This window comes from Streptomyces sp. NPDC127108 (genome assembly GCF_042677545.1).
Classification (GTDB): Bacteria; Actinomycetota; Actinomycetes; order Streptomycetales; family Streptomycetaceae; genus Streptomyces.
The window spans coordinates 1-42230 of record NZ_JBHXTE010000067.1; the positions used below are offsets into that span (position 1 = coordinate 1).

Annotated in this window: 39 protein-coding genes; 14 read left to right on the plus strand and 25 right to left on the minus strand. The window is 72.1% G+C overall.

Annotated features, from left to right (window positions below):
* Positions 1-87: 87 nt before the first annotated feature.
* Genes ACFVHO_RS37380 through hisI form a run of 3 tightly spaced genes read right to left on the minus strand, consistent with a single transcriptional unit; the run spans position 88 to position 2691 of the window.
* Positions 88-765: a TIGR02234 family membrane protein gene (locus tag ACFVHO_RS37380; protein WP_385724886.1), complete on the minus strand. Its 678-nt coding sequence runs from the start codon at positions 763-765 to the stop codon at positions 88-90.
* A gap of 7 nt (positions 766-772) precedes the next feature.
* A complete protein-coding gene (locus ACFVHO_RS37385) occupies positions 773-2296 on the minus strand; it encodes an anthranilate synthase component I (RefSeq protein ID WP_385724887.1) in 1524 nt (507 codons plus the stop codon).
* A gap of 11 nt (positions 2297-2307) precedes the next feature.
* Entirely contained in the window at positions 2308-2691 is a 384-nt protein-coding gene (hisI, locus tag ACFVHO_RS37390) for a phosphoribosyl-AMP cyclohydrolase (protein ID WP_385724889.1), read from the minus strand.
* A gap of 81 nt (positions 2692-2772) precedes the next feature.
* On the opposite strand from hisI, the gene ACFVHO_RS37395 reads away from it, so the two are divergent.
* Positions 2773-3408 (plus strand): TIGR03085 family metal-binding protein, encoded by a 636-nt coding sequence (locus ACFVHO_RS37395; RefSeq protein WP_385724891.1) that lies wholly within the window; start codon positions 2773-2775, stop codon positions 3406-3408.
* Positions 3409-3527: 119 nt separating this feature from the next.
* Here the strand turns inward: ACFVHO_RS37395 and ACFVHO_RS37400 are convergent, their stop codons facing one another.
* From ACFVHO_RS37400 to hisD, 11 genes are all read right to left on the minus strand, one after another.
* Positions 3528-3719 (minus strand): antitoxin, encoded by a 192-nt coding sequence (locus ACFVHO_RS37400; protein WP_385724893.1) that lies wholly within the window; start codon positions 3717-3719, stop codon positions 3528-3530.
* A gap of 78 nt (positions 3720-3797) precedes the next feature.
* Positions 3798-5039 (minus strand): MFS transporter, encoded by a 1242-nt coding sequence (locus ACFVHO_RS37405; RefSeq protein WP_385724894.1) that lies wholly within the window; start codon positions 5037-5039, stop codon positions 3798-3800.
* A 12-nt stretch (positions 5040-5051) separates the two neighbouring features.
* On the minus strand, positions 5052-5678 hold the full coding sequence (locus ACFVHO_RS37410) for a winged helix-turn-helix domain-containing protein (RefSeq protein ID WP_385724896.1): 627 nt from the start codon (positions 5676-5678) through the stop codon (positions 5052-5054).
* A 155-nt stretch (positions 5679-5833) separates the two neighbouring features.
* The gene (hisF, locus tag ACFVHO_RS37415; RefSeq protein WP_385724898.1) at positions 5834-6589 is read right to left on the minus strand and encodes an imidazole glycerol phosphate synthase subunit HisF; all 756 of its coding nucleotides are present in this window, start codon (positions 6587-6589) and stop codon (positions 5834-5836) included.
* Positions 6586-6996: a RidA family protein gene (locus tag ACFVHO_RS37420; RefSeq protein ID WP_385724899.1), complete on the minus strand. Its 411-nt coding sequence runs from the start codon at positions 6994-6996 to the stop codon at positions 6586-6588. Before ACFVHO_RS37420 ends, hisF begins: the two co-directional genes overlap by 4 nt.
* Positions 6993-7721: a bifunctional 1-(5-phosphoribosyl)-5-((5-phosphoribosylamino)methylideneamino)imidazole-4-carboxamide isomerase/phosphoribosylanthranilate isomerase PriA gene (gene priA, locus ACFVHO_RS37425; protein WP_385724901.1), complete on the minus strand. Its 729-nt coding sequence runs from the start codon at positions 7719-7721 to the stop codon at positions 6993-6995. The genes ACFVHO_RS37420 and priA overlap by 4 nt, the downstream gene beginning before the upstream one ends.
* On the minus strand, positions 7718-8368 hold the full coding sequence (gene hisH, locus ACFVHO_RS37430) for an imidazole glycerol phosphate synthase subunit HisH (RefSeq protein WP_385724902.1): 651 nt from the start codon (positions 8366-8368) through the stop codon (positions 7718-7720). Before hisH ends, priA begins: the two co-directional genes overlap by 4 nt.
* Entirely contained in the window at positions 8365-8529 is a 165-nt protein-coding gene (locus ACFVHO_RS37435) for a hypothetical protein (protein WP_030361641.1), read from the minus strand. The genes hisH and ACFVHO_RS37435 overlap by 4 nt, the downstream gene beginning before the upstream one ends.
* Before the next feature lie 2 nt (positions 8530-8531).
* Positions 8532-9125, minus strand: a complete 594-nt coding sequence (hisB, locus tag ACFVHO_RS37440) for an imidazoleglycerol-phosphate dehydratase HisB (RefSeq protein WP_190116794.1) — start codon at positions 9123-9125, stop codon at positions 8532-8534.
* Positions 9122-10243 (minus strand): histidinol-phosphate transaminase, encoded by a 1122-nt coding sequence (locus tag ACFVHO_RS37445; RefSeq protein ID WP_385724904.1) that lies wholly within the window; start codon positions 10241-10243, stop codon positions 9122-9124. Before ACFVHO_RS37445 ends, hisB begins: the two co-directional genes overlap by 4 nt.
* Entirely contained in the window at positions 10240-11562 is a 1323-nt protein-coding gene (gene hisD, locus ACFVHO_RS37450; protein WP_385724906.1) for a histidinol dehydrogenase, read from the minus strand. Before hisD ends, ACFVHO_RS37445 begins: the two co-directional genes overlap by 4 nt.
* Positions 11563-11822: 260 nt before the next feature.
* Here hisD and ACFVHO_RS37455 point away from each other — a divergent pair, with 260 nt between their 5' ends.
* The 4 genes from ACFVHO_RS37455 (at position 11823) to ybaK (ending at position 15869) form a co-directional block, all read left to right on the plus strand.
* Positions 11823-13337, plus strand: a complete 1515-nt coding sequence (locus tag ACFVHO_RS37455; protein ID WP_380852118.1) for an oxidoreductase — start codon at positions 11823-11825, stop codon at positions 13335-13337.
* Between the two features lie 213 nt (positions 13338-13550).
* Positions 13551-14567: a hypothetical protein gene (locus ACFVHO_RS37460; RefSeq protein ID WP_385724908.1), complete on the plus strand. Its 1017-nt coding sequence runs from the start codon at positions 13551-13553 to the stop codon at positions 14565-14567.
* An 11-nt stretch (positions 14568-14578) separates the two neighbouring features.
* Entirely contained in the window at positions 14579-15319 is a 741-nt protein-coding gene (locus ACFVHO_RS37465) for an LON peptidase substrate-binding domain-containing protein (RefSeq protein WP_385724909.1), read from the plus strand.
* Positions 15320-15368: 49 nt separating this feature from the next.
* Positions 15369-15869, plus strand: a complete 501-nt coding sequence (ybaK, locus tag ACFVHO_RS37470) for a Cys-tRNA(Pro) deacylase (RefSeq protein ID WP_385724911.1) — start codon at positions 15369-15371, stop codon at positions 15867-15869.
* Positions 15870-16259: 390 nt separating this feature from the next.
* On the opposite strand, the gene ACFVHO_RS37475 is transcribed toward ybaK, so the two are convergent.
* From ACFVHO_RS37475 to ACFVHO_RS37490, 4 genes are all read right to left on the minus strand, one after another.
* Positions 16260-16970, minus strand: a complete 711-nt coding sequence (locus ACFVHO_RS37475) for a DUF2567 domain-containing protein (RefSeq protein ID WP_385724913.1) — start codon at positions 16968-16970, stop codon at positions 16260-16262.
* A 55-nt stretch (positions 16971-17025) separates the two neighbouring features.
* Positions 17026-17847, minus strand: a complete 822-nt coding sequence (locus tag ACFVHO_RS37480; RefSeq protein ID WP_385724914.1) for an ABC transporter permease — start codon at positions 17845-17847, stop codon at positions 17026-17028.
* Positions 17848-17944: 97 nt separating this feature from the next.
* Positions 17945-18982, minus strand: a complete 1038-nt coding sequence (locus ACFVHO_RS37485; protein WP_385724916.1) for an ABC transporter ATP-binding protein — start codon at positions 18980-18982, stop codon at positions 17945-17947.
* 127 nt (positions 18983-19109) lie between these two features.
* Positions 19110-20324, minus strand: coding sequence for an NYN domain-containing protein (locus ACFVHO_RS37490; protein WP_385724917.1), 1215 nt, complete (start codon positions 20322-20324; stop codon positions 19110-19112).
* 333 nt (positions 20325-20657) lie between these two features.
* On the opposite strand from ACFVHO_RS37490, the gene ACFVHO_RS37495 reads away from it, so the two are divergent.
* Entirely contained in the window at positions 20658-20828 is a 171-nt protein-coding gene (locus tag ACFVHO_RS37495) for a hypothetical protein (RefSeq protein WP_190116805.1), read from the plus strand.
* Between the two features lie 99 nt (positions 20829-20927).
* Here ACFVHO_RS37495 and dnaE read toward each other — a convergent pair whose 3' ends face one another.
* Complete coding sequence (dnaE, locus tag ACFVHO_RS37500; RefSeq protein ID WP_385724919.1) at positions 20928-24467, minus strand: DNA polymerase III subunit alpha; 3540 nt, start codon at positions 24465-24467, stop codon at positions 20928-20930.
* A 170-nt stretch (positions 24468-24637) separates the two neighbouring features.
* On the opposite strand from dnaE, the gene ACFVHO_RS37505 reads away from it, so the two are divergent.
* The 5 genes from ACFVHO_RS37505 (at position 24638) to ACFVHO_RS37525 (ending at position 31134) form a co-directional block, all read left to right on the plus strand.
* Positions 24638-25966, plus strand: coding sequence for a DUF2252 domain-containing protein (locus ACFVHO_RS37505; RefSeq protein WP_385724921.1), 1329 nt, complete (start codon positions 24638-24640; stop codon positions 25964-25966).
* 72 nt (positions 25967-26038) lie between these two features.
* Complete coding sequence (locus ACFVHO_RS37510) at positions 26039-26725, plus strand: hypothetical protein (RefSeq protein ID WP_385724923.1); 687 nt, start codon at positions 26039-26041, stop codon at positions 26723-26725.
* 41 nt (positions 26726-26766) lie between these two features.
* A complete protein-coding gene (locus ACFVHO_RS37515) occupies positions 26767-27585 on the plus strand; it encodes a thioredoxin domain-containing protein (RefSeq protein ID WP_385724924.1) in 819 nt (272 codons plus the stop codon).
* A gap of 124 nt (positions 27586-27709) precedes the next feature.
* Positions 27710-29404, plus strand: coding sequence for an alkaline phosphatase D family protein (locus tag ACFVHO_RS37520; protein WP_385724926.1), 1695 nt, complete (start codon positions 27710-27712; stop codon positions 29402-29404).
* A gap of 86 nt (positions 29405-29490) precedes the next feature.
* Positions 29491-31134: a serine/threonine-protein kinase gene (locus ACFVHO_RS37525; protein ID WP_385724927.1), complete on the plus strand. Its 1644-nt coding sequence runs from the start codon at positions 29491-29493 to the stop codon at positions 31132-31134.
* 40 nt (positions 31135-31174) lie between these two features.
* On the opposite strand, the gene ACFVHO_RS37530 is transcribed toward ACFVHO_RS37525, so the two are convergent.
* Positions 31175-31744 carry a dienelactone hydrolase family protein gene (locus ACFVHO_RS37530; RefSeq protein ID WP_289951987.1) on the minus strand — a complete coding sequence of 190 codons (570 nt, stop codon included), beginning with the start codon at positions 31742-31744 and terminating at the stop codon, positions 31175-31177.
* A gap of 30 nt (positions 31745-31774) precedes the next feature.
* Between ACFVHO_RS37530 and ACFVHO_RS37535 the strand changes: the two genes are divergently transcribed.
* On the plus strand, positions 31775-32866 hold the full coding sequence (locus tag ACFVHO_RS37535) for a mechanosensitive ion channel family protein (protein ID WP_385724929.1): 1092 nt from the start codon (positions 31775-31777) through the stop codon (positions 32864-32866).
* Positions 32867-32920: 54 nt separating this feature from the next.
* Here the strand turns inward: ACFVHO_RS37535 and ACFVHO_RS37540 are convergent, their stop codons facing one another.
* The 5 genes from ACFVHO_RS37540 to ACFVHO_RS37560 all read right to left on the minus strand — a co-directional run bounded on the left by ACFVHO_RS37540 (position 32921) and on the right by ACFVHO_RS37560 (position 38149).
* Positions 32921-34507: a Na+/H+ antiporter gene (locus ACFVHO_RS37540; RefSeq protein WP_385724931.1), complete on the minus strand. Its 1587-nt coding sequence runs from the start codon at positions 34505-34507 to the stop codon at positions 32921-32923.
* 233 nt (positions 34508-34740) lie between these two features.
* Positions 34741-35220 carry a GNAT family N-acetyltransferase gene (locus ACFVHO_RS37545; RefSeq protein WP_385724933.1) on the minus strand — a complete coding sequence of 160 codons (480 nt, stop codon included), beginning with the start codon at positions 35218-35220 and terminating at the stop codon, positions 34741-34743.
* On the minus strand, positions 35217-36158 hold the full coding sequence (locus ACFVHO_RS37550; protein ID WP_385724935.1) for an RluA family pseudouridine synthase: 942 nt from the start codon (positions 36156-36158) through the stop codon (positions 35217-35219). Before ACFVHO_RS37550 ends, ACFVHO_RS37545 begins: the two co-directional genes overlap by 4 nt.
* An 80-nt stretch (positions 36159-36238) precedes the next feature.
* Positions 36239-36946, minus strand: coding sequence for a signal peptidase II (gene lspA / locus ACFVHO_RS37555; protein WP_385724937.1), 708 nt, complete (start codon positions 36944-36946; stop codon positions 36239-36241).
* A gap of 78 nt (positions 36947-37024) precedes the next feature.
* Positions 37025-38149, minus strand: coding sequence for a TraR/DksA family transcriptional regulator (locus ACFVHO_RS37560; RefSeq protein ID WP_385724938.1), 1125 nt, complete (start codon positions 38147-38149; stop codon positions 37025-37027).
* A gap of 315 nt (positions 38150-38464) precedes the next feature.
* On the opposite strand from ACFVHO_RS37560, the gene ACFVHO_RS37565 reads away from it, so the two are divergent.
* Positions 38465-38656: a DUF1059 domain-containing protein gene (locus tag ACFVHO_RS37565; RefSeq protein WP_385724940.1), complete on the plus strand. Its 192-nt coding sequence runs from the start codon at positions 38465-38467 to the stop codon at positions 38654-38656.
* Between the two features lie 390 nt (positions 38657-39046).
* Complete coding sequence (gene ileS, locus ACFVHO_RS37570) at positions 39047-42190, plus strand: isoleucine--tRNA ligase (protein WP_385724942.1); 3144 nt, start codon at positions 39047-39049, stop codon at positions 42188-42190.
* Positions 42191-42230: the final 40 nt, after the last annotated feature.

The following is a 42230-nucleotide window of genomic DNA, read 5'->3' on the forward strand; positions in this document are numbered from 1 at the left end:
TCGTACTGGACGTACTTGGGTGATTCGGGCGTGCGGCGAGAGTGCGTGCCAGGCGTCGCGGGCCCGCGAAGATCCGCCGGACAGGCCCTAGGCCTCGCGGGTCGGGTCCTCGCCGCGGTCCATCGCCTTCCACAGCTCCTCGGGCCGGTCCGGGTCCGGGGCACGGCGGGGGGCGCGGGGGCGGGGGGTGCCGTCGCGTTCGTAACGCCCGGACATCGCGGGCCAGTTGCGACCGCGGAAGAGGGCGAGCAGGCCGGCGGCGAGGATCAGGGCGCCCGCGGCGACGGCCGCGTAGGGCCAGCCGGTGTGGCTGAGCCCGGCGATCTTGGAGGCGGCGTCGCCGGAGGTCTCGGCGGCCTTCTCGTCCAGGGCGGCGCTGTCGTTCGCGCCGAGCAGCGCGGCCACGACGATGCCGACGCCGCTGAGCGCGAGCAGCAGGGACACCAGGAGGCGGCCGGTGCGGCGCACGGCGAAGACGGCGACGAGCGCGGCCAGGCCCACTATGGCGAGGGCCGCGGGCACGCCCGTGACGTCGCCGCCCTTGGCCGTCAGCGGGAAGTCGCCGCCCGCCACGGCCGCGGTGCCGTGCGCCCAGGACTGCCGGGACGCGAGCAGCGCGAGGGCGGCTCCGGCGGCGCCGAGCAGCAGGGCGGCGGCGAGGCTGCGCCGACCGCCGCGGGGTGCGGGGTCGGCGGCCACTCGCGGCGCCCCGTCGGAAGCGGGCGACACGCCGTCGGTACGGGGTGTTGGCACTGCAGAAGTCACCCGTCCACTATCCCTCACGGCTCCCGGCGCCGTGCAGCCGGTTCGCGGTGTGGATGGCGCGCAGCACGGCGGCGGCCTTGTTGCGGCACTCGGTGTCCTCGGCGACGGGGTCGGAGTCGGCCACGACCCCGGCTCCGGCCTGCACGTACGCGGTGCCGTCGCGGAGCAGCGCGGTGCGGATGGCGATGGCGGTGTCGGAGTCGCCCGCGAAGTCCAGATAGCCGACGCAGCCGCCGTACAGGCCGCGCCGGGACGGCTCCAGTTCGTCGATGATCTGCATGGCGCGGGGCTTGGGGGCGCCGGAGAGGGTGCCCGCGGGGAAGCAGGCGGTGAGCACGTCGTAGGCGGTGCGGCCCTCGGCGACGCGGCCGGTGACGGTCGAGACGATGTGCATGACGTGGGAGTACTTCTCGATGGACATGAAGTCCACGACCTCGACGGAGCCGGGCTCGCAGACCCGGCCCAGGTCGTTGCGGCCCAGGTCGACGAGCATCAGGTGCTCGGCGCGCTCCTTGGGGTCGGCGAGGAGTTCCTCGGCGAGCGCCTGGTCCTCCTGCGGGGTCGCGCCGCGCGGCCGGGTGCCGGCGATGGGGTGCACCATGGCGCGCCCGTCCTCGACCTTGACCAGCGCCTCCGGCGAGGACCCGACGACGTCGAAGGCTTCCCCGTCCCCGTGGGGGAACCGGAACAGGTACATGTACGGGGACGGGTTGGTGGCCCGCAGCACGCGGTAGACGTCCAACGCGCTCGCCCCGCACGGGGTTTCGAAGCGCTGCGACGGCACGACCTGGAAGGCCTCGCCCGCGCGGATGCGCTCCTTGATGTCCTCGACGGCTTCCTGGTACTGCTCGCCGCCCCACAGCGCGGTGTACTCGGGCAGCTCGGACGGCGGGAGCGCGGCCGGGGGCTGGGAGAGCGGCCGGGAGAGGTCGGCCTCCATGGCGTCGAGGCGGGCGACGGCGTCGGCGTGGGCCTCGTCGACGCCGGTGTCCAGGTCGTTGTGGTTGATGGCGTTGGCGATGAGCAGGACCGAGCCGTCCCAGTGGTCGAGCACGGCGAGGTCGCTGGTCAGGAGCATCGTCAGCTCGGGCAGCCCGAGGTCGTCCCGCTCCCCCGGGCCGATCTTCTCCAGGCGGCGCACGATGTCGTAGCCGAGGTAGCCGACCATGCCGCCGGTGAACGGCGGCAGGCCCTCCGCCCCGGCCAGGTCGCGCGGGGTGTGCAGGGCCTCGACGGTGGCGCGCAGCGCGGCCAGCGGGTCGCCGGAGGTGGGGACGCCGACGGGCGGGTCGCCGAGCCAGTGGGCCTGCTCGTCGCGGACGGTCAGGGTGGCGGCGCTGCGGACGCCCACGAAGGAGTACCGGGACCACGAACGGCCGTTCTCCGCGGACTCCAGGAGGAACGTCCCGGGGCGTTCGGCGGCGAGCTTGCGGTAGAGCCCGACCGGTGTGTCCCCGTCCGCGAGGAGTCGGCGGCTGACGGGGATCACCCGGCGGTCGGTCGCGAGCTTGCGGAAGGTCTCCAGATCCATGGGTCCAGACCCTACTGACCCGGCGCCGGGGCGTCGGCCACGGCGAGCACGTCGGTGTCGAAGCAGGTGCGGGTGCCGGTGTGGCAGGCGGCGCCGACCTGGTCGACCTGGACGAGGACGGTGTCCGCGTCGCAGTCGAGGGCGACGGACTTGACGTACTGGAAGTGGCCGGAGGTGTCGCCCTTGACCCAGTACTCCCGGCGGCTGCGGGACCAGTAGGTGCAGCGGCCCGTGGTCAGGGTGCGGTGCAGCGCCTCGTCGTCCATCCAGCCGAGCATCAGCACCTCACCGGTGTCGTACTGCTGGGCGATGGCGGGGACCAGGCCGTCGGCGCTGCGCTTCAGGCGCGCGGCGATCTCCGGGTCGAGGCTGCTGGGCTGCGGCGATGCGGTCATGGGGCCATTGTGCCGCCCGCGCGGCGCGCACCCGGAGGACGTCCACTGTCCGGACCGGGCACCCGGTCGTAGGCTGGCTCCATGTCGACCCATGCCAAGCGTGAACGGCTCCTCCTCGCCGATCTGTTGGAGGCGGCGGGACCGGACGCACCGACCCTCTGCGACGGCTGGACCACCCGCGATCTCGCGGCCCACGTGGTGGTGCGCGAGCGGCGCGCGGACGCCGCGGGCGGAATCCTGATCAAGCAGCTCGCCGCGCGCCTGGAGCGGGTGCAGGCGGAGTTCGCCGCGAAGCCGTACGAGGAGCTGATCCAGCTGATCCGTACGGGCCCGCCGCGGTTCTCGCCGTTCAACCTGAAGCAGGTCGACGAGGCCTCGAACGCCGTGGAGTTCTACGTCCACGCCGAGGACGTGCGGCGCGCGCAGCCCGACTGGACGCCGCGCGAGCTCGACCCCGTCTTCGCCGAGACCCTGTGGTCCCGCCTGGAGCGGATGGCCCGGGTCGTCGGCCGCAAGGCCCCGGTGGGCCTGGTCCTGCGCCGCCCCGACGGCCAGACCGCGGTGGCCCACCGCGGCACGCCCGTGGTCACGGCGACGGGTGAGCCGGGCGAGCTCCTGATGTTCGTCTTCGGCCGCCAGGAGGCGGCGGAGGTGGAGCTGGAGGGCGACAAGGACGCGATCGCGCGGCTGCACGAGACGAAGCAGCTGGGGCTCTGACCTGCGAGAACGCCTGAAGGCTGCGGCAGGCGCGGGAAAGGCCTGCCACAGCCTTCAGAGTGCGCGTCGCGGCAGCGGCACAAGAGCCACCGCTCAGGGACGGCAGGAGGGGCGCGGCGTCACGACTGTGGCGGCTGCTGCCCCTGGTCGCCGCCGAACTGCTCCTTGAGCTTCTCCTGGGCCGTGTCGACCTGGCTGCTGTACTTGCCCTGAGTCTTTTCGTCGACAAAGTCACCGGCCTTGTCGATGCCCTGTCCGGCCTTGTCCTCGTGACCCTTGAGCATCTGCTTCAGCTTGTCCATCACAGACATCGCCGGCCTCCTTGCTGTTCGTCGGTCACCTCCAGCATGGGCTCCGTATACGCAGCGCGCATCCGCAGGGCCCCGCAGTCACCGCGCGAGCTCCGCCCCGCGCAGCCACCGGAGCCCCACCAGGCCGCCCGCCCCGGTCACCACTGCCCCCGCCACGAACACGGGACCGACGCCCCACAGCCCGATCGCGACCCCGGTGAGCGGGTAGCACAGCGGCGGCACGCCGAGCGTGAGCAGGCTCGCCACCGACGTGACCCGCCCCAGGTACGCGGGCTCGGTGACCGTCTGGAGGAGCGCGCCGCCGAGGGCCCCGCCGAGCCCGAGCAGCAGTCCCACCAGGAGGGCCGCGAGCACCGCCGCCGCGACCGAGGGCACGAGCGCCAGGGCCGCGAGGGCCGCCGCCCCCGGCAGCGCCGTCCACGACAGGACGGCCCCCGCCCGCCGCACCCGTCCCCGCACGGCCACGCAGAGCGCGGCGAGCCCCGCCCCGGCGCCGAAGCCGGAGACGATCCAGCCCATGCCGGTCGCGCCCCAGCCCCGCTCGTCGGCGAGGAGCACGATGCCCACGTTGCCCGGCCCGGAGAAGCCCGTCTCGGTGACCGCGATGACGACCATCAGGGGCGCGAGCACCTTGTGCCCGCGCACGTACCGCAGGCCGCTCAGGAGCTGCCGTCCGGCGGGCTCCGCGGTGCCCGCGCGGTCGTCGGCGGGCAGTTCGCGCACCCGCACGGCGAGCAGGAGCGGCAGCGAGAGCGCGAAAAGGAGTCCCGCCACGGCGAACCCCGCCGCGGGCCCGCCCAGCGCGACGGCCACGCCGCCCGCCGGGGCCGCCGTCACCGTCGCCACCCGCTGCGCGAGGACCTTCATCCCCTGCACCCGGGCCAGCTCCCCCGGCGCGGTGAGCCGTGGCGGCAGCGCCCCCACGCTCGGCAGGAACAGCGCGTCCACCACGCCGAAGAGCAGCGCCGCCACCACGAGCAGCCAGATCGCGGGCGTCGACACCAGCAGGACCCCGGCCAGGGCGAGGGTGACCAGGCAGCGCGCGGCGTCGCTGCCGAGCACCACGCGGCGCGGCCCGAACCGGTCGGCGACGACTCCCCCGCCGAGCATCAGGACGGCGCGCGGCACGGCGCCCGCGGCGAGCACGAGGCCGGTCCGGGCGGCGCTGCCGCTTCCGGCGGCGGCCCAGGCCAGGGCGGCGAAGTAGACGCTGTCGCCGATCATCGAGGCGGTGTACGCGGCGAGCCAGCGCAGGACGTTGCCGTCGCGGTGGGCGGGTCTCCCCACGGCCGGGGCGGTGCGTGTCCCTGTGACGGTCACGGGCGGTGCCCCTCAGGTCCGGAACGGGAAGCTGTAGAGGTGCAGCGCGACGTTCTCGCGGCCTTCGTCGTCGCCCGCCTCGTGCGCGGCGTTGCCGGAGCCGACGTACTTGTTGATGACGGCGCGCAACTCGCCGGAGAGGTCGGAGAGTTCGGCGGCGGTGAGCCGGAGCAGATGGTCGGAGCCGTCCGCCGCGGCCTGCCATTCGGGGCTCCAGGCGGGCTGCTCGTCGAGGTAGCGCAGATAGGCGTCGGTGCGCTGGTCGACGATCACGCGGGTCACGGCGCTGTGCGCGGCGAGCTTCTCGGGGGCGTCCTCGAAGTCGCGCCGGTGCAGGCTCAGGCCCTGCTGTGCGGGCTGCCACCAGCGTTCGCGGCCGTCGCCGCGGTGGGCGCCGGGCGCCTCCTCGATGAGGCCGTGCTCGGCGAGTTTGCGCAGGTGGTAGCTGACAAGGGAGACGGCTCCGTCGATCTCGTCGGCGAGCTGTGAGGCCGTCGCCCTGCGGCGTACGTACAGGGAGCGGTACAGCTTCAGGCGCAGCGGGTGGCCGAAGGCCTTCAGCGTGCCGAGATCGGTGATGCGGCGGTCCTCGGGCTGGTCGCCCGCGCTCCGCTCGTCCTGTCCGGGCTTGTCGTTCATGCCCCGCACGCTAGACAGGAAAGGAAAGTTGCGCAATTGATTTTGCGCAACTTTCCCTTCGCATCTGTCGCGACGTCCCGCCCTGCGCGCCTTCGCGTCCGCGCACGCGAAGGCCCCGGCCACCCTGAGGTGAACCGGGGCCTGGCGGCGCGGAGTTACCGGACGGGGTGACCCGCCGACCGCAGCGTGTCCTTGACCTCGCCGATGCGCAGGTCGCCGAAGTGGAACACGGAGGCGGCGAGCACCGCGTCCGCGCCCGCCGCGACGGCGGGCGGGAAGTGCTCCAGGCGGCCCGCGCCGCCCGAGGCGATGACGGGGACGCTGACGTGCTTGCGGACGGCCTCGATCATCTCGATGTCGTAGCCGTCCTTGGTGCCGTCGGCGTCCATCGAGTTCAGCAGGATCTCGCCCGCGCCGAGCTCGGCCGCGCGGTGCGCCCACTCGACGGCGTCGATCCCCGCCGACTTCCGGCCGCCGTGCGTGGTGACCTCGAAGGAGCCGGTCGCCGTGCGCCGCGCGTCCACGGAGAGCACCAGCACCTGGCGCCCGAAGCGCTCCGCGATCTCACGGATCAGGTCGGGGCGGGCGATGGCGGCGGTGTTCACGCCGACCTTGTCCGCCCCGGCCCGCAGGAGCTTGTCGACGTCCTCGGCCGTCCGCACGCCGCCGCCGACGGTGAGCGGGATGAAGACCTGCTCGGCGGTGCGACGGACCACGTCGTACGTCGTCTCGCGGTCGCCGGAGGACGCCGTGATGTCCAGGAACGTCAGCTCGTCGGCGCCCTCGGCGTCGTACACCTTGGCCATCTCGACGGGGTCGCCCGCGTCGCGCAGGTTCTGGAAGTTGACGCCCTTGACGACGCGGCCCTTGTCCACGTCCAGGCAGGGGATGACCCGTACGGCGAGCGTCATGCGGCGTCACCGTCCCCGGTGGGCGCGTACGCCTCCACCTCGACCTCGACGACCAGGCTCGGGTCGATGAAGCCGGAGACGATGAGCATGGACGCGGCCGGGCGGACGGCGTCGAACAGTTCCTTGTGGGCGCGGCCGACGTCCTCCACGTCCCGGGCGTGCGTGAGGTACATCCGGGTGCGCACCACGTGCTCGGGGCCGAGACCGAGCTCCCGCAGGGCGTCGAAGGCGACCTGGAAGGCGTTGAGCGTCTGCTGGTACGGCGTGCCCGCGTCTATCGTGCCGTCCACCACGGACGTGCAGCCCGACACCAGGACCAGGCCGTTGGGCAGCGCGACGGCGCGGGAGTAGCCGATGGACTCCTCCCACGGCCCGCCCGAGCCCACCCGGCGGATGTCCCCGGTCATGACGACGCCACCGTCGCGAGGGCCTCCTCCAGCGTGAACGCCTTCGCGTACAGCGCCTTGCCGACGATCGCGCCCTCGACGCCCTGCGACACGAGCTCCGCGATGGCCCGCAGGTCGTCCAGGGACGAGACGCCGCCGGAGGCGACGACGGGGCGGTCGGTGGCCGCGCACACGTTCTTCAGGAGCTCCAGGTTCGGGCCCTGGAGCGTGCCGTCCTTGGCGATGTCGGTGACCACGTAGCGCGCGCAGCCCTCGGCGTTCAGGCGCTCCAGGGTCTCGTACAGGTCGCCGCCGTCGCGGGTCCAGCCGCGGCCGCGCAGGGTCGTGCCGCGCACGTCGAGGCCGACCGCGATCTTGTCGCCGTGCTCGGCGATGACCTTGACGACCCACTCGGGGGTCTCCAGGGCGGCGGTGCCGAGGTTGACGCGGGTGCAGCCGGTGGCGAGGGCGGCGGCGAGGGTGTCGTCGTCGCGGATGCCGCCGGACAGCTCGACCTTGATGTCCATGGCGCCCGCGACCTCGGCGATCAGGGCGCGGTTGTCGCCGGTGCCGAACGCGGCGTCCAGGTCGACCAGGTGCAGCCACTCGGCGCCCGACCGCTGCCAGGCCAGGGCGGCCTCCAGCGGGGAGCCGTAGGAGGTCTCCGAGCCGGACTCGCCGTGGACCAGGCGCACGGCCTGGCCGTCGCGGACGTCGACGGCGGGGAGGAGTTCGAGGGTGCTCACAGGGTTCCGATCCAGTTGGTGAGGAGCTGGGCGCCGGCGTCGCCGGACTTCTCGGGGTGGAACTGGGTGGCCCACAGGGCGCCGTTCTCCACGGCCGCCACGAACGGCTCGCCGTGCGTGGCCCAGGTGACCAGGGGGGCGCGCAGCGCCGGGTTCACGGTCTCCAGGGACCAGTCGTGGACCGCGTAGGAGTGCACGAAGTAGTAGCGCTCGTCGGCGCCGAGGCCCTTGAAGAGCTCGGAGCCCGCGGGCGCCTCGACGGTGTTCCAGCCCATGTGCGGGACTATGTCGGCCTTCAGCGGCTCGACCGTGCCGGGCCACTCGTCCAGGCCCTCGGTCTCGACGCCGTGCTCGATGCCGCGCGCGAAGAGGATCTGCATGCCCACGCAGATGCCCATGACGGGCCGCCCGCCGGACAGGCGGCGGCCCACGATCCAGTCGCCGCGCGCCGCCGTCAGGCCCTTCATGCAGGCCTCGAAGGCGCCGACGCCCGGCACCAGGAGGCCGTCGGCGTTCATGGCCTTGTCGTAGTCACCGGTGATCTCGACGTCGGCGCCCGCTCGGGCCAGGGCCCGCTCGGCGGAGCGGACGTTGCCGAAGCCGTAGTCGAAGACGACGACGCGCTTACGTGGAGCGGAGGAGGTCAATTCCACACCTCCAGGCGGACGACGCCCGCGATCAGGCACATGCCCGCGCCGATGGAGAGCAGCGTGATCAGGCTCTTGGACTGCTTCTGCTTGACGAAGGAGTAGACGCCGCCGAGCAGGAAGAGCCCGACGAAGAACAGCAGGGTGGAGGTACCGCTCATGGCTACAGGGCGCCCTTCGTGGAGGGGAGGATGCCGGCCGCGCGCGGGTCGCGCTCGCTGGCGTAGCGCAGCGCCCGGGCGAGGGCCTTGAACTGGCACTCCACGATGTGGTGCGCGTTGCGTCCGTAGGGCACGTGGATGTGCAGGGCGACCTGCGCCTGGGCGACGAAGGACTCGAAGATGTGCCGGGTCATCGTCGTGTCGTACTCGCCGATCATCGGCGCCATGTTCTCCGGCTCGGTGTGCACCAGGTAGGGGCGTCCGGAGAGGTCGACGGTGACCTGGGCGAGGGACTCGTCGAGGGGGACCGTGCAGTTGCCGAAGCGGTAGATGCCGACCTTGTCGCCGAGCGCCTGCTTGAAGGCGGCGCCGAGGGCGAGGGCGGTGTCCTCGATGGTGTGGTGCGAGTCGATGTGCAGGTCGCCGTCGGTCTTGACCGTGAGGTCGAACAGGCCGTGGCGGCCGAGCTGGTCGAGCATGTGGTCGTAGAAGCCGACACCGGTCGACACGTCGACCTTGCCGGTGCCGTCGAGGTCGATCTCGACGAGGACCGAGGTCTCCTTGGTGGTCCGCTCGACTCTGCCAACGCGGCTCATGCGCTCTGCTCCTTCTTCAGTTCGCGTACCGCATCGAGGAACGCGTCGTTTTCGGCGGGGGTTCCCGCGGACACCCGCAGCCACCCCGGCACTCCGTTGTCCCGGACGAGAACGCCCCGGTCGAGGATCCGCTGCCAGGCCGCGTGGGTGGCGCCCTCGCCCTCGAACCGCCCGAACTGCACGAAGTTGGCGTCGGACTCGGTCACGTCGAAGCCGATCGCCCGCAGCTCGTCGACCAGGCGGTCGCGCTCGGCCTTCAACTGCTCGACGTACCCGAGGAGGGTGTCCGTGTGCTCCAGGGCGGCCAGGGCGGTGGCCTGGGTGACGGCCGAGAGGTGGTACGGCAGGCGCACCAGCTGGACCGCGTCGACGACCGCGGGGTCGGCGGCGAGATAGCCGAGGCGCAGCCCGGCCGCGCCGAAGGCCTTCGACATCGTGCGCGAGACGACCAGGTGCGGGCGGCCCGCGAGCAGCGGGAGCAGCGAGGCGCCGTGGCTGAACTCCACGTACGCCTCGTCGACCACGACGATCGACGGCTTGGCGGCCTGCGCGGCGTCGTACAGCGCCACGACCGTCTCGGCGGAGACGGCGTTGCCCGTGGGGTTGTTGGGGGTGGTGATGAAGACGACGTCCGGCGCGTTCTCGGCGATGGCGCGCGCAGCCGCCTCCGGGTCGATGGTGAAGTCCTCGCGGCGCGGGCCCGAGATCCAGCCGGTGCCGGTGCCGCGGGCGATCAGGCCGTGCATCGAGTACGAGGGCTCGAAGCCGATGGCCGTACGGCCCGGGCCGCCGAAGGTCTGCAGGAGCTGCTGGATGACCTCGTTCGAGCCGTTGGCCGCCCACACGTTGGCGCGCGTCACCTCGTGGCCGCCGGTGCGGGTGAGGTAGCGCGCGAGTTCGGTGCGCAGCTCCACCGCGTCCCGGTCGGGGTAGCGGTTCAGGTCACGCGCCGCCTCGCGCACGCGCTCGGCGATGCGCTCGACCAGCGGCTCGGGCAGCGGGTAGGGGTTCTCGTTGGTGTTCAGGCGTACGGGGACGTCCAGCTGGGGCGCGCCGTAGGGGGACTTGCCGCGCAGCTCGTCCCGGACGGGGAGGTCGTCGATGCTCACGTCGCTCACTGGCCCGGCACCTTCCAGCCGAAGCGGGCCTTGATCGCGGCGCCGTGCGCGGGCAGGTCCTCGGCCTCCGCGAGCGTCACCACGTGGTGGGCGACGTCGGCCAGGGCCTCGCGGGTGTAGTCCACGATGTGGATGCCGCGCAGGAAGGACTGGACGGACAGGCCCGAGGAGTGGCACGCGCAACCGCCCGTGGGCAGCACGTGGTTGGAGCCCGCGCAGTAGTCGCCGAGGGAGACCGGCGCCCAGGGGCCGACGAAGATCGCGCCCGCGTTCTTGACGCGGTCGGCGACGGCGGCGGCGTCCCGGGTCTGGATCTCCAGGTGCTCGGCGCCGTACGCGTCGACGACGCGCAGGCCCTCGTCCAGGCCGTCGACCAGGACGATCGCGGACTGCCTGCCCGCGAGGGCCGGGGCGATCCGGTCCTCGACGTGCTTGGTCGCGGCGACCTGCGGCTCCAGCTCCTTGGCCACGGCGTCCGCGAGTTCGGTGGAGTCCGTGACGAGGACGGCGGCGGCCAGCGGGTCGTGCTCGGCCTGGCTGATCAGGTCGGAGGCGACGTGCACCGGGTCGGCGGTGTCGTCGGCGAGGATCGCGATCTCGGTCGGCCCGGCCTCGGTGTCGATGCCGATGCGGCCGGTGAAGTACCGCTTGGCGGCGGCGACCCAGATGTTGCCGGGGCCCGTGACCATGTTGGCCGGGGCGCAGGTGTCCGTGCCGTACGCGAACATCGCGACGGCCTGGGCGCCGCCGACCGCGTACACCTCGTCGATGCCGAGCAGCGCGCAGGCCGCGAGGATCGTCGGGTGCGGCAGGCCGCCGAAGTCGGCCTGCGGCGGGGACGCGAGCGCCATGGAGGCGACGCCGGCCTCCTGCGCGGGCACGGCGTTCATGATCACGGAGGACGGGTAGACGGAGCGGCCGCCGGGGGCGTACAGGCCGACGCGCTCGACCGGCACCCACTTCTCGGTGACCGAGCCGCCGGGCACGACCTGGGTGGTGTGCGGGGCGCGGCGCTGGGCGCGGTGGACGGTGCGGGCGCGGCGGATGGACTCCTCCAGGGCCGCGCGGACGTCCGGGGCGAGACCGGCGAGGGCCTCGGCGAGGGCGGCGGCGGGCACCCGGACGTGCTCCAGCTTCACGCCGTCGAACTTCTCCGCGTACTCGATCAGCGCCGCGTCGCCGCGATGATGCACGTCCTCGCAGATCGGCCGCACCTTCTCCAGGGCGGCCGCGACGTCGAAGTCGGCACGGGGCAGCAGGGCGCGCAGGGCGTTGCCCTCGGGGAGGGCGTCGCCGCGCAGATCGATTCGAGAGATCACATGGCCAATTCTCTCAGACCGCCATCTGCGCCCGGTCGCCCGTATCAGTGGCTGATACAGGCCCACCGGACCTCGCCGTTCCACCCGGCGAATTAACGGAAGACCGTGTTCACCACTAGCGTTCAGGCGGTCACGGAGCGGGCATGAACAGGTGTACGAGACACGAGTACACCGGCGAACACAACGGGAGGACACCAGCAGTGGTCGACGACACCGGCATCGGGGACCCGCCGGACGGGCTGACCGCAGCGGAGATCGGCATGTGGCAGGCGTTCCGCAACGGCAGCGTGTACGACCTGAGGTCGGGGGACGCCGCGGAGGACGACCCGCACGGCGGGTATCCCTGGGGCCCCGAGCGCAGCGTCCGGGCCCGCATCGTGTGCTGGCTGCTGCTCGACGGCCCGCCCGCGCTCGCGGGCCGGGTGTCGTCCCTGAAGCTGGCCGGGGTGCAGATCACGGACGTGCTCGACCTGGCGGGCGGCACGGTCGTGCCGTACACGGAGCTGAAGGGCTGCCGGTTCGAGAAGGAGATCCTGCTGCCCGAGGCGCGCTTCACCACGCTGCGCCTGGTCGACTGCTCCATCCCGCGCCTGGAGGCCGCCCGGCTGCACACCGAGGGCGATCTGCACCTGCCCCGCTGCCGCCTGCACAACGGCATGCGGCTCACCGACGCCCACATCGGCACGGACCTGCTGCTCAACCAGGCCGTGGTCTACCGCGACCGGCGCGGCCGCTCGATCATGGGCGACGGCATGACGGTCGGCCAGGACCTGCAGGCCGAGATGCTGGAGTCGCACGGCGAGCTGAGCCTGCGCGGCGCGAAGGTCGGCGTCAGCCTGAGCCTGCGCGGCAGCCGCCTCGCCAATCCGTACAGCCGCCGCGCCCTGAACGCGCCCCAGCTGACCGTCGAGCGCACGCTGTACCTGACCCCGGCGGGCATCGGCAATCCCCCGCAGACCAGCGGCACGACACCCGCGCGCGGCACCCGCGTGCAGCGCTTCGAGTGCGAGGGCGGCATCCGCCTGGACGACGGGCGCTTCGGCGACGCGGTGGATTTCGGCCAGGCCCGGTTCACGCTGCAGAACGACCAGGAGGTGTCGCTGCGCCGCGTCCAGACGCCCGAGCTGCGCTTCCTGTCCGAGGCACCGCGGCGCGGCAAGATCGTGCTGTCCGGCGCACGGGTGGTCAACCTGATGGACCGCGCCTCCAGCTGGCCGGGCCCCGGCAACCTCCAGATGGGCGGCTTCACGTACGAGAACCTCATCCCGCAGGGCAGCTTCCCGCTGTCGCGGCGCCTGGCGTGGGTCGCCGCGGCCACCGCCGAGTACAACCCCGAGCCGTACGAGAAGCTCGCCACCGTCCTGCGCAACGGCGGCGAGGACGCCGACGCCCGCGAGGTCCTGCTCGCCAAGCAGCGCCGCCGCCGCGAGACGCTGCCCCCCGCCGCCAAGCTCTGGGGATACGCCCAGGACTGGACGGTGGCCTACGGCTATCGGCCCGGCCGGGCCGCGCTCTGGATGGCGGTCCTGTGGGCGGCGAGCGCCATCGCCTTCTCCCGCGCCGACCACCCCCCGCTCAAGCCCGGTGAGCACCCGAACTGGAACCCCTCCCTCTTCGCCCTCGACCTCCTCCTGCCCGTCATCAACCTGGGCCAGGACAGCTACTGGCAGCTCCGCGGCGGCTGGCAGTGGCTGGCCGCGGCCCTGATCCTGCTCGGCTGGATCCTGGCGACGACGGTGGCGGCGGGGGCGACACGGCTGCTGCGGCGGAGTTGAGGGCGGGCCGGGACGCGCCCCGCGCTTCGCGGCTGAACCGTTATCCGACGGGGGGCAACCATCGGCCCACCTCGTCCGTCAACACACGCGACCAGCAAGAGACCCGCTCGCGGACCACGAGCGGGCCGCAGCACCGACCACGACACCGGCCAGGGTGACCGGCGCCCCGCCCCACGCAGCGGCGCCGGTCGGGGCGCGAAGGGGGACAGCCAGATGCCGCTGCTGCGCGCCTTCGTCCGTACCGCCCGCATGATCCGGCACACCCCCCGCCTGGCCGACGGCCTGACCCCCGACGACGAAGTGCTCCTTGACGTGCCGGACGACCGTCTGGGGCCCGCCCTGGTCGCGGCGGGACGCGGCGAGTACGGCCCGGCCGCCAAGCTGCTCGCCACCACCCGCGAAGCCGCCGAGTGGGAGAACCGCGACCGGTACGCGACCCGCCTCGCCGCCTTCGCCCGCTCCCGGTCCGAGTGGTTCGACGACTGGCTGTCCGCCGCCCCGCACGACCCGGACGCGCTGCTGCTCAAGGCCGAGCTGGCCGTCGTCCGCGGCTGGGAGTCGCCCGCCCGCGCGGAACTCCTGCGCGAGGTCAGCCCGCTGCTCACGGCCGCCGCCGACGCCGACCCGCGCGACCCGGTGCCGTGGCGCATCGCGCTCGACCACGCCCGCGGCACCCACGCCTCGCACACCGAGTTCGAGGAGCTGTGGGCACAGGCGGTGCGCCGCTCCTCGTACCACTACGGCTGCCACGCCTCGGCCCTGATGTACCTGTCGGCGGACTGGTACGGCTCGCACACCGAGTGCTTCCAGTTCGCGGAGCGGGCGGCGGCCGACGCGCTGCCCGGCTCGCTGATACAGGCACTGCCGGTGCGCGCCGCGTTCGCGTACCTCACCAGCGCCGCCGGAAATCTGCCGCGCGAACGCCTGGACAAGGCGGCCGACCTGGCCATCGCCCTGTCCGGTGAGTACGCCGCCGCCGACCCCTGGCCGGCCGAGGTCCGCAACCTCCTCATGTACGTCCTGATCCGCCTGGAGCGCTGGCACGACGCCCTGGACCAGCTCCGTCTGATCGGCCCGTACGCGACCTCGTTCCCCTGGGACCGGCTGGCCGACGACCCGCTCGGGCAGTTCCTGGAGCTGAGGGACGGGGTCCGCATAGAGGTCGCGGCACGTACGCCGCTGCGCCCGCGGCAGGGCTACGCGGACGGCCGGGGTGCCGACGGCCGTTAGGCTTTCCGATCGTGACGACCGTCCGGCTTCCGCTCTTCCCGCTCGACTCGGTGCTGTTCCCGGGGCTCGTGCTGCCCCTGAACGTCTTCGAGGAGCGTTATCGCGCCATGATGCGCGAACTCCTGAAGGTCCCCGACGACGAGCAGCGGCAGTTCGCAGTCGTGGCCATCCGTGACGGCCGCGAAGTGGCGCCGAGCGCGCCGGGCCTGCCCGACCAGACCGCGCAGCCCGAGCAGGGCCCCGCCGCGGGCTTCGGCGACGACCCGATGAAGGCGTTCCACGAGGTGGGCTGCGTCGCGGACGCGGCGACCATCCGGGAGCGCGAGGACGGCGGCTTCGAGGTCCTGGCCACCGGCACGACCCGGGTGCGGCTGCTCTCGGTGGACACCTCCGGGCCCTACCTCGTCGGCGAGCTCGAACCGCTGGAGGAGCAGCCCGGCGAGGAGGCGGGCGCGCTCGCCGAGGGCGTCCTGCGCGCCTTCCGCTCGTACCAGAAGCGGCTCGCGGGCGCCCGCGAGCGGTCCCTGTCGACCAGCGCCGAGCTCCCCGACGAGCCGTCGGTCGTGTCCTACCTGGTCGCGGCGGCGGCCGTCCTCGACACCCCCACCAAGCAGGAACTCCTCGAAGCCCCCGACACGGCGGCCCGGCTGCGCGCCGAGCTGAAATTGCTGCGCGCCGAGACCGCGATCATCCGTAACCTGCCGTCGTTGCCCGCGACGGAACTGACGCGCGGCACGACCAGCCTCAACTGAGGCGGGGCCGGACCCCCTCCCGTACGAACCGCGGAAGTTGGCGAGCAGCGTGGCGAAGAAGCAGAAGAAGACGCAGGCGGGCGGCACCCCCGCGACGGTCGCCCTCACCGCGGCGGGCACCGCCTTCACCGTGCACTCCTACGACCACGACCCCGCCCATCCCTCGTACGGCCAGGAGGCCGCCGAGGCCATGGGCGTCTCCCCCGACCGCGTCTTCAAGACCCTCGTCGCCGACGTCGACGGCGAGCTGACCGTGGCCGTGGTCCCGGTCGCGGGCACCCTCGATCTGAAGGCCCTCGCCACGGCGGTCGGCGGCAAGCGCGCCACGATGGCGGACCCGGCCGCCGCCGAGCGCACCACCGGTTACGTACGCGGTGGCATCTCCCCCCTCGGCCAGCGCAAACGCCTGCGCACCGTCCTGGACGACTCGGCCTCCGCCCACCCCACGATCTGCGTCTCGGCGGGCCGCCGCGGCCTGGAGGTCGAGCTCTCCCCCGCCGATCTCGCCGCCCTCACCGCCGCGACGCTCGCCCCGATCGGGCGTGCGTGACCCCTCGACGGGGGGCCGGTCCTCGACTAGGACCACACCCATGTCGAAGAAAACGCGCAAGCGGAAGTGGCGGGTAAGGAAGGGCAAGTCCAACCACGGCAGGCGCCCGGCGTAGGGACCCGGCTGGGAGCTCCCCAACCCCGCCCCTTCCCGAAACCGAGGGCGCTGCCCCCGGGCCCCCGGGGTGGAGGTCCCGGGCGGGTGGGACAGCCCCAGCCGAATCGGCGCTCCGCGCCTCGTCCTCAATCGCCGGACAGGCTGAGATGTTGCCGGGGCGGGCTGGGAATGTGCCGCTAATTTTCAGCCCCTCCGGCGATTGAGGAGCGGGGTCTGGGGCGGAGCCCCAGTTTCGGGAAAGGGGTGGGATTGGGGAGCCCCCGGCAAGGCCCCCTACCGCTCCGGCGCCCCATAAGCATCCCGATACGGACTCTCGTACGACGAGAACGGCTCCGGATCCCGGGGCCCGAAGAGCCCCGTGAGCACCAGCTGCGCGACCATCGCAGCGACGGGCCACGCAAGCAGCACCCCCTTGGCCTTCAACTCCATGGGCGCGTCGAAGACGACCCCCGCCCCCACGGCCCGCGCGTGCGCCGCCACATCCGTCTCGGGCCCGACCCAGACCCCCACCTTCCAGGCGAGCACAGCCCCGAGCAGCCCACCCGCGGCGAGCCCGACGACGAGCGGGATCCCGCCCCGCCGCCGCACGAGGAACACCACGACCGCGCTGACGAGCCCGAAGGCGAGCGCCAGCAGGGCGAACGTTCCGTCGACCCCGATGGCCTGCTCGCCCTCGGTGTCCTTGAGGTAGACGGTCGTCTTGTCGGCGATGAGCGGCACGCTGGGCGCCAGCCACAGCCACAGCAGCCCGAGCAGCACTCCGCTGGCCGCGACCGCGACCATGACCACCACGGCGTCCCGCACGTCGGCCTTCAGGTCGGTCGTCACGGGGGATCCGTCCTCCTCGGGCGCCGTCCCGGCCGCGTACCCCGAGGACCGCGCGGGCTCCCGCCAGGGGTTGTCGGGGCCGGGGCCGGAGGAGTCGGTGTCGCTGTCTTCGGGACGATCGTGCGGCGGTTGGGAGGGTGTCAGCGGTGCGGTCACGCACACATGGTGCCAGCTCCGTCTGAGAACCGCGCCACCGGACGGCGGATCGGCGTCAGCGGACGGCGGCCCGCCGGTAGGCCCAGGTGGCGACGGCCAGCGAGGCGACGCCGACGCCCGCGCAGACCGCGAGATCGAGTGCGACGGCACCCCAGTCGGGGTCGGCGCCGAAGGTCCGGGCGAGGGCCTCCACGCCGTACGTGGAGGGCAGCAGGTCGCGGGCGTACTGCAGGAACTCGGGCATGCGCTCGGCCGGGAGCACCCCGAGCAGGAGCGCGGCGGACATGCCCATCTGCCCGAGCAGGGTGGCGAGTTCGGGCCGTGGCGCGAGCAGCCCGAGGGCGGCGCCTAGCCCGGCGAGGGCGGCGCCGGAGAGCGGGATCACGGCGGCGAGCACCCACAGGTGCGTCAGCGGCAGGCCGAAGAGCCCGCAGCCGACGACGGCCGTGACGATGGTGCCGGGCACGGTGAAGGAGGCGTACGCGGCGGCGGCGCCGAGGACGACGGCGGCGGGCGGCACGGGCAGCGTGGCGTAGTGGTCGAGGCCGCCGTCGCCGCGGAGCTGGCCGAAGTACTGGGCGAGCAGGTTCAGCGCGACGAACGCGACCACGAGGACGGAGGATCCGGCGACGACGGCGCGGGCCTCACCGCCCCCGTCCACGACGCCCCGCATGAGGATCATGATGCCGACGGACTGGAAGGTGGCGACGAAGAGCAGCGGGATCCGGGCGACGCGGGCCCGTGACAGCTGTGCCCGGTAGACGGCGCCCAGGGCCGGCAGGAGCCGCGCCCGGGCCCCGAGCGGCGCGACGGGGTCCGTCACCTCCGCGGCGCGGTCCTCGGCTCGCACGACGGCTTCCAGGGGAACGGCACTCAACGGACAACCTTCCTACCGACTGGCCTGACTACTCCACGCCGCGCGGCGGCGGCACCGGCGCGTCCTCCCCCGGTGACGGGTCCCTCGGTGTCGGGGCTCACGCCTTCACCAGCCCGTCCCCGCCCCGCCCGCCCAGGGCGAGGTACACATCCTCCAGGCTGGGCGTGGCCAACGTGAAATCGTCGAGGGCGGCGAAGGCGCCCCCGCCGGTGACCGCCGCGACGGCCGCCCGCGCCTCCTCCGGCGCGAGCCGCAGCGTCCACTTGCGCCCGGACTCGACCGCCGAGGACCGCAGCGCGGCGACCTCGGGCACGTCGATGGGCGCCCGCTCGCGCCAGACGAGCTCCACCCGGACCTCCCCGGCGACCTGCTCCTTGAGCCCGGCGGGCGTGTCGCAGGCGATGACCCGGCCGTGGTCGAGCACGGCGACGCGGTCGAGCACGGTCTCGGCCTCGATGACGTTGTGGGTGACGAGCAGGACGGTGGTGCCGCGCTCGGCCCGGCGCCGGTCGACGGCGCCCCACACGGCGCGCCGCGCCACCGGGTCCATGCCGGTCGTCGGCTCGTCGAGCACGAGCAGCCGCCGCTCCCCCACCAGGGCGGTGGCGAAGCAGGCGAGCCGCCGCTGGCCGCCGGAGAGCTTCTTCAGGGGCCGGGAGGCGAGGGCGGTGAGCCCCAGCTCCTCCAGGACGTCGTCGCGCTCGGCCCGCGCGCGGGCGGTGTCGAGCCCGCGCAGGCGCGCGGTGGTCTCGACGGCGAGGGAGACGGTCAGCTCGTCCAGGGCGGTGGACTCCTGGCCCAGATAGGCGAGGAGCCGGGCGGCCCGCTCCGGGTGGCGCACGATGTCGTGGCCGAGGACGTGGACGCTGCCGCTGTCGGGCCGCATCAGGCCGGTCAGCTGGCGTACGAGGGTGGACTTGCCGGCGCCGTTGGGTCCGAGGAGGCCGAAGATCTCGCCGCGGCCGACCTCGATGCCGAGGCCGTCGCTGGCCCGGACCTCGGGTGTCGCGGGCCTGCCGCGCCTGCCGCGGGCGGCGGGATAGACCTTGACCAGGTCGCGCACGACGCAGACGGCATCGCTGCCGTGCCCCTGCCGGAGCCCCTGTCGGACTGCCTGTGCCGCGCGCGTACTCACGAAGGACGAGGGTACGGGGTCCTGTGTCCGGTATGGCGCGCGGGGCGGCTCTCGCGCCCCCTCGTCGTACCGGAACGGATGCCCCCGCCGTGGCGTGCGCGCCCTCGCGCCGGGGGCACCAGGGACATCATTCCCCCGCGGGCGCGTGCTCGGCGGCGGTCCGTACGTCGATCTCGCGCCAGAAGCCCGCCCGGATCGCGTACCGGTCGTGTTCGTCGATCTGGTCGTCCTTGTGGGCGAGCAGACCGAACCGGGCGGCGTAGCGCAGCAGCTCGCCGTCGATGCGGTGCGGGATGCGCGGGTACATCGTGGACAGCTTCTGGAGGTTGTGCTGTTCGGGCAGGCGCCCCATCCAGCGCCGGGCGAAGACCTGGCCGACCTCGTAGGGGTCGCCGCCGACGGTGGTGATGTCCTCCTCCCTGTCGGCCCAGCGCTGCTCGGCCGTGGTGAGCTGGGCGAGGGTGGGCAGCGCCGCGGCCTCCGGGGGCTCGGCGGGGGTGCCGGGGCGGTCCACCCAGCCCTTGTCGGACGACCAGCGCAGGGTCGCGTTCGCCGGTTCCTTGGGGTGCTGCACGCCGGGGGCGCGCAGGGCCGCGAGGTCCTTGGGGGTGGGCACGCCCTTTGTGGCCGGATTCCGGTCCCCGTTCTCCTGGACGCGGGGGGCCGCGGCGGGGTGGGGGGCGGCGGTGGCCTGCTCGGCGCTCGCGGCGAGGGCGGACTCGGGCAGCGGGGCGGAGAGGATCGCGGCGATCTCGGGGCGGGGGGCGGGCGGCGGGGCGCAGACGCCGGTCAGCTCCTTGGCGCGGACGGCCTTGGTGATCCAGACGCGGTCCAGGACGCGGCGCTCGTCGGCCTCGGCCACCAGGTCCTCGGACTGGTTGTAGTCCCCGTCGGCGGCCTGCACGGCCCAGAGGTGGACGGCGACGCCGTGTTCCTTGGCGGCCATCATGCCGGGCAGCAGATCGCCGTCGCCGGTGACGAGCACGACGTCGGAGCAGGCGCGGTTGCGGGCCAGCTCGGTCAGCTCGGCGTGCATGGCGGCGTCCACGCCCTTCTGCGCCCAGCGGCCGTCGCTGCGGGTCAGGGCGCCGAGGCGGACGGTGACGCGGGGCATCACGCGGAGCCTGCGGTGCTCCGGTTGGGGTACGCGGTCGGGGGCGCCGTCGAACCAGTAGATCCGCAGCAGCGGGCGCTCCGTGTCCGCCTCGGCGCGCTCGCGCAGACCCTGGATGAGGGCGGTGTGATCGACGGTGATCCTGGACCGGGACGGCTCTCCCGCGAGGAGGCTCGCGGCGGCTCCCAGCAGATACCCGGCGTCCACCAGGACGATGCAGCGGTCCACGCCATCCACCCTCTTTCCTGGAAGATTCCTGAAGGTGCCCGAAGATCCCACAGATCGCGGGCAGGGGTCCGGCGATTCGGCGGATCGAAAGAGCCCGCGGATCCTGGAGGTCACTTCGGGTTTCCTTCGAGTCTGCCCGACCTCGCGGAGGTTAACGGCCCGAACTCGATCTTCGGCGTGGCGTATCCGCTCGAACGCGCTGCGTGGCTCCTTTTGAGTGCCTCCGCGAGTCCCCCTATGACGCACGGTAATTATCCAAAATGCGCGTTTTGCAGACCTATGTGAGTCTGGTCGCGTCCTGGCCCCTCGATCCCCCTCAGGAGGAAGATCACCATGGCCAAGAACAAGAACCGCGATCGCAACCAGAAGGCGGCGGCCCAGGCCGAGCGCGGTCAGCAGCAGGCCCAGCAGTCCGCCATGGAGGCACAGGCCAAGTCCGCGGCCGCGGCGAACCCCGGCGATGTCGCCCGTAAGCACCGTGAGCGCCGCTTCGGCCACAACTGACGCCCGCACAGGCACACATGAGGGGCGCACCCGCACCGGGTGCGCCCCTTGGCCATGTGATGCGTGCCGTGCGCGCCGCTCGCGCCGCCCGCGGCGGGGTCAGCCCGCCAGGCAGGACGGGCCGAGCAGCACCTTGAGGTCGCCGAAGAGCGCCGGGTCGGGCTTCACGCGGTGCCGGTCGAGCCGGAGCACGGTGGTCTTCTGCGCGCCCTGGAGCTTGATCCGCACCTCGCTGTTGCCCCGGTGGTGGCTGAGGATCTCGCCGAGGCGCGTGACCATCGGCGGGCTCACCTTCACGGTCGGGATGGTGATCAGGACGGGCGCGTTGGTCCCGGCGTTCGACAGGTCGGGGACCTGCATCTCCATGGCGACGAGGCGGGGGACGTCCTCACGCTTGTCGAGCCGTCCCTTGACGAACACCACGGCGTCCTCGACGAGTTGCGTGGACACCAGCTGGTACGTCGCGGGGAAGAACATGCACTCGATGGAACCGGCGAGGTCCTCCACGGTGGCGATCGCCCACGCGTTGCCCTGCTTGGTCATCTTGCGCTGCAGCCCGGAGATGATCCCGCCGATCGTCACCACCGCGCCGTCGGAGAAGTCACCGCCGGTCAGCTGCCCGATCCCCGCGTCCGCCTTGTCGGAGAGCACATGCTCGAGCCCGAACAGCGGGTGGTCGGACACATACAGGCCCAGCATCTCCCGCTCCTGCGCGAGCAGATACGTCTTGTCCCACTCGTCGTCGGAGAACTCCACGTCCAGGCCGAACCCCGGCTCGTCGGAGTCGTCCTCGCCCATCCCTCCGAACAGGTCGAACTGCCCCTCGGCCTCCTTGCGCTTGACCGCCACCACGTTGTCGATCATCGGCTCGTACTGCGCGGTCAGGCCCTTGCGGGTGTGCCCCATGGTGTCGAAGGCGCCCGCCTTGATCAGCGACTCCGTCGTGCGCTTGTTGCACGCGGCCGCCTCCACCTTGTCCAGGTAGTCCGGGAACGAGGCGAACTTCCCCTTCGCCTTCCGCGACCGGATGATCGACTCCACCACGTTCGTCCCGACGTTGCGCACCGCCTCCAGGCCGAACAGGATCACGTCGTCACCCTGCGCCGCGAAGTTGTGCACCGACTCGTTCACGTTCGGCGGAAGCACCTTGATGCCCATGCGGCGGCACTCGTTCAGATAGACCGCCGACTTGTCCTTGTCGTCCTTCACCGACGTCAGGAGCGCCGCCATGTACTCGGCCGGGTAGTTCGCCTTCAGATACGCGGTCCAGTAGGTGACCAGGCCGTACGCGGACGAGTGCGCCTTGTTGAACGCGTATCCGGCGAAGGGCACCAGGACGTCCCACAGGGCCTGGATCGCGGCGTCCGAGTAGCCCTTGTTCTTGGCGCCCGCCTGGAAGAGGACGAAGTTCTTCTCCAGCTCCTCGGGCTTCTTCTTGCCCATCACGCGGCGCAGGATGTCGGCTTCGCCGAGCGAGTAGCCGGCGATGATCTGGGCGGCCTTCTGCACCTGCTCCTGGTACACGATCAGGCCGTAGGTGAGACCCAGGGTCTCCTTCAGCGGCTCCTCGAGCTCCGGGTGGATCGGGGTGATCTCCTGGCGGCCGTTCTTCCGCTCCGCGTAGTTGGTGTGCGAGTTCATGCCCATCGGGCCCGGCCGGTAGAGGGCCGAGACGGCGGAAATGTCCTCGAAGTTGTCGGGCTGCATCTGGCGGAGCAGCGAGCGCATGGGGCCGCCGTCGAACTGGAACACGCCGAGCGTGTCACCGCGGCAGAGCAGTTCGAAGGTCTTGGGGTCGTCGAGCGGAAGGTTGAGCATCTCCAGCTCGATGCCCTTGTTGGCCTTCACCATCTTGACGGCGTCGTCCATGATCGTGAGGTTGCGCAGGCCCAGGAAGTCCATCTTGAGCAGGCCGAGCGACTCGCACTGGGGGTAGTCCCACTGTGTGATCGTGACGCCGTCGGTGTGCCGCACCCAAATCGGGGCGTGGTCCACGATGGGCTCGCTGGACATGATCACGCCGGCCGCGTGCACACCCATCTGCCGGACCAGGCCCTCCACGCCCTTGGCGGTGTCGATGACCTTCTTGACGTCCGGCTCGTTCTCGTACATCCCCCGGATCTCGCCCGCCTCGCTGTAGCGCGGGTGGGTGGGGTTGGTGATGCCGTCGAGGTCGATGCCCTTGCCGAGGACGTCGGCGGGCATGGCCTTGGTGAGCCGGTCGCCCATGGCGTAGGGGTAGCCGAGGACGCGCGCGGAGTCCTTGATGGCGTTCTTCGCCTTGATCTTGCCGTACGTACCGATCATGGCGACCTTGTCCTCGCCGTACTTCTCGGTCACGTACCTGATCACTTCGACGCGCCTGCGCTCGTCGAAGTCGATGTCGACATCGGGCATGGAGACGCGCTCGGGGTTGAGGAACCGCTCGAAGATCAGTCCGTGCGTGATCGGGTCGAGGTCGGTGATGCCCATGGCGTACGCGACGATCGATCCGGCCGCGGAGCCTCGGCCCGGGCCGACCGCGATGCCGTTGTTCTTGGCCCACATGATGAAGTCGGCGACCACGAGGAAGTAGCCGGGGAACCCCATCTGGATGATGATGTCCATCTCGTACTCGGCCTGCTTCTGGCGGTCCTCGGGGACGCCGCCCGGGTAGCGGCGGTTCATGCCGACCCGGACCTCCTCCTGGAACCAGGTGACCTCGGTGAAGCCGTCGGGGATCTCGAACTTCGGCATGAGGTCGCGCTTCTCGAACATGCCGCTCGTGTCGATCTGCTCCGCCACCAGGAGGGTGTTCGCACACCCCTCCTGCCAGGCGTCCGAGGAATCGACGGCGTACATCTCGTCCGTCGACTTCAGGTAATAACCCGTCCCGTCGAAACGGAAACGATCCGGATCCGACAGATTCTTGCCCGTCTGAATGCACAGCAGCGCGTCATGGGCCGTCGCCTCATGCGCGTACGTGTAATGCGAGTCATTCGTCACGAGCGGCGGAATGCCCAGCTTCTTGCCGACCCGGAGGAGATCCTCACGCACCCGGCGCTCGATATCAATCCCGTGGTCCATCAGCTCCAGGAAATACCGGTCCTTGCCGAAAATGTCCTGGTACTCCGAAGCCGCCTTCACCGCCTCGTCGAACTGCCCCAGACGCAGCCGCGTCTGCAGCTCACCCGACGGGCAGCCGGTCGAGGCGATCAGCCCCTCCGACCACTGGGAGATCGTCTCCTTGTCCATCCGCGGCCACTTCTGCAGCCAGCCCTCGGCGTACGCGTCCGAGGAGAGACGGAACAGGTTGTGCAGGCCCGTCTGGTTCGCCGCCCAGATCGTCTTGTGCGTATAACCACCCGAACCGGACACGTCGTCGCGCTTCTGGTGCGGCTGCCCCCACTGGATCTTCCGCTTGTTGCGCCGCGACTCCGGCGCCACATACGCCTCGATCCCGATGATCGGCGTCACTCCCGCCTTCTTCGCCGTATGGAAGAAGTCGTACGCCCCGTGCAGGTTGCCGTGGTCGGACATCGCGATGTGCGTCATGCCCATCTCATTGCACGCGTTGAACATGTCCTTCAGCCGCGCGGCGCCGTCCAGAAGCGAGTACTGGGTGTGGACGTGCAGGTGCGTGAAAGGCGGCTTCGACACGGCGTGGGCCTCCAACGGGAACACTGGGCGACAGGCTGCGGACAGTCTGGGTGGACAGCGTGGAAGTCTAATCCGCGCGACTGACAGTCGGCGGGCACTCGGGAGTACGGTCGGGCGTTGAGAAGGGCGGACGTCCGTCCCCCGAGCCATGCACCAGGAGGCACCCCGCGATGTCGGTCCCGCAGCCCACCGCCGACCAGCGCGGCGAGGAGATCCTCGCCGTCTTCGACACCGCGTTCGGCGAGCTGCTCGCCGCCGACCCCGCCGCGTTCCGGGTGAAGTTCCGGAAGATGGCGGCCTCGGCCTTCGCGTTCTACCGCGGCACGGCGTGCCTCTTCTACCACGACCTGGGCCGCGAGCAGCACGGCGGCGCGTACGTGGACGACCGCACCGGCCGGGTCTGGATCCACGGCGACCTGCACGCCGAGAACTTCGGCACGTACATGGACTCCCAGGGCCGCCTGATCTTCAACGTCAACGACTTCGACGAGGCGTACGTGGGCCCCTTCACCTGGGACCTGAAGCGCCTCGCGGCCTCCCTGGCCCTGATCGGGTACACGAAGGCGCTGAGCGACGAGCAGATCACGTCCCTGGTGCGCACGTACGCCGCGGCGTACCGCGAGCGGGTCCACGACCTGGCGACGGGCGCCAAGAGCGACGAGGTGCCGCCCTTCACGCTCGACACGGCCCAGGGCCCGCTCCTGGACGCCCTGCGCGCGGCCCGCTCCCTGACCCGCTTCGAGCTCCTGGACTCGATGACGGAGATCCGTGACTTCGAGCGCCGCTTCGCGCCGGGCGGCGGCTCCATCGAGCTCGACGCGGCCACGCGGTACAAGGTCCTCGCGGCCTTCGACGGCTATCTGGAGACGCTGCCCGAGTCCTCCCTGGCCCGCCCCGACTCGTATCGCGTGAAGGACGTCGTGGGCCGCCGCGGCATCGGCATCGGCTCGGCCGGACTGCCGTCGTACAACATCCTCCTGGAGGGCAACAGCGACGCCCTGGAGAACGACGTCGTCATCTACCTGAAGCAGGCCCAGACCCCGGCCGTCTCCCGGCACATCACGGACCCCGTGATCCGTGACTACTTCCAGCACGAGGGCCACCGCACGGTCATCTCCCAGCGGGCCCTCCAGGCGCACGCCGACCCCTGGCTCGGCTGGACCGAGCTGGACGGCGCGGGCCAGCTCGTCGCCGAGGTCTCGCCGTACGCGGTCGACCTGGACTGGTCGGACATCGACGACCTGGACGAGATCTCCTCCGTGGTGGCCGACCTGGGCCGGGCCACGGCGACGATGCACGCGGCCGCCGACGACGAGAGCGGTCACTCGGAGCTGGTGCCGTTCTCCACGGAGCGGGCCATCGACGCCGCCATCGCGGCCGACGAGGGCGGCTTCGGCGACCTCCTGGTGGACTTCGCGCACGACTACGGCGCCCGGGCCCGCGCGGACCACCAGATCTTCGTCGACCTGTTCCGCAATGGCCGGATCCCGGGGCTCTGAGGGGCGGCCATGTGATTCATAGGGACCCTTTAGGGGTCTCTTACGACAGCTCATGGCACACTCGCTTGCGCGATGGACATATCCGGGACCCAGATCAGAGTGGTGCGTGCGGCACTGTTCACGGCACTCGTCGTGATGCTGTCCGCCGCGTCGCACATTCTGCTGTCCCGGGCCCCGCTGCCACTCACGACCTGCCTCGCCGTCACGGCCGGGGTGTACGTCATCGCGTACGCCCTGGCGGGCCGTGAGCGCGGGTTCGGCCGCATCGCCGCCCTGCTGATCCCCCTTGAGCTGGCCGCCGACACCGTCTTCACCTCGGGCCAACACGTCTGCTACGGCCAGTCGGGCGGCCCCGTCACGGGCCCGCTGCGGTCCTTCGGGGTGGATGTGCTGTGCGGCGGCGGCAGCGTCGGCACTCCGCTGGCGCGGATGACGGGCGGCGAGAGCCACGGCGCCGCCGCCCTGCTCGCCGACGGCGGCCCGGCCACGGCCTGGCTGCTGCTCGGGGCGCACGTCGGCGTCGGGCTGCTCGCGGCGGCCTGGCTCGGGCGCATGGAGCGGGCCGTGGCGGGTCTCCTTCGGGCCGCGGCCGCGGCGACGTTCCGGCCGCTGCTGCTCGCGGTCGCCGCGGTGACCCGCCGGGTCGAGCCGGTGCGCTGGCTGCCGCGCCCCGCCCGCCGGACGCCGGTCGTCCGCACCCGGCTGTTCGTGCACTGCGTGGGACGGCGTGGACCGCCGTGCTCGGCCCTCTTCGCCTGAGCACAGCCGACCAGCCATCGCCACACCCACGGAGAACCATCATGAGCAAGCGCAACAGCCAGGCCGCGAAGCAGGCCGCCCGCGAGCGGATCCGCGCCCAGCAGGAAGCCGAGCGCAAGCGCGAGAAGCGCAAGCGGTCGATCATCGTCGGCACGTCCATCGTCGGCGTCCTCGCCCTCGCGGGCGGCGTCTCCTACGCCGTCATGCAGGGCAACAAGCCCGGCTACTGGGAAGACGCCAAGGACAAGAAGCTCGTCAAGCCCGCGAACACCTCGGGCAAGGACGGCACGAGCGTCGTCGTCGGCAAGGCGAGCGCCAAGAAGACCCTGAAGGTCTACGAGGACCCGCGCTGCCCGATCTGCGCGAGCTTCGAGCAGACCGTCGGCCCGACGGTCGAGAAGGACATCAAGGACGGCAAGTACAAGGTCCAGTTCGTCGGGGCCACGTTCCTCGACAACAACATCCCGGGCGAGGGCTCCCGCAACGCGATGAGCGCGCTCGGCGCCGCCCTGAACGTCTCCCCGGACGCGTTCCTCGCCTACAAGAAGGCGCTGTACTCGTCGGACAACCACCCGAGCGAGCAGGACGACAAGTTCAAGGACGACTCGTACCTGATCAAGGTCGCGAACGAGGTGCCCGAGCTCAAGAAGAGCGACGCCTTCAAGAAGGCCGTCAAGGACGGCACGTACGACCGCTGGGCCCTGGCCATGGGGCAGGCGTTCCAGGACGACAAGGACGGTGTCGAGGGCACCCCGGCGTTCGTCATGGACGGCAAGCAGCTCAAGGGCGCCGACGGCAAGAACGCGCCGATGTCGGTCGCGGACTACAACAAGGCCGTCGACGCGGCGCTGAAGGGCTGACCGCGGCACCGAAGGGCTGATGCGGGAGTTATCACGCAGGCGCAGTAGGCGTGTTGCGGAAGAGCGGGCGAACTTTCGGTGGTCGCCCGCTCTTCGCCGTTACCGGTCCGTAGGGTAGCCCCTCGTGACCAGTCGAAGAGACAACTCCCTTGCGCCCGCTGAGGGTCCCGGCAAACCGTCGGCCGCCCTCACGCCGCGCCGCCGCACCGTCGTCAAGGCCGCGGCCGCCACCGCCGCCCTCGCTGCCCCCCTCGCGGCGGCCCTGCCGGCCCGGGCCGCCGCAGGACCCGCCTTCCTCCATGGTGTCGCCTCCGGCGACCCGCTGCCCGACGGCGTCCTGCTGTGGACGCGGATCACGCCGACGCCCGAGGCGGTGCCCGGGTCCGGCAAGGGCCCGGACGTCGAGGTGCGTTGGGAGGTGGCCGAGGACAAGGGCTTCAGCAAGGTCGTGGGCCGCGGCTCGACCACCGCGAAGGCGGCGGGCGACCACACGGTCAAGGCCGATGTAAGGGGCCTTCGCCAGGCGACCACCTATTACTACCGCTTCTCCATAGGCAGCGATTCACCGGTGCGCTCCCCCGTGGGCCGCACCCGCACCGCCCCCGCCCACGAGGCCGCCGCGCCCGGCGTCCGCTTCGGCGTGGTGTCGTGCTCCAACTGGGAGGCCGGGTACTTCTCCGCGTACCGCCACCTCGCCGCGCGCACCGAACTCGACGCGGTCCTGCACCTCGGCGACTACCTGTACGAGTACGCGTCCGGCGGCTTCGCCTCGTCCGGCGACGTCGTGCGCGAGCACCAGCCGAAGCACGAGATCCTCACCCTCGCCGACTACCGGACCCGGCACGGCGCCCACAAGACCGACCCCGACGCGCAGGCCATGCACGGCACGCACCCGGTCATCGCGATCTGGGACGACCACGAGGTCGCCAACGACGCCTGGTCGGGCGGCGCGGAGAACCACAGCCCGGAGACCGAGGGCCCCTGGACCGCGCGCGTGGCCGCCGCCAAGCAGGCGTACTTCGAGTGGATGCCGGTGCGCCCGGCCACCGAGGGCACCGTCTACCGCCGTCTGCGCTTCGGCAAGCTTGCCGACCTGCACCTGCTCGACCTGCGTTCGTTCCGCTCGAAGCAGGCGGGGGTGGGCAGCGGCGACGTCGACTCGCCGGATCGCACGATCGCGGGCCGCGCCCAACTCGACTGGCTGAAGGCGGGCCTGGCCGCGTCGGACGCCGCGTGGAAGCTGGTCGGCACGTCGGTGATGATCTCCCCGGTCGCCTTCGGCTCGCTGCCCGCGTACCTCCTGAAGCCGCTCGCGAAGCTGCTCGGCCTGCCCGAGGGCGGTCTGGCCGTGAACACCGACCAGTGGGACGGCTACACCCACGACCGCAAGGAACTCATCGGCCACCTGCGGGACAAGGGCATCCGGAACACCGTCTTCCTGACCGGTGACATCCACATGGCGTGGGCCAACGACGTGCCGGTGACCGCCGCCACGTACCCGGCGTCGCCGTCCGCGGCCACGGAGTTCGTCGTCACGTCCGTGACGTCCGACAACGTCGACGACTTCCTGAACGTCCCGCCGCAGACCCTGTCCCTCGTCGGCGTCGCCGCGGTCAAGGCCGCCAACCGCCATGTGAAGTGGCTGGACATGGACTCCCACGGGTACGGCGTCCTGGACGTCACCGCGGAGCGCTCGCAGATGGACTACTACATCGTCTCCGACCGCACGGACCCCGAGGCGACGTCGTCGTGGGCGCGTTCGTACCGCACGCTCACCGGCACGCAGAAGGTGGAGCGGGTGCAGGCGCCGGTGCGCTGAAGGACGGTGACGGGTTCGGCGGCCGGACGCGGAACAGCCGGTGAAGCGGGCCGACAGGTGCCCTTCGACCCCCTACGCTGTCGGCCATGAGCGGCCAGGGGGACGTGATCGACGGGCGCTTCGAGCTGCTGCGGCGGCTCGGCAGCGGAGGCATGGGCACGGTGTGGCGGGCCCGCGACACCGTGCTGCACCGCGAGGTGGCACTGAAGGAGGTACGGCCGCCGGGCCCCGAGCCGACCGGTGACACCTCGCGGCTGCTGCGGGAACGGGTGCTGCGCGAGGCCCGTGCCCTGGCCCGGCTCAACCACCCGCACGTCGTGACGATCCACCACATCGTCGACGCCGAGCCGCACCCGTGGCTGGTGATGGAGCTGCTCTCGGGCCGCACCCTCCAGGACTTCCTGGAGGAGCGCACCCTGCCGCCGCGGGAAGCGGCCCGCATGGGCCGCGAGGTCCTCTCGGCGCTGCGGGCCGCCCACGCGGCGGGCATCCTGCACCGCGACATCAAGCCCGCCAACATCCTGCTCCGCGAGCCGTCCCCCGACCGCCCCGACGAGGTGCCACCCGTCGTCCTCACCGACTTCGGCATCGCCGCGCTCCAGGGCTCCACGCAGCTCACCGCCACCGGCGAGCTGATCGGCTCGCCCGAGTACATAGCGCCGGAGCGCGTCCGAGGCACCGGCGAGGGCCCGGCCGCCGACCTGTGGTCACTGGGGCTGGTGCTCTACGTGGCCGTGGAGGGCGTCAGCCCGCTGCGCCGTTCGTCCACCCTGGCCACACTGGCCGCGGTGCTCGACGAGCCGGTGCCGCCGCCGGTGCGCTCCGGCCCGCTCGCCCCGGTCCTGGAGGCGCTGCTCGTACGGGACCCGGCGCTGCGGCCCGACGTGGAGCGCCTGGACGCGATGCTCACGGCGGTCGCCGACGGGGTCGCGTGGCAGCCCACGGAGACGGCGCCCCGCCCGCCCGTACCGCCCACGCAGACCGGGCCGCGCCCGCCCTTCCCGCCCGCCGCGCCGCCCCCACCCCCCGGCTCCCCGGGCCACACGCACCCGCAGCCCGCGTTCGACCCGCCTCCCGGCGGCACGCCCCGGCCCGGCGACCAGGGCACCGCCCGGCGCCGCACGCCCGTGCTCGCCGCCGCGATGGTGGCCCTCGTCCTGGTGGCGGGGGTGGCCCTGGCGTTCGCGCTGCGCGACGGCGGGAAGGGCGGGACGGAGGACAAGGGTGGCGGCCGGACCGGCGGGGCGGCCTCCGAGGCGTCGCGTACGACGGGACCGGTCAAGCGGCCCACCGACGAAGCGAGCGCCGAACCGAGCAGGACCCCGGCGTCCTCCGCTTCCTCGGCACCGGGCACACCGACCACGCCGAGCACCCCGACCACGCCATCCGCGCCGCCCGGGTCCGGCCGCTGGATCGCCCAGCTGCACTCCGAGCCCCGCTCCTCGTCCGCCGCGACCCGCGACCGCAAGCTCGCCGCCGTCCGCAGGGCCGTCCCCGAGGCCCAGTACCTGCGCAGCGACGACTATGCCTCGCTGCGCCCGGGGTACTGGGTGTTCTACGCGCCGGGCCCGTTCCCGAACGGCCAGTCGGCGCTGCGGTTCTGCGCGGAGCGCGGCCGGACCTCGGCCAACACCTGCGTGGGGCGCTATCTCAGCGACGACGCCGGGGACCTCGGCCTGCAGTGCAAGCCGCCCGCGAGCAGCCCGGCGGGCCGCTGCGTGCGGACCTGAGGCGGGACCGGCCGGGGCCGACCGCTCCCCGGGCCGACGGCTACAGGCTCTCCAGGAACCCCAGCGCCGTCCGCCACGTCGCCTCCGCCGCCTCGGCGTCGTAGTCGTCGAGGTCCGGGTCGGTGTACAGGTGCCCGGCGCCCGCGTACCGGTAGACCTCCACGTCGGCGCCCGCGCGGCCCATCTGGAGGTACCAGGCGCTGAGCCAGTCGTCCGTCTCGAACGCGTCGGGCTCGGCGACGTGCAGCTGTACGGGGAGCTCGTCCACGGACGCGTTCTCCGCGATGTCCGACGTGCCGTGCAGGAGCAGCAGGCCGCGCGCCTTGGCGTCGCCGAGGGCGAGGGTCTGCGCGGTGGCGGCGCCGAGAGAGAAGCCCGCGTAGACGAGGCCCCGGTCGGAGTAGGGCGCGGCGGCCAGGACCGCGCGCTTGAGCAGCTCGTCGTTGCCCAGCTCGTCCTTGAAGGCCAGCCCTTCCTCGACGGTCTCGAAGGTGCGGCCGTCGAAGAGATCCGGGGTCCACACCTCGTGCCCGGCGGCCCGCAGCCGGTCGGCCGCCGCGCGCACCGCGGGCCGCAGCCCGTACGTCGAATGGAAAAGCATGATGTTCATGGGGCCATCGTGCCACCTACCCTCTGAGGCATGGAGAACGTGCTGCGTCCGTTGATCGTTGTCGGCGGCTCGGTCGTGCTCACGCTCGCGGTCGGCTGGGTGGCCGACTGGGCGTTGCGCCGGGCCGCCGACAGACGACCCGAGCAGCCGCTGTGGGAGCTGCTGCGCCGCTGCCGGCTGCCGTTGCAACTGGTGCTGTGCGCGGCCATGCTGCGCGGGTCGTACGCCCAGGCGAAGATCGCCGAGGGCCATTCGGTGGGCATCGGCAGAGCGCTCACGCTGGTCCTCATCGCCTCGGTGGCCTGGCTCGCGGTGCGGATCTCGGCGGCCGTGGTGGAGTCGTCGTACGCGCGCTATGCCTCGGCGCACCGCGATCCGGCCCGGGTCCGGCGGGTGCGCACGCAGGTCACGCTGATCCAGCGCGTGGTCGCGGCGATCGTCGGCGTGGTGGCCGCCGCCGCGATGCTGCTCACGTTCCCCGCCATGCAGGCGGCCGGGGCCTCGCTCCTCGCGTCGGCGGGGATCCTCGGCATCGTCGCGGGCGTGGCCGCGCAGTCCACGCTCGCCAACCTCTTCGCGGGGCTGCAGATCGCCTTCGGCGACATGGTGCGGATCGGGGACACGGTGGTGGTGGACGGCGAGTGGGGCGTCGTCGACGAGATCACGCTGACGTTCCTGACGGTGCGGACCTGGGACGAGCGCCGGATCACGATGCCGGTGTCGTACTTCACCTCGAAGCCGTTCGAGAACTGGTCCCGCGGCGGCGCCCAGATGACCGGCACCGTCTTCCTCCAGCTCGATCACACGGCCCCGATGGCCCAGATGCGCGAGAAGCTGCACGAGATCCTGCGCGAGTGCGGCGCCTGGGACGGCCGCGACTGGGGCCTCGCGGTCACGGACACCACGCCGAACACCGTGCAGGTACGGGCCCTGGTCACGGCCAAGGACGCCGACGACATCTGGACGGTGCGCGTCACGGTCCGCGAGCAGCTCGTCGCCTGGCTGACCGAGCACCATCCGTACGCGCTGCCGCGGGTCAACACGGCCTGGGCGGTGGAGCCGCCGGACGGCGACCATCCGCATCCGGTGACACCGCACGTGCCGCGGACGGGGCGGGGCTGAGACGGCGGGGGCGGGGCAGCGGCGGGGCCGGGGCCGCGCGTCCCGCCCCGTACGTCAGCGCAGGCTGCGGACGTCCAGGTGGTGCAGCACCCGGTCCACGATCTCCGGGTCGTAGCCGGGTTCGCTGCGCGCGGCGAGGACCTCGTGGCGGGCGGCCGACATCATCTCGCGCTGGATGCGCTGGACGGCCTTGAACCGGTCGACGCGCTTGGCGTACCGCTCGCGCCGCTCGTCGTCGAGGATGTCGGGGCTGATCCGGGCGCCGATGTCGAAGGCGCCGCGAAGCAGCCGCTCGGAGACCTCCTCGGGCAGCTCCTCGACCTCCTCGATCTCCTTCAGGCGCGCCTTGGCGGCCTTCGCCGCGCGCACGGCCAGCTCGCGCTCCAGGGCCCGCTCGGCATCGGTGTCGGCGCGCACGCCGAGCTTCCTGACCAGCCACGGCAGGGTCAGGCCCTGGGCGATCAGCGTCGCGATGATCACGCAGAAGGCGATGAAGACGATCTCGTCCCGGGCGGGGAACGGGGCCCCGTCGTCCGTCTCCAGCGGAATGGCGAGGGCCAGCGCGACCGACGCCACGCCGCGCATGCCGGACCACCACATGACGACGGTCTCGCGCCAGGTGGTCGGGATCTCCTCGTCGTAGTCGCGGCGCTTGTGCAGCCGCTTGGCCAGCCAGGTGGCGGGCAGCAGCCACATCAGCCGTACGCCGACGACGACCGCCACGATGGCGCCGCCCCAGCCGACCATCTCCCACTCGCGCCCGTCGGCCGTGCCGAAGACGTTGTGCAGTTCGAGGCCGATGAGGCCGAACGCGACGCCGGTGACGAGGGTGTCGACGATCTCCCAGAAGGACTGCCCGGTGATCCGGCCGAGCACGTCATCGGCGTCGACGGCGTTCTCTGCGAGGTAGAGGGCGGTGGTCAGGACCGCGAGGACACCGGAGCCGAGGAGTTCCTCGGCGAGTACGTAGGCCACGAACGGCACGAGGAGCGTCAGGCCGGTCTGCAGGGTCGCGTCGCCCAGCAGGCCCATGAGCTTGTTGGAGAGCCAGCCGAGCGCGAGGCCGACGGCGACGGCGACGACGGCGGAGAGCACGAGCTGGCCGACGGCCGAGGGCCAGGAGAAGGTGCCGCTGACGGCGGCGGCGATGGCCACGTGGTACAGCACGATCGCGGTGACGTCGTTGAAGAGCCCCTCGCCCTCCAGGATCGACACCAGGCGCCGCGGCAGCCCGAGCGAACCGGCCACCGCGGTCGCGGCCACCGGGTCCGGCGGGGCGACGAGCGCGCCGAGCGCGACGGCCGCGGCGAGCGGCAGCCCCGGCACGACGGCGTTGGCCACGGCCGCGACGGCCGCCGTGGTCACGAACACGAGCGCCACGGCGAGGAGCAGGATGGGCCGGATGTTGGCGGCGAACTGCCGCCAGGACGTGCGCTGCACGGACGCGTACAGCAGCGGCGGCAGGACCAGCGGGAGGATCAGCTCAGGCGCGATCTCGACGTTCGGCACGAACGAGAGGAACGCGAGGACGCCCCCGAACAGCGTCATGAGCACCGGCGCGGGCAGCCCGATCCGGTCCCCCAACGGCACGGTGACCAGGGCCCCCAGCAACAACAGGAGCAGCAACGCCAGTTGATCCACGGGTGCCCTCCGGGCGGTGAGGCCAGCATGATCAGGGCTTCAACCTTGCCACGGAGCACAACAATCGGCGCAAATCACCCGCCCGCCACGGTTCAGTCACGCCCCGAAGGGGCGCGGGACCGCGCCGACGCGCCACGGTGCCGGAGCGCCCCGGAAGGGGCGTGGGGAACTGCGCGACCAGCCACGGCGAGCGTGCAGACGGACAACGACATGGCCCGCCCCACTACGAATCGCTAGCGCAGCACCTTGCGCATGGCCCGATGCGGAATGCCAGCATCCGGAAACTCCGGCCCATACGCCGCGTACCCGAGCCGCTCGTAGAACCCGAGCGCATGCGTCTGCGCATGCAGATCGACGGCGCCGAGCCCGCGCTCACGGGCGGCGTCCTCAATGGCACGCACCAGCTCCGCCCCGACCCCGAGCCCCCGCGCGGAGCGCAACACGGCCAGCCTGCCCAGGGCTCCCACGGTGGCGTCCCCGCCGTTCTTGACAGCGGCCGCCGCCCCCGTGAGCAACCGCCCCGTACCGAGCGGGGCGCCGTCCGCGCCGCGCACCGCGAGGACGTGCACGGCCCCCACGTCGTACTCGTCGTACTCCAGGTCCTCCGGCACGCCCTGCTCGGCGACGAAGACCTCCTTGCGCACGCCGAAGCACGCGTCCAGGTCCTCCCGGCCCACCGCGACCCGGCAGCTCACGCCACCCGCGGCGGTCACGCGCTCTCCGCCCGCACCCGGTCGAGCGCCAGCTGCAGGTCGTCGGGGTAGTCGCTCGCGAACTCGACCCACTGCCCGTCGCCGGGGTGCTCGAAGCCGAGCCGCACGGCGTGCAGCCACTGGCGGGTGAGCTTGAGCCGCTTGGCGAGCGTGGGGTCGGCGCCGTACGTCAGGTCGCCCACGCACGGATGCCGGTGCGCCGACATGTGGACCCGGATCTGGTGGGTCCGGCCGGTCTCCAGCTTGATGTCGAGCAGGGAGGCCGCGCGGAAGGCCTCCATGAGGTCGTAGTGCGTGACGGAGGGCTTGCCCTCGGCCGTGACCGCCCACTTGTAGTCGTGGTTGGGGTGGCGGCCGATGGGGGCGTCGATGGTGCCGCTCATGGGGTCGGGGTGGCCCTGCACGAGCGCGTTGTACCGCTTGTCGACCGTGCGCTCCTTGAACTGGCGCTTCAGCGACGTGTACGCCCGCTCCGACTTGGCGACGACCATCAGGCCCGACGTGCCGACGTCCAGGCGGTGCACGATGCCCTGGCGCTCGGCGGCGCCGGACGTCGAGATGCGGTACCCGGCGGCGGCGAGGCCGCCGATCACGGTGGTGCCGGTCCAGCCGGGGCTGGGGTGCGCGGCCACGCCGACCGGCTTGGTGATCACGACGATGTCCTCGTCGTCGTGCACGATCTCCATGCCCTCGACGGGCTCGGCGACGATCTGCACCGGAGCGGCCGCCTGCGGCATCTCCACTTCCAGCCAGGCGCCGCCGTGCACCCGCTCGGACTTGCCGACCACCGAGCCGTCGACCGCGACCTTCCCCGCCGCGGCGAGCTCGGCGGCCTTCGTGCGGGAGAAGCCGAACATGCGCGAGATGGCGGCGTCGACGCGCTCGCCCTCCAGGCCGTCCGGTACGGGCAGGGTACGGATCTCGGGAATCGTGCTCACCCCACGAGTATGCAGGAGTGCTGTGACACCGCCGTACCGAACGCCGTGCGCGAGGGCCCGCGCGGTCCTCGTAGCGGGTCTCAGTCCTTGTGGACGGTGCCGTCCGGGTCGAGGCCGCGGAAGGAGAGCAGCACGATCAGGATGCCGCCGCAGACGATCGCGGAGTCGGCGAGGTTGAAGACCGCGAAGCCCTTCGGCGCGATGAAGTCGACCACCGCGCCCTTGAAGACGCCGGGCGAGCGGAAGATCCGGTCGGTGAGGTTGCCGAGCGCGCCGCCGAGCAGCAGGCCGAGGGCGATCGCCCAGGGCAGGCTGTACAGCTTGCGCGCGAGGCGGGCGATCACCACGATCACGGCGGCGGCGATCACGGTGAAGATGATCGTGTACGCCTCGCCCATGCCGAAGGCGGCGCCCGCGTTCCGGATCGCGTTGAAACGCAGCAGGTCACCGACCACGTCGATCGGCTCGTGGTGCTCCAGCTTCGCGACCACGATCATCTTGCTGATGAGGTCCAGGGCGTACGCGAACAGGGCCACCCCGAACAGCACGGCGATCTTGCGCCGCCCCTTGGGCTTGGCCCCGGCGTCGGCGTCGGGCTCGGCGTCGGCCTCGGTCTCCGCGTCCGCCGGGTCCGCCACGGCCGACGAATCCGGCGTCGGCTCCGCCTCCGGCTTCGGCTCGCCCTCGGAGCGCTGCCCGTCCTTGGAGCCGGAATCGGACTGCTCCGGCCCGGCCCCCTCCGCTTCAGGGATGTCCGGCGTACCGATGATGCGCTCCGCCTCTGCCACGTGAGTCCCTCAACCTAGGTGCCTGACTGGGGACGAGGGTACGACACCGGGGTACGGGCCAAGGCGCCCAGGCCACGCTCAGTAGCGCCGTTCCTGCTTCTGCTTGCACTCGACGCACAGGGTGGCCCGCGGGAACGCCTGCATGCGGGCCTTGCCGATGGGGTTGCCGCAGTTCTCGCAGAGGCCGTACGTCCCCGCGTCCAGGCGTTCCAGGGCGCGCTCGGTCTGTTCCAGCATCTCCCGGGCGTTCGCGGCGAGCGCCATCTCGTGCTCGCGCGTGATGTTCTTCGTGCCGGTGTCCGCCTGGTCGTCGCCCGCGCCGTCCCCGGAGTCCCGCATCAGCCCGGCGAGTCCGGCCTCGGACGCCTCGATCTCGGACCGCAGCCGCATGGTCTCGGACATCAGCTCGGTGCGCGCCTCGGCGACCTCCGCCGGGGTCCACGGATCCTCGCCGGGCCGCACCGCGAGCTCGCCGGGCGTCGCCGCGGCCCGTGCCTTGGGCACCGCGCCCGCCTTCGTCGCCGCCGTCGCCGTGCCCGGAGTCTTCTTCGCAACCACCGTCGTGGCTCCCGTCGTCTCCGCGGCCTGAGCCGCACCCTCGGCCGCGGACGCGGCCGACTTCTTGGCCGTACGTTTCCTGGCTCCCGGACCCTTCGTGGCGCCCGTCGCCTTCTTGGACGCAGCCACCCCGCCGTCCGCCTCCGTCCCGGTGGCGGACTTCTCGTCGGCGGCCCGCTCGGATGCGGCTGTCGCAGCCGACGCCTTCGTGGCCGACGCCTTCTTCGAAGCTGTCTTCTTCGCAGCTGCCTTCTTTGGAGTCGCCTTCTTCGCAGTCGTCTTCTTGGCAACGGTCTTCTTGGCGGCCGCGTTCCTGGAGGTGCTCACCGACTCCTGGTCGGCCGCCTTCTCCTTGTCGACGGCCTTCGCGTCGACGGCCTTCTTCGCTACCGCCTTCTTCGTGGCGGCCTTCTTCGCCGGTGCCGCGGCGGACGCCTTCTTCGCCGCCCCCTTGGCGGGAGCCTTCCCGGCCGTCTTGGTCGTGGTCTTCTTCGGCGCCGCCGACCCCGCAGCCGCCGTCTTGCCCGCACGCACGGTCTTGACGGTGCGGGCCGCCTTGCCGCCCGCTTCCCCCGCCGCCCCGGCCCCCGCGGCTGTGGATCTGCTGGACGCCGACTGCTGTACGGCGGTCTTCTTCGCCACCATGGCCGCGGCCCCTTCACATATTGTGATCTTGCACGCGAATCGTGCTGGGACGATAAATCGACTCCAGGCCCGCGGCAACGGGGCACGCCGCCCGATTCGCCCGCCCCCGGGGGTCGCGCGGTGAGCCTGCCTGCGTTGTGCCCAGCTCCCCGGCGGGTAATCCGCCGGACGCCCGAGGTCAGGATCCGGACACTCCGCATGTCGCCATTCGGGGCAGTCCCCGCGGTCTCGCCCCACAGCGGCAGGGCGCCTCGCGGGCCCCTCCCCGGGGGCCCGTACGGGCATAGACTTGATGGCGACCGAAGAAGGTGCGCCATGCGCAAAATGACCGACTGCCGCGATTTCCCGAGCGAGACCCACTGCACCCTCGCCATCTCCGGCGAGGAGGACGAGGTGGTCCGCGCCGCCAGCGAGCACGCCGTGTCCGTCCACGGCCACACGGACGGCCCCGAGCTGCGGAAGATGATCCGCGACTCCCTCAAGGACGAGATCCCCCAGCACGCCTGATCCACCGGAACGTCCACGGGGGCTGCTCGCCGCGTTCCCCGCGGCCGCCTGAAATCCGGTCGGCCGCCCCCGCCCCGGCGCCGTACACTGGCCGGAGCGAGAAGCGTGGATGGGGACGAGTAGCGGCGTACGCAGCCATGAGCGACCCGGGGACGGTGTGAGCCCGGGGGCGAGCGCGACGTGAAGATCACCCCGGAGCCGCCGGAAGAAAGCCGCAGGTCGGCCCCCATCGGGGACGGGCCCGGCGAGTAGACCCGGCATCGCGACCCCAATGAGGGGGCCCTGTGGCGCCAGCGCCAGGGGGCCAAGGAGGGTGGTACCGCGGGAGCGCAGCGATGCGCCTCTCGTCCCTCCGACGGAAGGGAAGAACGTCCGCCGGAGGAAAAGCGAATGACGCCGCCGCAGTACCGCCAGGTGCCCGCCCAGGTCGACCTGCCCGCCCTTGAGCACGCCGTGCTCGAGTTCTGGGAGCAGCAGAAGATCTTCGCCAAGAGCCTGGAGCAGTCCGAGGGACGCCCCGAGTGGGTGTTCTACGAGGGCCCGCCCACGGCCAACGGCATGCCCGGCGCGCACCACATCGAGGCCCGCGTCTTCAAGGACGTCTTCCCGCGCTTCCGCACCATGCGCGGCTACCACGTCGCCCGCAAGGCCGGCTGGGACTGCCACGGCCTGCCCGTGGAGCTGGCGGTCGAGAAGGAACTCGGCTTCAACGGCAAGAAGGACATCGAGGCGTACGGCATCGCCGAGTTCAACGCCAAGTGCCGCGAGTCGGTGACCCGCCACACGGACGCCTTCGCCGACCTGACGACCCGCATGGGGTACTGGACGGACCTCGACGGCGCCTACCGGACGATGAACCCCGAGTACATCGAATCCGTCTGGTGGTCCCTGAAGGAGATCTTCAACAAGGGCCTCCTCGTCCAGGACCACCGCGTCGCCCCCTGGTGCCCCCGCTGCGGCACGGGCCTGTCCGACCACGAGCTGGCGCAGGGGTACGAGACGGTCGTCGACCCGTCCGTCTACGTCCGCTTCCCGCTGACCGGCGGCCCCCTCGCGGGCGAGGCCGCCCTCCTGGTGTGGACGACCACCCCGTGGACCCTGGTGTCCAACACGGCGGTCGCCGCGCACCCGGACGTCACCTACGTGGTCGCGACCGACGGCAAGGAGAAGCTGGTCGTCGCCGAGCCCCTGGTGGAGAAGGCACTCGGCGAGGGCTGGGAGACCACGGGCCAGAGGTTTACCGGCGCCGAGATGGAGCGCTGGACGTACCAGCGCCCCTTCGAGCTGGTGGAGTTCCCCGCCGAGGCGCACTACGTGGTCAACGCCGACTACGTGACCACGGAGGACGGCACCGGCCTCGTCCACCAGTCCCCCGCCTTCGGTGAGGACGACCTCAAGGTCTGCCGGTCCTACGGCCTGCCGGTCGTGAACCCCGTCCGCCCGGACGGCACCTTCGAGGAGAACGTCCCGCTCGTGGGCGGTGTCTTCTTCAAGAAGGCCGACGAGAGCCTCACCAAGGACCTGGACGAGCGCGGCCTGCTGTTCCGGCACATCGCGTACGAGCACAGCTACCCGCACTGCTGGCGCTGCCACACCGCGCTCCTCTACTACGCGCAGCCGTCCTGGTACATCCGCACCACGGAGGTCAAGGACCGTCTCCTCGAGGAGAACGAGCAGACCAACTGGTTCCCGGAGTCCGTCAAGCACGGCCGCTTCGGCGACTGGCTGACCAACAACGTCGACTGGGCGCTGTCCCGCAACCGCTACTGGGGCACCCCGCTGCCCATCTGGCGCTGCGAGGAGAACCACCTCACCTGCGTCGGCTCCCGCGCCGAGCTGAGCGAGCTCACGGGCACCGACCAGTCGGACCTCGACCCGCACCGCCCGTTCATCGACGACGTCACGTTCACCTGCACCCACGAGGGCTGCTCCCTCGAAGCGGTGCGCGTGCCCGAGGTCATCGACGCCTGGTACGACTCGGGCTCGATGCCGTTCGCGCAGTGGGGCTACCCGCACAAGAACAAGGAACTCTTCGAGAGCCGCTACCCCGCGCAGTTCATCTCGGAGGCCATCGACCAGACCCGCGGCTGGTTCTACACCCTGATGGCCGTCGGCACTCTCGTCTTCGACAAGTCGAGTTACGAGAACGTCGTCTGCCTCGGCCACATCCTCGCCGAGGACGGCCGCAAGATGTCCAAGCACCTGGGCAACACCCTGGACCCGATCCCGCTCATGGACCGGCACGGCGCCGACGCCGTCCGCTGGTTCATGGCGGCCGGCGGCTCCCCGTGGGCGGCCCGCCGCGTGGGCCACGGCACCATCCAGGAGGTCGTCCGCAAGACCCTCCTGACGTACTGGAACACGGTCGCCTTCCAGGCGCTCTACGCCCGTACGTCGAAGTGGGCCCCCTCGGACACCGACCCGGCGCCCGCCGACCGCCCGCTGCTCGACCGCTGGCTGCTCAGCGAGCTGCACGCGCTCACCGACCAGGTGACGCAGGCCCTGGACGCCTACGACACGCAGCGCGCCGGAAAGCTCCTGTCCGCCTTCGTCGACAACCTCTCCAACTGGTACGTACGGCGTTCGCGGCGCCGCTTCTGGCAGGGCGACGCGGCCGCGCTGCGCACCCTGCACGAGGTCGTCGAGACGATCACGCGGCTGCTGGCCCCGCTGACGCCGTTCATCGCGGAGCGCGTCTGGCAGGACCTGGTCGTGCCGGTCACGCCGGACGCCCCGGAGTCGGTGCACCTGGCGACCTGGCCGGAGGCGGACCTGTCCGCGGTCGACCCCGAGCTGTCCAAGCAGATGGCCCTGGTGCGCCGCCTCGTCGAGCTGGGCCGGGCCACGCGCGCGGAGTCGGGCGTCAAGACCCGCCAGCCGCTGTCCCGCGCGCTCGTCGCCGTGGCCGGTTTCGACACGCTCAGCCCGGAACTGCACACGCAGATCACGGAGGAGCTGAACGTCTCCTCCCTCGCCTCCCTCTCGGAGGTGGGCGGCTCCCTGGTCGACACCACCGCCAAGGCCAACTTCCGTGCCCTCGGCAAGCGCTTCGGCAAGGGCGTGCAGGCGGTGGCCAAGGCCGTCGCGGAGGCCGACGCGGCCGCGCTGTCCCTCGCCCTGCGCGAGGGCACGGCCTCGGTGGAGGTCGACGGGGAGACGGTGACGCTCGCCCCGGACGAGGTCATCATCACCGAGACCCCCCGCGAGGGCTGGTCGGTGGCGTCCGACTCCGGTGCCACGGTCGCCCTCGACCTGGAGCTCACGGACGAGCTGCGCCGCGCGGGCCTGGCCCGGGACGCGATCCGCCTGATCCAGGAGGCCCGCAAGAACAGCGGCCTGGACGTCGCGGACCGGATCGCCCTGCGCTGGACGTCCGCCGACCCGGCCGTCGTCACGGCCGTGACCGACCACGCGACCCTCATCGCGGACGAGGTCCTGGCCACGGACTTCGCCGAGGGCGAGGCCGACGACACCTACGGCGAGACCTTCAAGGACGACTCCATCTCCCTGACGTTCCGCCTCCGCAAGGCGTAACAGCAACGCCGAAGGCCCGGGCCCACCAAAGATCTTGGTG

What these genes read in the sequence shown, in the direction of transcription:
- ACFVHO_RS37385 (WP_385724887.1), bottom strand. Translation starts at nt 2,296, where the DNA reads ATGGATCTGGAGACCTTCCGCAAGCTCGCGACCGACCGCCGGGTGATC.
- hisI (WP_385724889.1), bottom strand. Translation starts at nt 2,691, where the DNA reads ATGACCGCATCGCCGCAGCCCAGCAGCCTCGACCCGGAGATCGCCGCG.
- ACFVHO_RS37395 (WP_385724891.1), top strand. Translation starts at nt 2,773, where the DNA reads ATGTCGACCCATGCCAAGCGTGAACGGCTCCTCCTCGCCGATCTGTTG.
- ACFVHO_RS37400 (WP_385724893.1), bottom strand. Translation starts at nt 3,719, where the DNA reads ATGTCTGTGATGGACAAGCTGAAGCAGATGCTCAAGGGTCACGAGGAC.
- ACFVHO_RS37410 (WP_385724896.1), bottom strand. Translation starts at nt 5,678, where the DNA reads ATGAACGACAAGCCCGGACAGGACGAGCGGAGCGCGGGCGACCAGCCC.
- hisF (WP_385724898.1), bottom strand. Translation starts at nt 6,589, where the DNA reads ATGACGCTCGCCGTACGGGTCATCCCCTGCCTGGACGTGGACAAGGGC.
- ACFVHO_RS37420 (WP_385724899.1), bottom strand. Translation starts at nt 6,996, where the DNA reads ATGACCGGGGACATCCGCCGGGTGGGCTCGGGCGGGCCGTGGGAGGAG.
- ACFVHO_RS37435 (WP_030361641.1), bottom strand. Translation starts at nt 8,529, where the DNA reads ATGAGCGGTACCTCCACCCTGCTGTTCTTCGTCGGGCTCTTCCTGCTC.
- hisB (WP_190116794.1), bottom strand. Translation starts at nt 9,125, where the DNA reads ATGAGCCGCGTTGGCAGAGTCGAGCGGACCACCAAGGAGACCTCGGTC.
- ACFVHO_RS37455 (WP_380852118.1), top strand. Translation starts at nt 11,823, where the DNA reads ATGTGGCAGGCGTTCCGCAACGGCAGCGTGTACGACCTGAGGTCGGGG.
- ACFVHO_RS37460 (WP_385724908.1), top strand. Translation starts at nt 13,551, where the DNA reads ATGCCGCTGCTGCGCGCCTTCGTCCGTACCGCCCGCATGATCCGGCAC.
- ACFVHO_RS37495 (WP_190116805.1), top strand. Translation starts at nt 20,658, where the DNA reads ATGGCCAAGAACAAGAACCGCGATCGCAACCAGAAGGCGGCGGCCCAG.
- ACFVHO_RS37505 (WP_385724921.1), top strand. Translation starts at nt 24,638, where the DNA reads ATGTCGGTCCCGCAGCCCACCGCCGACCAGCGCGGCGAGGAGATCCTC.
- ACFVHO_RS37510 (WP_385724923.1), top strand. Translation starts at nt 26,039, where the DNA reads ATGGACATATCCGGGACCCAGATCAGAGTGGTGCGTGCGGCACTGTTC.
- ACFVHO_RS37515 (WP_385724924.1), top strand. Translation starts at nt 26,767, where the DNA reads ATGAGCAAGCGCAACAGCCAGGCCGCGAAGCAGGCCGCCCGCGAGCGG.
- ACFVHO_RS37525 (WP_385724927.1), top strand. Translation starts at nt 29,491, where the DNA reads ATGAGCGGCCAGGGGGACGTGATCGACGGGCGCTTCGAGCTGCTGCGG.
- ACFVHO_RS37530 (WP_289951987.1), bottom strand. Translation starts at nt 31,744, where the DNA reads ATGAACATCATGCTTTTCCATTCGACGTACGGGCTGCGGCCCGCGGTG.
- ACFVHO_RS37535 (WP_385724929.1), top strand. Translation starts at nt 31,775, where the DNA reads ATGGAGAACGTGCTGCGTCCGTTGATCGTTGTCGGCGGCTCGGTCGTG.
- ACFVHO_RS37560 (WP_385724938.1), bottom strand. Translation starts at nt 38,149, where the DNA reads ATGGTGGCGAAGAAGACCGCCGTACAGCAGTCGGCGTCCAGCAGATCC.
- ACFVHO_RS37565 (WP_385724940.1), top strand. Translation starts at nt 38,465, where the DNA reads ATGCGCAAAATGACCGACTGCCGCGATTTCCCGAGCGAGACCCACTGC.
- ileS (WP_385724942.1), top strand. Translation starts at nt 39,047, where the DNA reads ATGACGCCGCCGCAGTACCGCCAGGTGCCCGCCCAGGTCGACCTGCCC.